Genomic DNA, 51,642 nt, shown 5'->3' with positions numbered 1-51,642 from the left:
GGTTGTCACGCCCATATTCGTGCCATACGCTGGCTCTTCGATCGCTATAATGTCCCCGGGTTGCAGTAACCTGTAAATCTGATTCTCCAGCGATACGAGCTGATAAGCGGTCAGACCACCCGGTTCCTTTCGCCCCTTCCCGATCAGCTCCACCTCGACCTCGACGCTGCCCTGCTCATTGAGCGCCACGAATCCCGTTTTGGTTGCCGGGTCGATACCTACGAACCGCATATCAGTTCGACGTCCTGTAAGGCAGGATCAGGTACAGGCTCTCTTTGCCGTCCCCCGGCCGGATGATGATCGGGCTCATGGTTCCGGTAAATCCGATGTGCAACTGCTCGCTGTCGATCACCTTCAATGCATCCAGCATGTATTTGGAGTTGAACGAAATCCGGAGCGGATCGCCAGTGAACTTCTCGGCCTCGAGTTGTTCTAGAACCTTTCCGACGCCGGACGACGCAGATGTTATTTCAACCGCACCATCTTCCCCCGCTTGCAGCCGGACGATGTTCGTTTTTTCTTCCCGGGCCAGCAGATACGCCCGGTCGAGCGCATCTCCGAACGCCTTGGTCCCCACGTCCAACTCCGATTTGAAGTTGGTCGGTATGATCTTCGTTGTATCGGGGTAATTACCGTCCAACAGGCGGCTGTAAAAGTGGACCGCTCCGACATTGAATAGAACCTGGTTTCTGCCGATCGAGATTTCCACGCTTTCCTGGTCGGATATGATCTTGACCAGCTCGTTCAGCGTCTTGGCGGCGATGACGATGTTATGAAAGCTCATGTCCTCCGGAGCATCTATAACAGCCACTGTGCTCGCCAGACGATGACGATCGGTTGCGAGTAGCTTCAGTCGAGCGCCGTCGAGGTTCCATAGCACGCCCGTCAGAATCGGACTCTGCTCGTTGGTTGAGACCGCGAACACCGTTGACCGGATTAACTCCTTGAGCTTGCTTCCCGCTATTCTGAAAGTCAGCTCGTCGTCTACCGCGGGCGCCGCTGGGTACTCTTGTGGGTCCATGCCGGCCAGTTCGATGTCCGTCCGACCAGACTTGATTCGGGTGTTAAATCCCTCTCCGACCTCGATCTCAACGGTTTCTTTCGGCAGCTTCTTGATGATTTCGACTAGAAATTTTGCCGGGAGCACTACGCAACCCGGTTCCTCTACCGTGACCATCTCCTTTCCATTGGCCGCCGTTATCGGAATGAATGCCTGAATCGTAGTGTCGATGTCACTCGCCGTGAGCGTCACCTGGTCTGACGTGACATCCAGCTTAATGCCGGTCAGGATCTGAAGCGTAGTCTTGCCACTGATCGCCTTGGAGACGTGCTGGACGGCTTCGTTCAGTTCGCGCTTTGAAATGGTGAGCTTCATGCCCGCTTCATCCTCCTTTGCTGGCTTTTTGCTTTTCGATATGCCAATTTTTGATTCTTCTTGCAACGATTCTTGTAAGATGTAGCTGCCAACAACCATTCTGTTCTTAGCTTTTCAACTTCATCGTAAGGCGTCGCATAGTTATAACTTGCTTCGAAATTCCCGGCGATCAAATCGGTGTAACCGTAGGAATAATGATCTTTAAAGTGTGTGTCCTCAGAGCTACGGCCGCAAAGTGTTATTGTTTCAACTACGCCCCAATAATCCTCGCTCCATGATCTATGGGAGAGCTCTTCCCCGCAGATGGGACATCCACCTGTTCTAAATTTCCTCCGAAACTTCGCATCGTTGAGCTCTGCTTGTAGATAGTCCCTATCGGATTCAGACAGGGTGGACAATTTCAGTAGTTTGCGGATTGACACTTCTCGCATCTCAACACCGTCCTCTCTTAATCATCCAGCCAGGCCGACAGGCTTGGCTTGGGTTTCTCCGGTTCCCGTTTTGGTTCCGGTCTACTGGCCGCCGACGGTTGCTTTGCCGCCGCGGGTGCGGTTTCAGGCGGTGAGGCCCCTTCCGCCGAATTATCAAACTCCTGAAACGTCCATCCGAGAATCTTGTACTGCTCGCGGAGCCCCGGGTATTCTTGTACCATCCGGCCGCGGCGGTAGTACTCGGCGAGTTCCACCGTCCGATCGTAGATGGCAAGTTTCCGTTCCCTCTCCGCAGCCGTCATCCCGCTCAGCGGATCGTCCAATTCAGCGGCCAGTTTGAATTTCGCATCCTCGGCCCGTTGCCATTCTTCATCGTCTTTTATGACTCTGCTCATATTCCCTCACCTTCTCCGCCAGCTTTTCCTTGTCTTCCTTGGTAAGGTTGATAAATCGGCCCGTATCCTTCTGGAACACCATTTCAAAGGTTCCCGTCCCGATATCCCGGCCCTTCGCGACGATCAACTCAACGATTCCCTTTTTGATCGTGTCGGCGTTGTAATACTCGTCTCGATAGAGGAACACCACCACATCCGCATCGCTCTCGATATCCCCCGATTCACGGAGGTCGGACATCAGCGGGCGTTTATCGGGTCGTTTTTCACAATCCCGGCCGACCGCTGAAATAGCGACCATGCAAACATCCAACTCGCGGGCGATTCCCTTGAGGACCTTTGTGATATAGCCGATTTTCTCGTTGTTCTTGGTGAATTTCCGTTCGGTATTCAAAAACTGCAGGTAATCCACGTAAACAACCAGCTTCGGGTACTTTTTCTTGAGTTGCTTCACCTGCTGCCGAACATACTCCACGGTGGCGCCCGGTGTATCGTCAATGAACAGATCCCGACTGGCGATAATCTCAACCGCTTTGCTGTATGAATCCCAATCGTTATCCGACATCAATCCGGATTTAATCTTCTTGTTTTTGATACCACCAATGGTGGATACCAGACGTTCGACCATTTTTAGGGCCCCCATCTCTAGGGAGAAGATGACCGCAGCCCACCCGGCCTTTGTAACGGCGTCCATATCGTTCAGGATGTACTGCGTTTTCCCCATGCTGGGGCGCGCTGCGTAAATCTCCAGGTCCCCCGGCTGATGCCCGCCGCTCATCTGGCTGATATCCTCATTGGCCGTTTTAGCTCCGGTGACGCCTTGAGACTGGGCCCGTTTCATGATGGTTTGACCGTGCCCTTCAAGGATCGACGCCATATGCACGGGACCTGATCCTGCTTTCCCTCGTTGCAATTCCGCCAATTCGTTCATTTTGAGCCGGAGTTCCGATAGGTCTCCGCCGCCCTCGGATGCGATTCGCTGCCCGACCTCCTGTAATTCACGCTGTATTCTTGCCTCACGTACACTTTGTTGGTAGTGGGCGAAGCTTGTCGTACTCGGTACAGACTGACGTAAGGACAAAAGATGAGATAGCCCACCAACCTGCCGGAGCCGCTCTCCCCATTTGGAGGCCAGCAACACCGGATCAAACGGCTCCTTTTCGCCTTCGAAATGCTCTTTGGCGTATTGGAGTACCTTGAAAAGAGTGCGGTTCCCCTCGTATTCACTGAAATCATCCGGCGAAAGAAAGCATTCATCCATCAGTTCATGGTCCTTGAGGAGTGAACCGAGAACAGCGCGTTCAGCTTCAAGATTCATCCCGGTTCACCCGCATGTTTACGAAGAGGGATTCTAGACGCTTGGCGATGTGTTCCGGCATCGGCTTAACCTCTTCCCTTTCGTGGTACTCTTGGAGTTCCAGCAACTGCTGCTCGTTCTCCAGACGCTGAATCTCGTAAATCGATAATAAGGATTGCTTCTGCACGCACGCCTGATATATCTCCGCTGGCGTCGGGGCAAAATGTTTATTTATTTGGCAGAGTTGCCGGGTCTTTTCCATAGCCAACTCGTTCGGAATTTCTCTTAAAAGATCATGCCAAACTGCGACTTCTTCCTCGGCTTGGGTTTCATCGACCGTCCGGAAGCTCCGGTACGCTCCCGCGATGTACTTCATCAGTAATATCACGCCGGTGCGGTCCATTCGCATCTAACTCCTTTCGAAGTAATTTATCCAACGCGTTGCCTCCCCCGCTTCCAATTCGCTTTACATCTTCAAGCCGCTGTTCGAGATACTTCGGAAACTTGCTTGGTCTAAAGAGTGTTTCATAATCCAGGTACTTTTCTTGATCGGTGCCGATCCACTCCGCGCACTTTACATCAATCACATGGAAACAGTCTTCTTTGCTGTAACCCTCGTTTAAACGGGCGATGATGAGTTTCAAAGTTCCAGGAGTTGCCCTATACTTTTTGCCTACCTTTTTGTTCAAATAAGCGAGCAACTCTTTAGCTATTGGTTCATGCTCTTTACTCGGCATATTATTTAAACATTCTCCTTTGTAACCTTCTTCTTTAATACCTTCTTCTTTCTGTGGTCGCTGTGCTGGTCGCTCTGCTGGTCGCTTCGTAAAATCCTGCTGGTCGCTTGTGACTGAAAACCCTTGTCCCGCTTGGGTTTCTGCTGGTCGCTTTTCGGAATCCTGCTGGTCGCTCTGCTGGTCGTTCTGCTGGTCGCTTTTTAGGTGCATTTCAGGCACATAATCGAATGAATAGATTGAAAATTTGCTGTATTTGGATACCTGATGAATGAATCCTTCATCGACCAGCTTTTTGACCAGGGTCCGCAGCCTCCGCTCCGAAATGTCCATCCTCGTACTCCAGGACGATCTCCCGAAAATGAATTCTCGATAGTTAATCGTCACCTCTACCCCGTCAATCACCCTGACCTCAGGTTTGGTAGAGTACCGGGCCAGAAAGTACATTTCGCAGAACACATTCCAGTAATCCTTATCCCGGCGAATCCAGTGATTTTGTAACTCCCTGCCGATCGGGATAAACCCGCTCATACCTCCTCACCAACGTTCAGGTTTGTAATTGCTGCTGCGCATGCTCGACGATCTGGCTGGTAAGTTGATCGATCAGCTTTTCATCCAAATTCGAACCCAACCAGTCTTTAAGGAGGGTTTGGACATCCGCCTGGAACCGTTCCGCCGGGGTCTGCTCAATGGTGTAGCCGTTGACCAGGGCTGAAATGAAATTCCAACCATTTTCAGAGGCGTATGATCTAATAACAGTTAATCTATCTGAACCGAAGGTGTGCACATCAAGCATTCTATGGATAATTTCATCAATATCACGGCCATCTTCTTTAAAGTCCTTGAGGGCTTCCGCCACTTCCCTCGGCAACTCGACCAACTCCTGCTCCCCGGCTGCCTTTTCGATTGTTTCGAGTAGTATCTGGCGCCCCTGTATTAAATCAGCCATCTCCTTCGCATGCTTGGCCAGGTCATCGATTGCCTTGTCGCGCTGCCGCAGAATCTCGTTGTATTCGGCTTCGGTGTAGAGGAGCTCGCCGTCTTCCTTGCGGACCCCTCTATGAAAGGGGCTGGGGAGATCATTTTCTTTGAGCATGTAGTTTGTATTTGAAACGAATGAAACATCATAGATCATTCCTGCTTTGCCTTCGTACCAGGTTCCAACAACTGATCCGTTTGTGATCAAGACTTTCGGCAATGTAATTCCCCCTCCAAAATCTGAATGATTTTCTTGACTTGGCGCCCGTCATATGGACCTAAGAATTCGCCTTCGATCACTATGATCAAGCCGCCTTCGTGTTGGATTACTCCGAATTTCATTTTTGTAAAATCCATTGCGGAAGCCTCCTACACGACTTCGAGATAGTAGTCTCGTTTATTGATTAGTCCTTTTTCAAAGAGCGCCAATCGCGCCGCCTGCGATGCAAGCTCCGGCGTGTTGTTGTTGCTGCTTAAATGGGTCAGATAGATTCGCTCGCCGCGGCCCTTGATCAGCTTTTGCAGCGCGGCTGCCGTCTGGTCGTTGCTTAGGTGGCCACGGTGCGGATCGCTAATCCGTTCCTTGAGATAGTCGTCATACGGGCCGTACAGCAGCATATCCGAGTCGTGGTTAGCTTCTATGATGTAGATGCCGCTCCCCTCCATCATGTCGAGCATCTCGTCGTCAATATGGCCGGTGTCAAACACCACGCAGGCCCGAGCGCCGCTATCGTCCTCGATCGCGTATCCAACCGGTTCGTAGGTATTGTGGTGAGTTCGGAAGGGATGGATCGTCAGCTCGCCAATCTGAACGGGATCATATTTGCTCCAACGGGTTTCCAGCACCCGGCGCAGCTCCTCGTCTACACCGGATATGCCTTTCCATTCGCCTTCGGTGGCCCAAACCTGGACTCGGTACTTATTTGCCAGCGTCAGGCCGCGGATATGGTCCCCGTGAGAGTGGGTAATGAAAACGGCCTGGATATCCGTCGCGGCATTGATCCCCCGAGCCAGCAGCCGCTTTTCCAAATCCCGCTTCCACTTGCCGGCATCGATCAGGATCCCAGTGGAGCCGCTTTGCAAGTGGATACAGTTACCGTTCGATCCGGTTGCTAAAATCTCGACCTTCATATTGCTCGCTCCCTTTTGATTCGTTCCTGCCATTCCCGGTCAAAGGTGCATCCCTTTGCCGGCCATTCCTTATACCGGCGTCCCCTGGAGAAGGAAACGAACAAGTCCGTCGCCTTCTCGTAGTACACGCCGTTTAGCGGCTTCTCGCCGCTTAGATCAGCGCCGCCAAATAGGTCCAGTTGTTCGACTTCACATCGGGAGCGAGTCATCGGCTGCCTGCTTCTCAGCGATATGGAGGTCCATGACCTTCAGGAGCGCCTTATATTCGGCAAGCGTCGGTTTCTCGCCTTTGATCTTGCCGTGATTGGCGATGTATTCTTCTATCCCCTCCGGCGTGGTGATACCCAATTTCGAAAAATTCTCCTTCATTTTTTCGCGGCATTTTTTGAGTTCGTCAGCGTCGTCAGCCGGTGTCTCATGTTTAGGCTCTTCCTTTTGGGCTGCTGCATTAACTTCAGCGGTGATGTCGCGGCGCTGTGGTTCGGATTCCGGTAGGATAGATCCTGCACCCGGGATATCATCCTCACTGATGTCGATTCCAAATTGCCCTTTCAAAGCTCGTTTCGCTACGTGCTTTTTGAACATATCGGCCGTGTACTTTGTCCACATCGTTTTTTGGTTCGGGATTTGGCTGTTTAAAAAATGCTCGACTTCGCTCCAATCCATCAGGACAGTGAACGGTGGGAATCCGTCCCGATAGGCAATGGCGTACGCACCAACGATTTTTCCACGCGGGAACCCGATTTCATGATCTACAATGATCCATTCATCTTCGCGTTCCCCGGTTTTTTCGTTATAAACGGTGGATTTCTTGGCTTTAAATGTGTCGTTTTCGCAGACGATTTGGGCATCATAGCCTCGGTATCCCTCATGTTGCTTTGCAAGGTATGCAATCCCCTCAATACCGATCTGCAGCGACATTTTTCCTTGGTAGACAATGGCGTAAATATGATTTAAGAAAGGATTGAGTCCCGATGCGTGCGCCGTCCGTAAGAACAACTGAAACTGTGAATCCGTTGTTCCTGCGGCAAGTGTCTGCTTCATTGTTTCGATATCTTCGATACTCCAGTTTCCGATTGTTGCTAGTTGATTTGTACCTGCCATATGAATAATTGCCTCCTAAATGAAGATGGTTTTTTCTGTTCCAGCGAAACGGTGGGTTAGAACCAGGCGATCCGGAAGCGCCTTGGACACAAGCCAGTTTTCCGGGTTCAGACCTGCTTCCTTGATTGTGATCATCTGGCGGCGAGTGGGGTTCTTGCCCTGTTTCATCCAAGGTCCTCCGTTTCGATAGTGAGTGCGCGGCCTTTAACCGCTTGGGCTGTGATCAGTTGGCCGTAAATCTTGAACTCGCCTGTATACTCGCCGATGCCATCGACAAAGGTCGGAACGATCAATTCGGATTGCTTGAAGAGCACTTCGGTGAGCTCCAGCCCCGCGGTGATCTTTTCGCCGACCGAGAGTGTGGCGTAATCCTTACCGTCCATCTGGATGCTGAAATCCGGCTCCCATTCGTCCGAGGTTTTGACATATTTGAATAGGCGAATCTTGAGCCTGGTGAATAGAGACTGGACCTTCTCGGCCTGTAATTCGGCCTCCTTGGCCCGGTACGCCTTGATGGCATCCAGGATAAAGATAGACTCTTTCAGGGCCGCCAGCGTTTCGTCCTCGGCCTGTTTGGCTGCTTCAACATCATTCTTGAGGCCCTGCCGGGCTTTGTCTGCGTGGATTGTATCCTCGAGTTCATCCCGTTTTCGCTCCAGCTCCCGCATGTCGCCCCACAATTTGGAGACGTCGATCATTTCCGTGCCGGCGAGTTGTTCCTCCAGTTCCTTGCGTTTTGCGACCAGCGCAGCATGCTCGGACCGTAGTTCTTCTTTCCGCTTCTCCTTGCTGTCGGTGACCGCCTTAACAGCTTCCTCATCCAGCGGCCGCTTGCAGCTTGGGCAGGTATCCTCAATCGGCTCGTTGTAGACCTTCATATACCGGTCCTTGGCGGCCTCAACTTGTTCTCGCGTTGCAGCGAGTTGCGACTGAACCGCGGAACGCTGATCGTTGGCGATCTTGGTCGCGTCAATTTGCTTTTCAATAGTCTTGATTTGCTCAAGCAACGCGGCAGATTCGGTTTTTGCTGCTTCGATATCATCCGGCGCGGCTGGCAGGCGGTCGAACTGCTCCTGCAGTGTCTTCGTCCGGCTTTGATCTGCGATATGCTGCTTTTCAAGCTTCGACTTTTGGCCGCCGGTCCCGCCGTGAATCTTCTGAAGGTCGTCGAGAGAATGCTTCTTTGTCAGCTCATCGAGCTTGGCCGCAGCTGGGTTAAGCTCGATGTCCTTCGGCTTTTGGCCGGGGTCAGTCCGGCTCATTTCCGCCAAAACCTCGGACTTTGCCGGCAGAACAGAATTTTTTAGGATCTGGGCCCGCTGTTTTGTCCAATGCTGGGTAAAAAAGAAGCCTGGGTTATAAAGGGATAAGAAGTCCTCTTTATCGAATAGGTCGGCCACTGCGGCCTCATACTCCTTTGCTTTGACCGGGACATCGTTGATGTAAAATACATTGGCACCCTTCTCGTTGATCTCCCGAGCGAAGGTCGATTCCTCGCCGTCGATCGAAATGGTAAGGACCGAAAAAACCCGATCAAAATCGTAGGTCGTAGGGCTGGGATTGTGCTTATTTCCGAACAGGTCGCATCCCCACAATGTCCATACCGGGCCTGTGCCGATTGTCGATTTGCCTTCTCCGTTGTGGCCGGACAATTTCGTGATATCGCCATATTCCACGACGATATCTCGCAAGCTGGCGAAGTTCTTTCCCGCCCATCGGATAAATCTGACTTGCTTTGCCATTCACGTACCTCGCTTTCCGTGGTAATATTGATTTGAACTATTTCTTATTGACCGCTCCTATCAGGGCGGCTTTTTTTTCTTTCTACCGTTATTCCGTATTTCCGCTCAATCCGCTCGAGCTCGCTAATCAAGTGGGCCCGGGTATCTCCGTTCGTTTCCGACTGAAGCCAATCCCAAGCAAAGAGGTAATTTTGAATATCGATCCGGACAACGGCCGGAAGCCGTTCATAAATCGCTTGAATAACTGCAGCTGGTAATTGTGGTTTTTCGGCCATGCGCTCCCTCCTACAACTCGGCAAGCTCTTGCTCGAGCAGGTTTATTTCTTCCTGGACTTGGTTCAAGATGGCTGCTTTGGCTTTAAGGGCGAGTCGTTTGAAATCGTAGCTTGGTATCTGGACGCATCCGTGGCCACCCGCGGTTATTTCAATATTGCTTTTACCTTCACTGTGCTTAATAAAATCTCTAAGCCTAGCGATTTTCTTCTTAATTTCCCGGGCCTTGTCAACCCGTTCGCCCATGTATTGCAGCGTTTGGTCATCCATGGTTTTCCCTCGCTTTCTGTTGATTTTGGGCTCAAAACCCCGTTTTTGGCAAAAAAATAATAGGACCCTATGAATCCAAGTCAATTTCCCCGTCCAATAACGTCCAGTAGGTGTTACCCATGTTGTCAGAGACATAGATATCAACCGTTCCGTCCGGCGCTTCCTGCGCGTCCAATACTTCGATCTGACGGGTAACTGTTCCCTTACAACCGATAAGGTCGTTCCGCGTTTTAGTTGCCATCGTCTTCCTCACCTCCCTCCAAGTCATCCTCAAGCCGCTCGTCGCGTTCCCGCTTGTATTCGGCCAGTTCATCCTCCCGCCGCGTCCGGCGCTCCTGCTCGCCCCACAGCGGCTGAGAGAAGCGGTCCAGATCTATGCCAGCCATGCAACCCAAACCCCGCGCTGGACCCGCCCTACAAAATCCTCAAACGTGATGCCATAACGTGCTCTGACGTTGAAATGCTCAAAATATTTGCCGAGACTATGAAGCCGATCGTCCGACATCCGAACCACCCCAATTTGCAAAGTACATTTCCCGGTTTTTCCGATATTGTTGTCTGGCCCACTCCGCTACCTTCATCCGGTTATTCGCCTTGGCATACGCCTCGGTTCTCAGGAACAGGACCATCTTTTCTATGATGTTCAAGTGATTTGCGCCTCCATTTCGTCGAGTTTTTGGCTGAAGTGCTGGACCAGGTCCATCTGATCGTTGCACTGTGCTGCATAGGCCGCTTCCTTAAAGCCGTCGATTTCCTGCACCAGTTTTGCATTGACCTGCATGCAGTGCATCAAGTCAGCCGCTTCCAGCACCGTCAGCTGGCGCTTTTTAATGATCAAGTGCAGTTCCGCCAGTCGGCGATGCACCGGAAGGATCATGATCGCCATGTGCTCACTCTCCTTTCGTTTGGTTTCAATTCAGTTGTCAAAGAGCAATTGGGGATTAACTGAAGGCCATTTGAGTATTGGCCTGTTCTATATCCCGCAGTAACTTTCCGTGTGGCCGCCAGCTGGCGACATATTCCTTCGCCTTGTCAAAGTCCTTCACCAAGGTGTTTTTGTAAGAGTTGGTGTTGAAGTATCCTTTGAAGTCCCGCCAGAGCGCCGAGTAAGTCTCGCTCCGGATCGTCTTGTCTAAGTAGGCCGGACTCTCTTTTCCTCCGAGCAGGGAGACGATTGTTTTATTGGCTATCAACTGCAGGTCGTTTTGCTGGCCGTAATCAATAGTCGTGTTGTTCTCCAGCCGGGCCACCCGGACCTCAAACTCCTGGGTACGCTGATCGAGCATGAATATCGCTTGAAGCTCTTGGCTAAGCTGTCCGTAGGGGTTAGACTTAACCCGGTAATAATCGTCCACCAGCATCTCGTAAGCTTCCCAAGCTTGGTCTGTGTTGAGCGACTTGGCGTGCATCCAAGCGCCTTTTTCGGTCCAGAGGTAAATGACAGGGGCGAATTTAAGGTTGGCATCAAATTGATGTGAACCTTTGAAATCATCCAGTTCCTGACCTCGAAGCTCGAAATAGTGCTTCCCTGCAGTGTACCGATCCTTATTACGGGAAAAGTTGTTTGTGATGATTTTGCTTTCAGTACCAAATGCCTCCGCAAGTTGGGACGTTGTTAAAACCCGTTGATCATCGTGATTAACGATCTGAAGCTTGTTCATTTGCACCATTCCTTTCCATGTGAATAAAAGTTAGATTATTGGGCTAAACTTTAACATCTTGTATTTCCGACATCGGCAGCGTGTTTAAATCAATTTCCAGACAAGAAGCCAACTTATAGAGTGCATCTACGCTCGGAAGATAACGCCCATTTTCAATGTCAGAAATGTAATTTCGAGATAAACCGACTTCTTCAGACAGTTGATTTTGTTTTAATTTTTTTTCTTTGCGCTTCTGCTTAATAACAGCTCCGACGATTTTCTTGTCAAGTGACATCGTATACGCCCCTCCTTTCGATAATTGAATTGTATTGTATTTCCGACATTTTTGTCTAAGAGCATTTTCCAGCAAATTGAAGCAAATAAGAGCGATAACTATATATTTACTTGTATTTCCGTCTATTTCCTCATTATTACTTGTATTTCCGTCATTTTATTACTTGTATTACCGACATACCAACGTTAGAATAAAGTGAATCCATTTAGAAGGAGCTACAATAATGTCCATCGGAAAGAACATTAAGACTTTTAGAAAAGAAAAAAAGCTGACTCAAGTTGAGCTTGCCAAAAAAGCTAATATGTCTAGATCTTACCTGGCGGACGTCGAAGGGGATCGATATAATCCTAGCCTAGATACTCTTTCTGATATTGCTGAAGCTCTTGGAGTATCAACTGCGGATCTCCTTCACGGAAGGGAGTCGTTTGGAAAGTTCATTAGATTAGAAAGAGAAATGGCGGGGTTATCTTTAGAAGAGGTTTGTAGGAGAACTGGGATTAATGAAACACAACTATCGCGCATTGAGAACGAAGATACGACATCCCACTACTTCGATGTTAAAACAATGAAAAAACTAGCTGAAGTCCTTAATGTATCATATGTTCAACTATACGAAGCTACGGGAGCACTAATTGATTTAACTGAACAAGAGAAAAAAGAATTTTTTGAAAGTTTGTACAAAGAAGATTACATAAATGAACAGGTTTTATTTACTTTAAATTTATTTGATTTTACTGATGGGAAGAATAAAGAATTGCTTGCTGAATTTATTAATACTCTGTCCGAATTAATCGTTAAATCCAAAAAGAAGTTTACTTTTAGTATTAATCTCGAAAAACCAGAGAATTATCAACAACTAAAAAATAATTTGATTGATCATAATGATATTGACTTCAAATCTAGCGTGATAGAAGCACTAAGCAATCTCGCTTTACAACACAAAATTACAGAAAAAATAAACCCTCTTCCATTTAAAACCGAAAGAGAGTTTATACATGATGCCAAAATCGATTTGGCTGATAAGGATTTAGTTAAAAAATATCCAACTATTTCAGTTGATGGGCGCCCTCTGTCAGAGAAGGAACTTCGGAAGATAATTGGGCTGATTCGTATGGATCGGGAACTCGAAGAAGAGTGAGTACTTTTTTTCTAAAAAGAAGTGGGTCTTCTCCACAAACCATTGCCAGATCAAATAAATTGATTTCTGTTATTTTTTCATGTGAACTAATAGGTCATCACTCCCAAGTTGTTATATTTTTCCGTTTGAGATGTTAAGACGAGCATATCATAAAATACGAGCAAAAACCAGAACATCCGTTCGTATAATTCAATGAAAATGGAAAGGAGTTTCCAATGGCGTTCCTACTCGGGGAATGCCTGCTACTGGATCGTTTAAAGGAAAAAGGAGTCACTCAAGCGGAATTTTCCAGACGAATGAAATGCTCCCGCGCTTATGTGACGCAATTGATCTACGGGGATTCTAAGATGTCTCTTGAATTTGCGATCAATGCCGCCCATTTCCTTGAATGCCGTGTGACTGATCTATATGTATTAGAGTGGTCCAGTGACAGGAATGAGTAGATTATCTACTCACCCCTGGGAATGCTGTTAAGTAATTCTTAACATCTCATTAACCCATTGTATAACCTTCTCTTCGCGTTTTTCGTCGTAAAATGTCGAAAGTGCTTACTTGTAAAATAATCCAAAATACCTACGCATGACCGGAAGTAAACCGGACAAAATTCGGCGCCTTCACCTACCTTTCGTTTCGAGAAAACGCAAAAAAGCCACTGAAATCCAGAATAGTACGGGACAAAACGTCCGTCTCGTTGACTTTAGGCAACGAAACCCGTTTTTTTATATCCGTATTAATCTGGATCTCAGTGGCATTTTGTCATTGGAATATAATGACGCCTTCCCGAGATTCACTGAATTAGCTGAAAATCAGCTTTTAGCATGCCCCTTTTGCGCATGCTAGGGGATTGAGGAATAAATAATAAAGGTATAGGACTTATGATAGCAGATGCATTTGAACTTTGTAAAGTACTGTAAACTGACTATCTTAAGTATACCCCAAATTCACGATCAAGTAGCATTACAGTCTCTGCATATCCGTCACTATTAAATGTGGACGAAATCATGTATGTTTTATTATCTGCTTTAAGGTCCTTCATCGAACCTGAATCCACTATAAACTTTTTATTAACTGAATCATATATATAATCCAAATTTCTTTCGTTAGTTTCTTTTAGATAGTTTTCCCCATACATTTCCTCAATTTCACCTTTCAGCATTCCGACTCTAGCTCCCTTAGATGTCTCATAAACATCACTAGATCCTTCGTTCAGTAAGATTACTACGACTTTATCATCACGATATGCAATAACAACCCCTGATTCGTAATTATACGAATTCCTTGCCCCAACGCCGTCCCCCTGTTTTTCTCCAACCCCCAGGACTTTTTCAGCGTCTGTACGAGTCATTCCGTAACGAACTACTTGCTTCTTGTCATTAATTTTTCTAATTGCCAAGTTATCCGCAGAAAAAGATGATCCTCCCCCGCAACCAGTGAGGAGTAGAGCAATGACAATAAACCCAGCTACAATTTTTTTAATCCCCATGTCTTCCCGCCTTTTTTACCTAAAATATAACAAAAATAAGCCTCCCTGACTATGCTAGGAGGCTTATTTGTCATATATCTCTATCGACAATATGTCTTCAATCGCAACCCACTGCCATTCGCCCGCCCCAGTAGCAAGCTTGATCTCCCGCCGATACGTCTGCACGGCCGTCACGATTCCCGCGAGCTCTCTGTCCTCATACTCCCCAAATACCCGGAGCGTAATGCGCCGGTGATCCCGGTAAGACTCGGCCAGCGCCCTCTCGATCAACTCCAGTTCTTGGGCGTCTAGGGTGGGGCGCTGCCGCCTTCCCTCCCCCAGCCTCTGCCGTTCCATCGCTTCCCTATGCTCGGGAAGAATAAACTTTGTGGACCATAACCCATCACCTAATCGGCTGCTCATGATCACCACTCCTCAATATTTAGTCCAATAATCTATGCCACTTGATGGCCGTGTTTTGGGAGTGATCGGCTGATCCCGCTCCCATCCCTCAAGGATAACGATCGTATCCAGGCGCGGTTTGTCTGGCCAAAATATGTACCTCTCTTGCACCAATGTATTAAGCGCCGCCTCAATGTCGTGGTACCGGCGCCCTGTCGTGCGTTCCAACTCCGGTTTGGTCGGCATACGGTGCCGCTGGCTATTAAAGTTATACAGGATCCGGAGTAATTTTCTTTCTAAGTCATCCAACATTTTTATCACCCCAAATATACGAACGTTTGTTTGTATTATATGCGAATGAATGTTTTCTACGCAAGATGAAAAAAAGACCACTCTGCTTCATGCCTCAGTGGTCTTCTCGTTTCACAATATTCTTATTTTATATCAACTAATTGATATAAAGTGTTGACTTGTATATCACAAAGTGGTATATTTATATCAGGAAGTTGATACAAGAGACTTCCCGAGGAGGTGAAGTCAGTGGAAAAACAACTCATGAACGCATTTGAAAAGCTTCAAAAAGCAGAACACCTCCTAAGAGTGACACGCGACCAGTTCGGGCTGGGGCGCATCACCAAGGAGGAGTTCAAAAAGCGTGAGGCGGAAATCCTTGAGCGGTATCGCCTAACGCTGGGTGAGGAACGGGCTTACGACCTGTACCTCAGAATGAAAGGCAAGCGCAGCAGCAAGTAAGTTGCGGAGAGGGGCTAATTAAGCCCCTCTTTTCTTTTGCTTACACCGCTGCACCTGTTTGATATTAATCATAAACGAATCATAATCATCGATCAACAAATCCATGTCGACGTATACGAGCGGTATTAGGAGATTGCCGTCCACTTTATACTCAATTACCCTGGGTAACATGTTCGTCCTCCTCATCTTCTTTATATTCAAAAATCTCGCCAACCGTGACGCCGAGAAACTTACACAGCTTATCGATTGTATCCAGATCGACCCGCTTAGATTCGTCTCGGTACAAGCCCGCAACTGTATTTATAGCAAGACCCGTTCCGCGCACTACATCACGCTGAGTCAGTCGTTTACGCCCCATAATTTCGCTTAAGTGGTTAATCATCATCTGTCGTTCAACCTCCTTTTGATACTCAGTATAAACATATATAAATAAAATATCAAGAAGTTAATATTATGTATTGACTAGTGTATTATCATCTGGTATATTTATATCAGGAAGTTAATACAACACATAAGGAGGCAATGAAAATGTTCAAAAAGTACAGAGCAACAAAAGCGAATGTAATCTTACTGGAAAGTGCCATGAAGGCGCTGGGTTATCCAGTCGAAAAAGTAAGCGCGTCGACAGATTACAAAAGCTTTAAGTACTTCAACTGGCACACCATGTTTAGCAATAACGTTAATGCAAAAATGCAAGAGTTAGAAAATGCCGCTCACAATCAATCGTCCTTGTGAAGTCATAACTGTAAGACGTGGAGAAGTCAGCTCCAAGCAAAAGAAAAGGAACCCCTAAACGGCGCGTGCGACGCAGACGTTAGAAAGGTTCCACCGGAGAGGGTTAGCGCCCCTCTCCTCCCAATCTTAACACAAAGCTAATCAAAAATGAATCGGGAGGATTCAATTATGAATAACAGACTGGCAGCTATTTTACGAGTGATCGAAAAACGGAGAAGTCGGGGAGCAACAGACCGCGACATCATGAATTATAAAGAGAGCTTGGCTCGTGGCGTTAAAAATGAGCAGGTCAAGCAGCAGATTCTGAACCTGAGATAGACCCGGGGGCTTCGTCCCCTCTATACAATAGCCGGAGGGCTTTAAACTTGGAGGACTACCATGTTGAATGAAATTACTGTATCCGATAGCGAAAAGATTATGCTTGAGGTCATGAGAGAAACAGGAATTACCCCTGACAACGTTGCGCAAATGGCACGATCCCATGCGATCAAAATCAAGAGTTATGACGTTGAAAAATACGACAAGTTAGCGAACACGTTGGCACGACGTAAATAATCCGCCTGATGGTGCCGCAAAGACCCATCTCGCCCAACACTTACCGCCTCTCTACCGTATAGCTAAGCGCTATAATCGGTAGAGAGGTGTTTTTATGTTTATCGATCCTATGTTACTCGCAACAGCACCGGGTCCGTTCAGCGATCCGCGCTTTATATTTGAACCCAAGATAGATGGCCATCGGTTGATCTATTCTCAGCAAGACGGCACTGTCCGCCTATATACCCGCCACAATAACGACTGCACTCGGCAATATCCCGAAATTGCAGACGCTCTGTTTCCGCACGACATAGTCCTGGACGGCGAGATCGCATGCGTGGACCCGGCGACCGGAGTGTCCGATTTTGAGGCAGTGATGACACGCTTCCAAGCTAAAAGAGCCGACAAGATTGTGCGGTTAGCCGCTACCCTCCCGGCCTACTATGCCATTTTTGACATCCTGATGTACAAGGGGGAGGACATGCGCCGACGCCCGCTAAGGGAACGCAAAGAGTTGCTGGCGAGCCTCAAGATGCCGTCAAGTAGTTTTGGGATAGTACCGCATGTTGAAGGCGCAGGGGAAGCTTTATTTGCGCAGATTGAAGCCCGCGGCATGGAGGGTGTCGTCGGTAAGCGGGCTGATAGTGCTTATGAAACCGGCCGCCGATCGAATAGCTGGCGTAAGGTCATTAACTGGACATATGCTGACGTCTATATCACGGGTTACAAAAAGGCGGAGTTTGGCTGGTTGGCGGGAGTGGCCGACGAAACCGGGAAAGTGCGGCCTGCTGGGATTATCGAGCTAGGTGCAGGGCCGACGGAACGAAAAGCATTTTATGGCGTAAGTAAGGCGCTGGTTACCGGAGAGAATCGCAACTTTGTTTATGTTGAGCCGAAAATCCGCGCACGTGTAAAAATACGAAATTGGACAAAGTCGGGGTTGTTGCGGAGTCCCGTTTTTGAGGAGTTTATAGTATAGCCTTATCCATCGATTTCATATCGGTGGTTTTTTTACATTACGTTCCCTTTCTGTTCGGTTGTGTTACACAACTATTCGTGATATTATTTAATCAACAGCAAGAGACACGGGACCAACAAGCCGGAGATACCGGATGAGGAAAAAGGAGCAAATATCCATGAGAACATTTAGCGATTTGAACGAATTTAACTCGACGGTGATTGAATGGGAAGGAAAGACTCTCAAAACTACTCAAGACCCGAACGTAACCGATGAAGGGGACATGTACACGGCCCCCGCGATCGATGCAGCAGGAAACGAATATGTACTTGTTTGGAAGGTTATTGACCCGGAGATCACAGACGAATCTTCAATTTGTGATTGGGATAATCCAGTTGGTGTGACGCTGGTAAAGTAGCACCGCCCCTTGAATACGTTGGAGCTGCGTGGGTCGCCCGCCATATGGGCACCACGCAGCAGAACGTCTCAAAGTCTGGCCTTAATGCCTTGAAACCTGGTTATCGGGGCTCAATGCTTCGGCCTGATGCTTTATTTGAGGGGCGGCCTTTATGGTTAAAAAGCCGGTTTGAGAGTGAACAATGATACAAGGTCGGAAATGTAAACAGTGCGGAGCATCATTTCAGGGCGGTCCGCGTGCGTACTACTGCCCGTCGTGTCGAGCGGAAAGAGCAAAGCAGGATAGAGCGGAGTATCGGAGGCGGAAACGACAAGGAGAGGTAAGAGAACTCGGCAGCACGGACACATGTGAACTTTGCGGATCGGATTATACCGTTAATAGCGGATTACAGCGGTTTTGTCCCGAATGTCAACCTGTACATAATGCCGAATACGACCGCGAAACCGCTCTGCCATATTATCATGCAAATAAGGAGAAGATTAACCCGGCTCGAAAAATAAAGCGACGTAAGCGGGGAAACATTTGCTTATGGTGCGGAAATGAGTTTGTGCCAGTGAATGGAAGCGTAACATGCTCGGACCAGTGTCGGCGCCAATACACCAATCAGTACGCCCGGGAATGGAGGAAGCAGAAACGCGCCAAAGATGCAAAAAGCAAAAAAAGCCCACCGACCGATTAATGGCCAGTGGGCATTTCTTCGTCCTACTTCTTGTCTCTGAACCCCTTCCCTGCTTCCGGATTGCTAACGATCCCAAGCACAACCAGAACCCCCAGAAGGGCATTCACGGCCGTCATGATCTGATCGTACTTTTCGGGGGCAAGCTGAAACCCCAAAATATCTCCGCATGCCTGCACCGCCAGCAAAACAGCCGATACCAATGATACCCACATCCCATAGTTTTTCCATTTGTTCATGATTATTTAGCCTCCTTATTGAAAAATCCCATATTGAAAAGCATTTGAATCATCTTGATTTCCGAAAGACTCTTATCTGCGCTGGTCTTGATGGCTCCGGCTGCTTTGGCGGCCCCTATAGCCTCTACTGCCCACGCTGGAGGTTCTTGGTTACCGGAAATATTAATGTGCTTCTCAATGGCTTCTATGCGCTTTTCTAGCGCCTCAAATTCTTCTCTCTTCACTTCGTCGTCCTCCTGTTTTGGTTTTGAAATAATCCAGTATTGCTTTGCTTCCCGGGCAAATACGATCTCTTTGACCTTTATCTTGCCGTCATCCCTTACACCCTGCTCGATCAACCCGTCGTTACCATACTTGCGGTTATCGTGGTTAGGATCATAGACGTCGATCCAGCCCTCTTTACTAATGCCGACGAGGTGGATGTAATGGCCGCCGCCCGTGGTATGGCCCGGTCCCATCGATGCAATGGCAAGTTCCCCCGCTTTTAGAGCCGCCTTTACATCAGCTAGGCTGCCGGTTTGCTTACACTCAAGCCCATACTGCTCAAAAAATTTCTTAAAAAACCCCCAATCCGTGCCGCTGTTGGCCGTGCGAAATCCTTTTTTGACGGCGAAGCTCGCCGCCTCTGTCGGCAAAATTGTTTTGCCGGTATAGGAACTCGCCACCATAGACGCGCAGGTGGGGCCGCATGCAGATGTACCAATAGTTTGTTTTTTGTCCCCCGTAATCGAGTACATGACGTTACGCCATCGCGGGTCCTCTTGGCTGTAATAGACCAGTTTCATTCTTTTGCACCATCCTTTCTGGATTCAGCTCGCTGAATTTTCTTGTCCAGTTCACTTTTCACCCATTCCATCAGCCCGTTAAGAACCGGCAACGGCAGCCAGTCCCCCCATCCCGCCCGGATGCTATTGGCCGTCATACTCTGCAGGACGTGGTATAAGGACCCCAGAGCTAGCGCCCCAAAAATGACGCCCGGCAAGTAAAGAACCACGTCCAGAAGGTGGCCCCCTGCAGGGAGCAGGAGGATAAAAAACGTCCTGATGATGCCGTCCAGGCCGTAGCGACTGGCATAGGTATTGTCCTTTTTGGCGGCGCGAACGCCGGAAATCCAGTCCATAATTACGAAAAACAGCAACGCCACCATGATCGCAGCCACGGCCTCCCCTTCCCCATACAAGTAGTCAAAGATCGGCACCAGCCCAGCCCCGAACCCCATAATCCCCGTTTTAACTCTGTCCATATGCTTCCTTCCCCCTCAAAAAAATTAGCCCCCAGGGCGTCCCGAGGGCATAAAAAATACGCCTTCCGGCGCGTTCTTTGTCTTATTTCTCTGCTCCAGTTACTTCCTTATACTTTTCAGCCAAATACTCATAGTTACAAATTCCACAGGTTCCAGTATCATTTTTGTAGATGAATTGCCCCGGAATGGCCACAAGTTCGGTTTTATCTTTTTTCAACGTCACTGACTTCAATGTTCCATCCGGAGCAAAAGCTACATTTACGCTCATTCCCGTGAAACTGATGATTGGCTGGATCGTGGATAAATCTTTAAACTCTATTGCTTCCACACGTTCGTTCGATTGAAATGTTCTAATCATCCTCATCACCCTTCGTTTTAGTAGTGCTATGCCCGCGCTCTTATGGTTACATCTGTATAGTCACTTACCCCTTGTACACATCAAATGATGTAGGCGTGTCATCTCCCTTTGATTAATCCCCAAAAGCATACCATGTCGCTGAAAAATCACGATTCGTATAATAAGGGTTAACGGGAACCAAGAATCCTGTGCTTGTCAAATAAGCATTTCCCGATAAAACAACGCCCATCGATCCGCTTGCGGCACTTGAAATAAATAATTGAGCTGCACTATCATACCGGAATTTCATGCCATCTCTATAAATAGTTTCGAACCCATAGCCAGTGCCGCTGCTCAAATCATTACCTACAACTAATAGTGTTTTTGGGAGGAAATTCAACCCAGATACCTGAAGATATTTCATTGGGACAACGACTCCGTCGTGCCTAGTAAATTCTAAGGTATTTGTGTTAGATACAGTGGCAGTTCCAGTGGCGTAAAGTGACCCCAGCTTTATTTGCCCAATCTTTTGCGCCAAAACCGTGTTCAAATCATTTACACTAGCGGGTACGCCTTTGCCTGTAATGGCATCTGCTATTCCTTGTTTTTCTGCTGTGGTCATCCGCTCCAAAGCACCAACCAAACCAAATATATTGGTGTCTTTCGGCAGGTTCCCAGCAACAAAATCCGGGTCGTGTGAAGAAATGTATACATTATCTTCGTAATAATACCCAGGCGGTACTTTTGAAAATAAGTTACCCACACCATCGGCATACCCAGCATCTGGTGATGCGGGCCTCGCACCAGATGCCTGCTTAGGCATTGCTCCGGCCTGATTATTGCCGCTGGCATTGGAAAACGTGTACCCGCTCAATACTTGTGCCGGTCCTGCGTTGCCGGTGGCTCGGATAATCGCTGCCATTTTGGCGATTAACGAATCCCAACTTTCTGCTGTGGTCGCCGGTATACCTTTGGCAACAAGCGCGGCAACCACTTCCGCTTTCCGCTCATTGCCAGACTGAAAAGCCTGGTCAGCTCTGGACTGCGCAGTTGCCGCCGCTAAATTTGCTGCGTTCGCGGTGTTTTGCGCCGCCGTGGCCGCATCATAGGCCGACTTGACCGCCTTCGGTGTCGCTGCCAGTGTTTCGCTGCTGCTGTTCGTTGCGTTGGAGAGTTGAACCTTGCCCTTTACCGTCAATGAGGCATCAGGGATCGTTATGCCGGCGATCGCTTCGTTGAGCTCATCCTTAGTCACGTATACAAGCGACTCGTCAATGTTCGCCGTGATGCTCGAGGCTGCGCCGACGAACACGTTCATATTGATTGCCTTTTCAATCACGCCGTCACCCTTTGGTGTGATATAGTCAGCGGTTGATCCGGCATTAGCGTACATGTACAAGATTTCACCCAAGTCCGGGTCCGTAGCAAATATGCCAACCTCCCGGAGGTAAAAGCCTGTTGTCACGTCCTGGTTAGTCAATGTGGCCCCGATTAAAGCCCGGGTAGATCCCGGCGGCCGCTTTAACCGTGAAATGGTCAGGTCCTTTACCGGAGTGATCAAAGCGCTCATATCCTCAAGGGATTGTCCGCTTAAAGTGCCACTACCGACAGCCATCCTCGTATAAACAAGTTGGACGCCAGCCTGCGCTTTAGCCTGCAACTGACGCCCTTTATTTGTGAGTGCATAACTCCAAGAGCTCATTTTGTAAATCACCTACCCTATCGTTATAAAATCGCCGATGTGCAGCGTCTGGCCAAAATAGAGGTCATTGGCTGGGATGGTCTCCTCCAGGATCACCGTCTCCAGCCAGGCCGACAGCCGCTTAACCGAGTCAATCGCCCGAACAAACTCCTCGGCCTTTTCGTTGGTGGCGGCCGGATCACTGGTTCGCACTCGAAAGTATCCCGGCTCTCCGCCATATTCGAACCATTCTTCGACAGCCCCAGTGCCGAACAGGATCGAGATAAGTTCCTCAACAGCCGCCGGGGTCCCCTTTCGTCGATGGAACCGTATGGCGTTTTTGACCAGTTCCCGTTTTTGCTCGATTGGTAAATCCGGGTCGTAAAAATCGACGTGAAACTGCCAAGCCATCTCATCAGCCTCGTCATTGGTCAACTCATCCAATCGGGAGATTCGTGGAAGCTTGTTGATTTGCTCCGTAAGCCCCTGCAATTGGCTGTCAAGCGCCTCCGCCGCAGCCCTGATGTTTGGGTCCTGCTTGAGACTGTCCGGCAGCATATCGAGCATTTTGAGGCTCTTTAGGTCAATCATCGGCAAGGCCTCCATTTACGACATTGACGGTGGCGTCCTGGGCCACTTGCAGTTCGGATACTTCCGTAAATACCGGTGCCGTAACCTCTACCCGCAGCGCCCCCGCCGACATTACCCTCCAGATCAGCTCCGAAGGGTTAATGTCGCGGCCAAGCTTGGATTTTTGCCATAGTCGGTATGTGTCCACCGCCGCTTTTACCGCCGCCTCTACACTTGTCGCCTCCGTAGCCCGCGCACGGTCCACATAAAACTTGATGTCGATGTTGTAATTGACCTTTTCAGGGGCCTGGACGGTTACCTGATCAGTAAGCGGCCGGACTGACCTGTCATTGAGTACAGCCGAAACGTCGTTAAGGATGTCTTCCGTGGGGAGCTCGCCTCCCCGCAGGAGCGGTACCACGACGACCTCACAAGGCGCCGGCGACTTGACTGCCACATCAATGATCGACGAGCTCGCCGTCATCGCCCAATACCGATACGCCCCCTCTGGCCCCGCCACGGAGAAGCTCTCCGGAGCGGATCGGATACGCGAGCGGAAAGCGTCGTCCGTCTCCTCCTCGGCCCCGCCCGTGCTCTCGGTGATATTTGCGACGCTCTGGATGAATGGAATGGGGTCAACAAGCGTGTTCAGCTGCCCGGCAAGGAATCCGTTGCCCACAATCCCCGGGACCGTACAAGAGGCCATGACGGTGCCTGATACTCCTCCCGCAGGTATCTCCAGCACCTTATCCGTCATAAAGAGGATGGTTCCGGCGCCGCTCGCCGGGCCGACCCGGGTCCCCGCCGGGATAATCGTCGCCGATGTGAGTGGGATCGACAGGTTAAACTGGAGCGTGGTGATTGCTGGCTCAGCTGGTAACCGGGTCACATCGTACAAGACCGCGATATGATCCAGCATCGGCCCGCTTGCGTATTTGAGCAGATCGTTTTTTTTGTTGTGGTTAAGGAGCGCTTGCTGCTGGATGATGATTTGAGCCAGAGCCAATAAAAAGAGGCGTCTCGGGTCCGCCGGATATAACCGGGTGCCGTCGATAGCCTCAAACGTGGTAATAATGCTGTTTTGGATTTCAGTCGGGTCAACATCCACAAAATCGATATCCTTTAACGTGTCAAAACTGCTGCTCAAGTCGTCGCCTCCTCCGCCAAGGTGTATTTAATCACGGGGAGCAGCCGGCCATAGAGAGCGGATTCCTCCTCGGTCTCCTGAAAATCTATGCTGACGATCCTGGCCCGGGGCTCTTGCTCCATGATTGCGGCCGTTATGATGCCGCTAAGCCGTGCCCGCAGGATAGGGATGGGCTCATCCACCAACCCGGTATAATCCGTGCCTATCTCCCGGGAGCCTGGTGCGGATCCGAGACTCGTGCCGATGATCGTTCGGATATTTTGTCCAACCTCTTCGGCCGTCGAAGCCGGAGAAAAGTTCACCCACGCCCCTTCCCCGCTCATATCCACTGTGTAAATCATAGGTATTCCTCCAATGTGATGGTTGCGGTAGCCTTCAGCAGGTTGCCCTTGCCGTCAATCTCCTCCCAAGACTGCTCAAGTGATGTTATTTTCCACTTGTTTACCCCAAGCCCCTGGCCGCCGACTATCAACGGCATTGCCTTCCCGGCCCGCTCAAGTTCAACAAGTTTGCTGAGCTCTTTTCGGGGATTGATACGGTACCGCACATCAAAACGCATTGTAAACGAGACCGTATCAAGACCCGGTCCGATAAACTGAGATATGGGCTTTTTGCCAAGTACCTCATGGTTTGCCCACCGCCCGGCAGAGGACCGAGAGAGCTCAGCAAATGTCCGGATCGCCTCCGGCCCCACCACGAATACAACCGGGCCAAGGCTCCCTATTTTATTCAAAGCACTTCACCCGCCCTTTTGATCGACCCAGTAACCTCCAGATCGCCATCGATTTTGACGCCCCCCGCAGCCTTTACAACGAGCTTTCTGATGCTCCGGTCATAATAGACCTGGCTGCCATCTTCAAACCAAACGCCGCGCTGCTCGTCCGTCCCGGGTGGCTTTTCATCGTCTGTATAGTAGGAGCCGAGGCAAATGCCCACCTGAAGACCATTCCCGAGAAATGCGCAAAGGACGCTCTCGCCCGGCAAGGGGACGGAGTTTCCTCTCCCCCAGCCGCCCGGGGTCAGAACGGGGAGATCATCAGAAACCAGGTCATCCCGATCTGGGAAGGTAACCCGAACAGTTCCGGCTGACGGGTTGGCGCTCGATACGATGCCAGCACGTATCATGTTTTGTTCAATGCTCATTCCTACCACCCCAGGACCTTTCGGATTTCAATTGTAGTTACATACCCGCCCCCGCCGATCTGATGACGGCAGCTATCGATGATGTACTTGCCGTCAAACCGCCCCCAGCCTTTGATGTCGATCGTCACACCTGCGGCCATCCGGATATCACCAACCAGGGTGAGCGACGCTCTTCCTGCCTCCTTGTTTTTCTCACGGAGGCTCTTTCGGGCCAAGCGCTGCGCAGCCGCCGCGGAGTCAACCTGCTGATTTATTTTTAGGATCGGCCCCGTCTTCGGAGCCTTGGGCGGCGTGTAGGTGTATTTGATCGTCTTTTTGGACTTTGGAGGCTTGTAGCTGACCTCGCAGGCCCGGTAAGCCGTGTAAGCCGTCCCCCAGCTAAACTGATAAGAGAGGACGTTATCCTTTCCGCGCTCGATCGTTACGGCCGCCTTCTTTTTCTCATACTCAGCCTCATCAAAAAGGACCAACTTGCCTGATGCGATCTTTACGGCGATCCCTTCCTGCTTGGCCTGATCATTTAAAAAGGCGAGGTCAGACTGTTCCGTCTGGTCCAACCGATCATATGAGGGATTGTCTTTTGCTTCGTAAAGCAGCTTCAGCTTGGCTTTTTTGGCGACATCCGCGGCAATCGTTTTGAGAGTCACTTTCTCCCATGCCCGCGTCCGCCGTTCCGCCCGAGCATTGGAGCCGACAGGCAGTGATATCGCCTTGATCGAGACGGTGTCCGGCGGTCCTGCAAATTCAAAGCTATCCACCTCAAAGGATCCTAATGGCAAGCTTTTGATTTCGCCGGGCTTGCTCCAGTTGATCGTCCGGATCTCAGCCTTGATTTTGTCGGCCTCCGTCGGCTGCCATGGTCCCTGCCATTTCCGTTCCCGGTCCGATAGGGATATTTGAAGATCATCCATGGTCCCCGGGGCCGCGTCATTATACGAAAAATCCAGCAGGTAATCGGCGATATCCTTCGTAACCTCCTTGCCGTTGTAAGACAGCACCAGCACGGCCCGGCGAGCATCTTGTATCCCGTTCATGATCATTCCTCCCGCTTCCATGGCGGCAATGTATCGGCCTGTTCCGCAGGGATTTCTGGAACAGCCAGCATCACGCCAGCCGCAAAGATGGCCGTCCCCATATGTTCCGGGTTGGCCCTCATGAGATTAATCGAAAAACGCTCCTCGCCGAATAAACGAAAGGAGATACCGCTAAAGGTATCCCCTTGACTGGTTGTATATTTCATTTAAAGCTCACCCTCTGCTGTTGTTGCTGATATTGCTTGAGTTTTCGCTCCCAGTCACCTTGGTTATCCTTAAGGGCATCACTAACCGCCCCCTTATCCACCGGGGCGTAGAAATTCAGCACTGGACTGTAAACTGGCGCAAAGTTACCGCCTCCGGTGCTGTACCCCAAAGCCTCCCCAGCAGCCGCATATAGAGCGTGGGAGCGTTTGGAGTTGTTGACCGGGATGATAAACTCATCGTCGCCGCCCTCGCCGACCCATGCCAATTCTGGTGAGGTAATATGGGCTCCTTCGGCATAACCATTAAAGCCTGGGTCCCGTAACTGGATTTGCTTTAGCTTCTTGCCGGCCGGGGTAGACATATCCGGAATTGTTCCAGTTTGCTGCCAAACGAGCTCGATGTTCACCTTTTTAGCATCCGGGATCATGTCCATTGCCCGATTGAGTTCCGCGATGTCCTGCATGGCTGCATCAAATCGCTGCTTTTCGGCGGTGGACAACTCTTTATACTTGGAAGCTTGCTCACCTATTGTCCCGCCCAAGTCCATTTCGATAAGCGCCTTCTGGTTGTCATAGAGAGATTGGAAACTTTGTTCCGTGTCGATGATTTCCTGCTGAGTTTTCTTCCATGATTCATAATTCTCGTCGATAACACCCTTGAAATTATGAAAATCACTCATTAAATTAGCCCAGTTCCCGGCGTAATAATTGCCAGTAGCTTTTTCTATCTCAGCAGCAAGTTCATATAACTTAGTACTCTCCTGATCTTCTGACAAGGAAGGGTCATTAACAATTTCTTGCTGGCGATTGACGTAGTCAGAGTATTGCGCGTAACTAGCTTTAGCTTTTTGGTAAGCTTCGTCGGTATCGGCCAACTTTTGATTTAGTCGGCCATACTCTTCTACCAATTCCGGAAGGTCTGCTTGGCCTTCCATAACCGACATTTCCACTTCACGGCGAGCCATCTCAGCACGACTTTGATTTAGTTCATCAGCAAGACCCAACTGTTCACGGAAACTCTCACTCTTGGCATCTTCGGCCCGCAGAATATCCGGGTTAAGATCAATCAGTTCCTGTTCAACATCCGCCATCTTACGCCGGGCTTCTGTCAGCTCTGCGGCAGGTGTCTTGGCGTTGTTGATCTTATCTTTCAGACGGTCGTACTCTTTAATGAGTTCCTTCGTCCTGTTGGTCTGGCCCTCGACAGCAGCATAGTCGTCGAATGCCTTATCGATGGCGTCGCCCATGTTGATGAGTTCTTGCCTTGCCTTTTCCTGATGATGCTTATAGGCGATCACGCCGAGTGTAAGGGCACCGAGTGCACCGACGGCGAGACCGATCGGATTGGTTAAGAGGCCAATCGCTCCGCCAAATTTCCCCACCTTATCCACGGTACCCATCAAAGATTTGCCCACCTTGGCAAAGTCCTTGCCCATAGAGACGGTATTTTTAGCGAGCATGCCCGCCGGAACGGCGAGAGCAAGGGTCTTTATCAGGTCTTTGTTATCCGAGGCCCAAGCTGTTAAATCGCGCAGCACCGGCATCAGGTCCTCGCCGATCGGGATGACCACTTCTTCCATCAGTTCGCGGCCGAGAACCTTCAGGTCCTGCGCCAGGTTGTCGTATTTGACCGCCGCCATGTCTTCCATGGTTGACTCAGTCATGTGAAATTGATGCTGAACATTACCGAGTGCGGCCACGACGTCCTTCTCCAGGTCCTCCCACTGGGTGCCGAAAAGCTCCACGCCCAGCGCGTTGCGATATACCTTGTTGTCAATGCTGTTGAGCTGGGCGATGACCTTTTGCATGACATCTTTACCCTTGAGAGCGCCAGTGCTCAGGTCCGTGAGTATTTTGTTACCTTCGCCCATGATGCCGGACAGCGCCTTAAAGGTATCCTCGGACCCTTTGCCGCCCTTTTGTAGGTCCTTGACCATTTGCTTCGCGGTATCAGCGGAGACGTGCTTGAGCAGTTCCAGGTATTCAGCCGACTTGGTCCCGCCTTTGGTCAAAGCCATCGTAAATTTCTCGATATCATCGGGAGCAAACAAGGCCGCAAGGGCGCTCGCTGTCTTATCGCTGCCGTCCTGGATCCGGATATTGAACTCTTTCGCCAGATCCCCAACCTTATCCAGATTCCACGCACCGGCCTCAAGACCGGCCGCGAAGAAGTCGAACATCTCATTTGCGGAGTATCCAAGCGCGGCAAACTGCGGCGCGTACTCGTTCGCGGAGTCCAGCAGCTCGCCGGACTTATCCAGCCCCCGCTGCGCCCCCTGTGCCAGAAGGTTCATCGACTGTTCGGAGGTGATGCTGAATTGCCGCATCATGGTGTCCGAAGCCTTTAGGGATTCAGGAATATCAAATCGAAATACGTCTTGCAATACAATCGCATTTTTGGCCGTACGCTCGAGTTCATCGCCCTGCTGTTTGGTTACGTTACGAGCAACGACCAGCGCATCCGTCAGGTCGTTCACGCCCTCGCCGAGACCTTGACGATACAGGGACTGGGAAATTCCTTGGAGCTCCTGTAATTCCTCGGCCGTTGCCCCGGTGGCTGCGCCGAGCTGCCCCGATTGTGCATCAAGTTGCCCAATCGTGCTTACCATCTCGCCGATCGAGCCGGTCACCTTTTCGATGATCGCATAGGCTCCAGTATATTGCCCGACGCGCTGCAGGATGTCTCCGAATTCCCGGACGTTCTCCCTCAACTCACCGAAAGCGCCGGACGCATGATCCGCTTCCCGAGTAATCTTGTCCAAGCTCTTGGTTCGCCGTAGCTGACCAAGGTCCTTTTCAAGCCCGGTCACATCCCGAGAAAGGCTATCGAACGACCGCGTGAGTCGGGGGTCGATTTTCCCATTTAATTCAAATGACATTTCGTACTGCTTTTTTCCTGCCATGGTCAACCCCCTTCTCTCGCTTGACGTTCTTCTTCATGTAATTCACCACGGGCCAGAAACCATTCGTACAAAAGCCAAATAGGACGGCTCATCCAACTATTCGGATCGCCGCCCATACGAGATAGCTTTATTGACCATTTCATCAGCTTTCGAAGAGGGTTATCACTTAACCCAAATCGGTCAAAAAACGTTGCGCTGCACCTGTCACTTTCTTAAAGTCTTTGGCCGAGAGGAGTTTGGTCATGTTCGGGTGTACACCTGCTGCCTTTGCCGCCAAAACAGCCAAATAGGCCGGGTGCTGGTCCTTGAGGGCAACAAAAACGTTCTTCTTGCCTGCCACAAAATCCATAAATTCAGACTCTGCATCAATTACGTCTTCGCCTGTCAAGTCATCGAATCTAAGGGTCAATTCCTTATATTCCACGTCCTCCCAAACAACAGGCCGGGACAGCTTAATCACCGTCCCGGCCTGTTTTACTTCCTCCAACTTATCTACGTTTACCTTTTGTTCGCTCATTATTTATTGCTCCCTTCTTTTAATTGTACCCGAGGGCTTTTCTCACATCGTACAAGGCATCCTTGCCGTTGATCCGGAAAATATAATTGAATTTATCCAGTTCAAACACAGACGATCCTTCGATAAAAATCTTGATGTACGTGATTTCGACAGTGTTTGATGTGTCAGTGGCCGCGTTTTGCGCCAGTGTACCGAGGTCGATTCCCTTGCTATGGCCGCGAATGACAATCTTGATAGCCTTTGTTACGAGTCCTTTGTTTACCTCGTATTCTTGAAAAGCCCCCCTGAATTCCATGGAGGCTTCCTCTGCACCGGCAATGCTAAAAACGCCAGTGTTAATGGTCTTCCAGGCAACCCCCAATTCAAGGGAAGAATAATGGCCCGGTGACGGGAGGTCCAACTCACCTAAAATACCTGCCCCGGACAAAGTGTCAGTCATCTGAGTGAGTGACGGCAGTGTGATATCAGCGGTTGCAAACTCTGTATCGTTGAGAAACGACCGGAGGCCGACCAATTTTACTGGGATGTTTTGTGCCATGGTGTTTGTTCACTCCTTTCCTTAAGCTGCCAGAGCAGCCAAATAAATTGGGTCGTATTCGACCGTAAAGCCAATCTCTTGGGCCATGGATGGCGGCGTAATAAACACGCGATACTTCATTTTCCCATTCTCCAGCTGGTCCGGCGGATTGTCAGATGCCCAGAACTCAACGCGCCCGCCAAGAAGGTAACCTGCACCGACTAGGCCGTTGATCCAAATGTTTGCGCCGTCTGTGACTGACTCAATCAGCCGGCGATCAAGCGGATTGTCTACCTGCTGCCAGTGACGGAGCACGAGGTTATTTTTGATGTATGAGAACATCCGCCGAACGGGGATAAACGCTCGCTGAGCGTCGGTGAACTCTGGGTATGCTCCCGTGCGGTTGCCCCAGGCTTTAAAGCCGTCCTGCCAGCGGCTCCCCGTTACAATACCATTGGAGTTCAGGATGTTGGCCTGATCAAACGGAAGTCGAACGGCCGAACCGTCTTTGTAGACAAACCCATCGGCTGTGATCGGCTGATTGGACGGGGTCTGGACCGGAATCCCTCCGTTTTTCTGATCGGTTGCGACCATGGTCGCCGTGACCAGCGTAGACATGTGGTAAACGCGGCCCTTATACGTGGCCATCGGGTAGGTATTAGTCTGCAGGTGACTGGTATACCCGTTTTCTTCTTTCCATGCCGGAATATCCACATACTTCTGGCCAGCGTCAAGATCAGTGACCGCATGCGCCTCAAAAAGGCCGTTGATATCCTTCGCCTTGGCAACCATTATGGCCGCCACCGTAGGATTGTCCGACCAGCCTGGGGCGACGATGAGGTTCGGCACGAACGAGGTCTCAAGGAATACGTCCTCGATCAGTTCCAGGCCCGTCCGGACGCCAGTTTGTGAGTCAGTCCCACCGATAATGCGGGCAGCATTAACCGCGGATGGCTTCAGGGCTTTGTATCCTACCTTGAGGGTAGTCGTTCCGGCCGGAATGGTCCCGCCGCTCATGATTGCGATCACAAGCTTGCCCGCAGCGTCAAACGCAAGGGCGTAGTCTTTCCCCGCTTGATAGGTGGTTGTTCCATCCCCAACCGATACCGAAGCCTTCAAGACCCCGTCTTTCGGGATCGTAAACATGCCGTCGGTAAATTTAGCATCGGCCGGCGCCGTCGTCTCGGTGTCGGTTACGTCAAGGACGTTAACAAAGGCGACCGGGCCCTGCTCAGACTCCACAAAATGGGCATAGGCCGCCTCACAGAGGGTGTATGACTTCCAATCCTCCGAGTAGCCTAGTTTCGCCTTAAAGTCTTCGAAGCTTGTTGCCAGTATGACCTTGTTCACCGCTTCCGCCGGGTTCGCCACCTGGTTGATCGGCGCGGTGCCAAAATAAATAGGCAGCGTATTGGTTTGCACCACCGCTGCCCTTGGGGCAAAAATTTCGGTTGCTCTTACACCGTGAAATTCTGGCATGTATTACACTCCTTTCAACGACAAGAGGGCCATATTAAGCGCCGTTCCCGTCGTATTGATTTGTTTTTGCGCGTCTCGGAGTTCCGCCACAGGGACAAACAACTGCTGGATCATCGGGTATTTGTCATAAAGTGCCTTGTAAAACCCCGGATGCCCGCCGATAAAAATCTGGTTTGTCCGAAGGGCCAACCCATTATCCCGGAGAGAAGGGCCGATATAGATCAACTGCTCCCGCTCCGCAGGGGCGACCGGTTCTTCCGGCGTAAGATCCGGAGTAGCCGCCGCCTTAATCTCCTGCGCCCCTGTTTCAGGAGCATCACTTTTCGCTTCGTCTTTTCTAGTAGCCATGATTCCAGACCTCCATTTCAAATCCAGGCACTTCCCATGTGGTGGACATGTAGCCCATCCAATATGGGTCAGCCTGTTCCTCGTAAAATCCCATTGAGAGCGGCCGGGTTAGCCGGAACGACCATCCCTTCCACGTAGCTCGCAAAAAAGAGGCCCTGACATGCTCCATCAGATGCAACACATCCATGTAGCCGTCGGCGCCCCTGCCCTCGCACCCAAATTGGAAATCAACCGTAGCGGATCTGTAGCCCTCATCGTTATCCTCCGACTCGGTATAGACGATGATGATAAACGGCCATCGCTCGTCCCGCTCGTCCTTAATGGTTGTGTCCGCCGTTGATGCCGTGATATCCACGACCGGCAGAGACGGGTCATAATCCGGCGTTGCACGCGGGGGCAGATCGACCTTGTAAATGTTCGGCCGGAGCCGTAGCGGACCCAGAAACATCTCGCTGGTGATCTCCTGCAGGTATTCCTGCAGCTTATCCATCATCAAACTGGGCGTCATGTACTCAGCCTCCCTAACGTCCGATTGAGTTCATGCGGCAGCCGCTTCAACATCTCCTCACCAAAGACGCCCTGCACATGCTCGCGGACCTCATCATTTGCCGCCATCGACGGCACCGCAGGCCCGCGGAGCTCCCGGATCGGCAGCCGCTTCTTCCCGGACCGCTCAAATACCCCAAGATGGCTGCCGGTCGTCGCGATAAACGCTCCCGGGATGGGCTTCTTTGCTCCGCCCCGGTATACCGCCGCCTTAAGCGCCTTGGGTGCCTTTTTGAGCTTACGCCTCGGAGCGACGCCGAAGCGGATCAGCGGAATGGTGTGCCCCTTGGATGTCAATGTGGCCGTCAATCCCCCGGCCTTCGCCTTTTGGACCTTGATTGTCTCCAAGACCTCTTTTTGCTTGACGATGTACTTTTCCCGGACCTTCCGGCCGGTTTCCGTCTTCGCCCTCTGCGTGGCTCGGTTAAGGCTGGACAAGGTCGCCTGACGAACGGCCTTGTCCATTTGCTTCAGCGATCGATTGACCTGCTTTAGGTTGTCCTTGATTTCAATAAAGTCGCTCATGATTACCGCGCTCCATTCGCTTGCAACACGATTTTAAGCACGCCGGTATCGTTGGAAACACCCTTGACCGTATAAGTAGCCCCGTCCAAAACAAAAGCCTGGTCCACTCGTGGAGGGTAGGCCAGGACTTCGGGAGCGATATGGACAACTGCATTGTAGACCGACACACCTTCAGCGTATTGAAGTGGCTTGCCGTCAAGAGTGAATTTTTCAATAACCATCGGCAGTGGTCTCTTTACTACGCCCTGGTTTGGCGTAACTGTTGTGACCTCATGAAGCTCCGCGAACTCCTCGGGGTTAATGAAGACGTTTAGCACGTCCTTCGCCATTTGCTCCTTAAAATTCACTACGATCAACCCCTTATTCGGCTGCTTCCTTCGCTTTCTTTGCAGCAGCTTCTTTGATCGCCTTCGCTTCAGCCTCAGGATCTTTGATCGCCTTAATCGCGAGCAGGTAATCGATGTCCTCTTTTTTCATTTCCTTAGGAATCGGCTCCCCAATTGCAATTTTCGTACCGTTGTGACGGATGTTCCATTCTGCGATATATCCCATGATATTAACCCTCCTTATTTTTTGAGAACCTTAGCTACATACCAGCCATCGACGTTACCAGGAACACAAATAGGACGTGACAGCAATTGCAACTTACGACTTGGCGGCTCTTTCTCACTCAGTACTTGTGGGAAAATCTTTGCCTGGGCAAAAACAAAGGCGCCTTCATCGTTGGCAACCAGGTTCGCGCCATAAAGGAACTCAAATGGTTTTCCATCAGGCAGCAAAGCAAGTGTTCCAGCCGGGATGTAACTCACCTCTTTGCCTTCCTCATCAGTATAAGAGTTGGTATAGGACCAAATGTGAAGGTCAGCTTGTCGCAGATATCCGTGATATACTACGCCTTCGGGCAAGATTTCACGGTTGAGGTTACCCACATCCAGAGTTTCTTTCTTAGCCTCGATCAGCGCAAGCAAAGATGGATGGCTCGTAATTCTGGTACCGACTTCATAGGTTGTCAGCACTCTACGCATCGTCCTCCCGCTCTTTCGCATTACTTCCATCTTCTTTTCGGTGAGGTACTCTACAACGTTGAAAGAATCATCCGAAAAGTCGGTTCCTGACAGCACCTCAATATTCGTGAAACCCCAGTCAAGAATCTGGCTTACTCCTTCACCGATCTGCTCGGTTTTACCAGTAAACATGGTTTGAGAGAGTTGCTGCACTTTACGACGATCGATAGTATCCGTCAGATCAGCTAGGTCCTCTACAATCAGTTCCTGGTATCGTTCCTCGGGATTCTTCGGATTGAGCAGCGTTTCGCCGATCTGCTTCACTTTCAAATCGTGTCGGGTAATGACCCGCATCGGTTTCAGCAACGCCGGCCGATATGTTTTGGATGTGAAACCTGTACGCAAAACAACCTTGCCGGGAAGCAATTCATTTACATACGGCGCCAACGGGCGGTGACCCTTCTTAGTTTGAATTTCGATTTCATCTGTTTCGAAGACCCTGCCCTCACTTGCATATGTGTCGGTCAGGTAGTAAGAGTCCTCCGGAAATGCTTCAACGACCTGCACCAGTGTTGGAATCTCTAAAATTTCATGGTAAGATGGCATATTTGTTTATCCTCCTTATTTAACTACTCGTTTCGTGATCAGGCCGATATTACGCATTGCGACCTCATGTTGGGCTACTGTATCCGTGCCCCCAAATTTGAGTGCGTCACGATTAAATTCACCGTCGAGATAAGCTGCAGCTCGGGCATCGCCCGTGGTAGCATCAATAACAGAGTCAGCCAGGATACAATACGGATTCTGGGAACCGTCTGTTTTTGTGGAATCAACCGGGGCCACGATCGGCGTACCTGCATACAGGTCGCTTTCAGGCAGTTGGCTCACGCGACCTAAAACAGTACCGCGAGTAACAACTCCGGATCCTGACTTGATGATGATCGCCGTCATTCTCTCTGGCTGTACTCCCCCTGCAAACAACTCGTCAAACGATGGGCTTGTATACTCTGCCATTACATACGTCCTCCATTCTTAGATTTAATTTTCTGGGCCATAGCAATCATGCTGGCCACTGCATTGGCTTTCTTCTCTTCTTTGGCTGCGTCTGGTGTTTTTGCCTCGATTGCTTCAACGTCATCAACGCCGCTTTCCTCTGCATCAAGTTTTCGGTTTGTAGCCTCTTGGCCTGCTCGTTTCATCGAAGCCTCCATAACCTTCACCGCAACATCCTGAACAGTTTCACCGTTCGTAATAGCCTCGTTGATGAATTGTGCGGCGCCTGGGGCTGTCGCGAACGCTTGTAAAGCAGAAATGCGAGCACGCTCGGCCGCTTGTGCCTCGTTTGTGATCTGCGCGTACAGATCAGGGTATTTCTCCTTCAATTCGTTCATATCCATAGGTTTTGCGTCCTCCTCATTTTCTTTTTTTGCCTTAGGTTCTGGATTTTCTGGGCCGCTAGATGCGGCAGGTGCACCACCGGGTAACATGTTTTCACGGATCAGTTTCGACTTGATTTTGTTCATAATCTCGTTCGAAAACACTGGTGCTGACACGGAAGCGACAACCTTCTCTGTTTGGGCAAACATAATTTCATCAGCGAATCCATGAGTAATAGCTTCCTGGGCGTTGAAGAATGTTTCACCGTCCATTAAAGCCAACAGTTCGGCACGATCCTTGCCAGTCTTGTGTTCGTAAGCGTTGAGCATGCCTTCATCTACGCTATTAAGCATTTGTGAAGCCTGATCAAATACGTTTTTATTGCCAGACGCCACTGTCAAAGATCGATGAACCATTATCTGGGCTGTTGGTGACACCATGACCGTTTTAGCTCCGCACATCGCAACGGACGCGGCACTTGCAGCAACGCCGACGACCTTGGCTGTTACGTTCCCGGAATATTCACGCAAAGCCGTGTAAATCTCCGATCCTGCCCAAACTTCTCCCCCGCCGGAATTGATGTATAATTCCACATCATCACCGTTGGCTTCCTTAAGTTGTTCGTTTATCAACCGAGGGCTAACATAGTCCATTTCGAACCACTCATAAAACCAAGCATCGTCATTCGGCACGACTGTACCGTAAAAATTAATTCGTTTTGGCATTAGTTCTGTTCACCCCCTTCCTCGTCGTCGTTGTCTTCGTCGCCTTCATTTGAAGGTTCGGACAGTGTGACAGGCGCTGGAGCAGCTTGCACAAGCCCTAACTTTTTCAGGCGGCTTTGCTCATATGCACGCTGCTGGACGTTGTCTTCCCACGATCCACCATTGATCTCGGCTGTTTCGCGCGTTCCGGTGGATAAATTGTTGTCAATCCGCATGACGGCTGCTTGTACCTCTTTGGTTGGGTCAAGCAATCCCTGCGATGGTCCATGCCATTCCGCCTTTGTGTAGGCAGCAAAAATAGCCGGATCATCAAAGATGCCGGGTGCGTCAATTCTTCCTTTGGTTACTGCCTCCACAAACCACTCTTCATAGATGGGCTGACAGAACGTTTTTGCGAGCCAAGAGCGGCGCATACGATACATTTTCCAGGCTTCCAACAGGGCGCCGCGGGAAGCTGAATAAGAGCTAGTGAACTGCTTTGTCAGGATCTCGTATGGAAGCTCGAGGGCCGCGGCCATTTGCTTAAGCATGGCTCGGACAAATGCCTCATAGTTAGGATTCGGCCTTGTGGGGTCGGCGAATTTGACATCCTCCCCCGGATCGGTCCGCATGATAGCCCCTCGTCCAAGCTTAATCTCGTCTCCTGTAGCACCCGGTACACTATCAACACCGTCCAGATCCTCATCATCCATCCCGACGCCATCAAACGGGCTTCCTCCCTCGTCATCTGCCGGCGTCGTGATAAAGACTGTATACATGGATGTGATTACTGCGGCGGCAAGTTCGGCATCCGTGTACTGGCTTAGCTGCTTCAGCGATTCGATGATTGGAGCGATGACCGGGATGCCCCGGCGTTGCCCTGGCCTTTCCGCCTCGAACAAGTGGAGTACGTTCACTCGCCCGGTGCGCTTGCCGTATTTTTCAACGCGTACCCATTCGTTGACTCCGCTCAAGCTGTACCCACCTGCGCCGGGGTGGCGGTTGCTGAAGTGGTAAGCTACAACCATTCCGTCTGAATCAACCTCGACCCCCGATTGAATACGTTCCCTATCAATGTTGACCTTATCCGGAGGGGTTGCGCATCTATCGGCCTCGATCAGATTCACCTTAAGGTCATACACTGACCAACGACGCGGCTTGCTTGGCATCAGTGCGAACACATCGCCGCTCATAAGGGTTGAAATAAAGGCTAGCCCTTGCAGTTCATAAAAATCGTTCAGGCCGGCCGCGTCACACTTGGTCGTCTCGGCCCACAAAGCCCATTCCCGTTGAATGGAGCTACGCAGCTTCTCAGCTTGTTCTTTAGTTAAACCAAGATATGAGGCGTCAAAGGCTGGATTCAGCCGCAATCCGGTTCCGACAATATTGGTCCGTAGTCCTTTGTGAGCTGCGGCGACGATGTCAGAACCCATATGCAGGTCCCGCGCCCTCTCGCGCAGTTTTGGTACGTTCTGATGGATATCCGTGTCAGCATCGCCGACAGGGGTCTGCCAGAACATCATGGATGACTTGGTTGTGCTGGCCCCATGCTTACCATAACCTCGCCCGTTGCTCCCAGATCCTCCAATTAAGCTATTGGCGACCTTCCGGACCGCTTGTTGTCGCACAACCTCCGTTCTGGCCTGCTCGCGCTTGGCGGCAATTCCTGGAGCGAATACGTTTAGCGCCTTATCAATGATGTTCATCGGTCAACAGGGTAAAATCCCGACGTTCTGGAACGACGTTTGCCGCCATTCTCATACGCATCAATGATTCGGCCATACTTTCGTTTCATCATTTGGATTTCTTCCATGGGGATTCTCGTTAACGATCGGCCCGCAATGGAATAAGCCGCCCCAGTTGAACGCGCATCCTCTGCATCACTCCACATTTTGTATTTCGCTTTGGCTTCTTCGTATGTTATCCTCGGCATTTTCCCTTCTCACCTCCTTTCAAGGGGGCTATATACTGCTCGTGACGTTCTTTTTCTTCGATTTCCTCGCCCTTTGAATCTGAGTCATTCCACCCGGAGTAACCTTTGGCCCATTAGGCTGTCTTTCAACTGGCAAGGAGAGGTTCGGTCTAAGCATCTCGAGGACCGCTCTATTGTACACCGCCAAATCGAACGGCTCGTTGCGGTCCCTAATCTTGACCCAAGTCTTGTACTTAACACCTTCTTGAGTAACGATCCTCTGCGTTTCGGAAGTCAGACCAAGGAAATATTCCTCGGTGTAACCCTTATCCTCGCCAGGAAAGTGACAGTAGAGGGGACCGGGCTTATCGACTTTCAGCGAATCGAAGACTTTCACCTTGCCATCATCTACGCCGAGCTTGATCAATACAGCTTTCTCGATTTGAGTTTTGCTGTGGCCTGCGATAAATGGGATATCGTGAGCCGTTTTCGCTGTTTTACCCACGCCCTTGATAGCGTAGATGTTCCGGTAATTTCGTGCTTTCGTGAACGCATATACCTCTTTGGTGTAATGGCCGCCTGAGTCCATGAAAGCTCCGACAATTCGGAATTCCCTTCCGTTTGGCCCAGTCCAGGATCGGCAAAGGTATTCGTCGAGCCGTTCCCACACCTCTTCCCTATCCAAATCGCCGTAAATACGATGGTATTCGATCCTCCATGACTCTTTCCCGGCTCCCCACCCGATAACTTCAACCTCGAATCGGTCGTCCTGGGTATCGATCGCTGCGGTGAGAATCTTGACGCCTTCGGGAACCTCATATTCATAACGCTCTCGGCGAGCTGCCAGCGTCTTTTCATCGACGCCCTTGACCTTTGTCTCCCACGGCTCGCCTAATACGGTGTTCACGAAAACCTTAAGCTTGTCGACACCCTCTCTTTTTGCAACCAAAAAAGCCTTCGCAACCTCGCGCCAATCTGACCACGGGCTGGAAAGCTGGTTGATGTGGAATCCGCGACGGGTTGAGTGTTCTTTCTGAGCAATCCACTGGCCCTCGCCCCGCTTCCATTCCTTTTCTGAGCCAAGCATGCCGCAGTATGCGCAGCGGTGTTCCGCCTTGGTCACTACGATTTCGCCGGACTCAGAGACATAGTGCTCGAATACAATCCCCCAATCCTTCCCCCTCTTAAATTTGAGCGGTTGAAGTTCGCCACAATGTGGGCATGGTAAGCACCACTGCTCCATTGTGCTATCTTCGTAAAGCTGATAGATTCGGGATGTCTCTTTATCGACGGGAGTCGATACGAACAGATGCCGCCGCTTATGCCGATAGGTTTTTGTCCGAGCTGTTGCAAGTGCAATCGGATCACCTTCTTTCCCGGATGAAACTGGGAACCTATCAACTTCGTCGCATAAGACAATCTGAATCGGTCGCGACGAAAGGTCTTCCGGGACATTGGCCCCTGCAATTGCCACGTAACCACCGGGGAAGGATTTTTCATCAATGGTATTGCTGCTACCGCGCGACTTAGCAACTCCAATTTTAGACCTCAACACTTCGCTACTGTTGATCATAGGGGTGAGCCGCTTTTTCGAATAGGCTTGAATCAAAGTGTCATTGGGCAGCACGTGCAGGATAGGGCAAGGCTCCTGATCGATATACGATCCGGTAACATTAAGTAGAAATTCCGTTTTCCCGACCTGCGCCGAGGCCATGATTACGACCTCTTCCCATTTTTCAATGGAATCCATAATCTCACGCTGATATGGCGCACGATCAGTCCGCCACGGCCCCGGCTCCGCGCTGCTTTCCGTCGTGAGAATCCGGTTAACGTCGGCCCACTCAGAAACAGAAAGCCGCCTCTTCGGTTCCCACTGCTTGTTTGCCCGGACAAATAGATCAATCGTCTTCTGTGCTACCATGATCTATTTCGCCCCCAATCTTATCCGGGGTGTACTTCGCCAGAGCTGCCAGCACGGTTTCAATCTCCCGGCGAACAACCGCCTCTACCACATCGGCAGGTTCGTTTTCACACTCCGTTGCGATCCGACTCGGCACCCCAAGCAGCCGGGATTTTGTTGTCAGGATGAGATCCGAAAGCAGGCGTTCAACATCTCCCGCCACATGAAGATTCCCTTTCATCTGCTCCAGTTCAAGCACGGCCTTTTCGGCCTTCGCCTTTTCGTGTTCTGTCTTATAATCGATGAGCCGCGGCTTCTTATCGTCATCCTTACCACCAGAGGCGTGCTCGATGTAAGCTTGGATCGCGTCGCCAAGAATATATTTGCCGCGTTCCACCTGCGTGAGCACCTTTTCCCCAGTCAGCTGCCGGACCCATCGATCCGATTTCCCGATAATGGCCGCCAATTCCCCGGTTCCGACGACTCTATCATGCAGTTTTGTCTCTTCCGCTTTATTTTTGGCCATTATCTCACCTCAACTTCCGTTTTTTGATCGATTTAAACCCATCTCCGCCCAATCGCATAATTCGAAGCAAAAATTTAAAAGCCCCGAATCAAGACGATTCGAAGCGGAAGCGGAACTAAATTTTTGAAATAATTTCTAGCGGAATTTCGGGGTCGTCCGCACCCGCACTCATCCCGAGACCCCAGAAGGACCCATGACCGCCAGATTTGCCCTAGATTCGATTTTACGGACCACCGTCACGTATTCGTACTGGCTTTCCATCGAACGCTGATAGGGGCCATTCTGTGCGTCTGATGACGCGCGTTGAATTCAGCACACTCCCGTTAATGTACAGTTGTGATAATGCTGTTTATTCAGCGCCTTAAAGCCATGCCTGATCCCGTGTACCTTCGATGGGAAGTATGCAACATCCGTAAATGGTATTTTCCACCCGTATGAATACCAGATGTGATGCACCCGATGAACACCTGTTATGCGCTGTAATAATCGTGCGATTGGTTTCTTTGCCATGATCACTTTCCCTCCTCATCGATCGGTACGGCAATGCCTTCCTTCACCATGTACTCCATCTCCAGATCGAGGATAGTCAGGATGTCCTCGCGGTTTACGACGATCCCCTTCTCAATGAGCTTCCCGAAGATATACTCCACCAGTTCTTGTTCATCCACTTCCATGTCTATCATCCTTTCTATGTCGAAGGAATAGCGGCTATCTGTCTCTTGATCTCGTCACTGATCGCCTTGGCCGACCAGGTCCGTGCTACCGTATCAGTGCCGGCCTGCAGTTGAGCCGCGGTTCCTGTCGGTGCAGTTTCGCCGGGATCACCCTTGTCGCCCTTATCACCTTTCGCCCCGGTTGCTCCTGTCGCCCCCGTATCTCCTTTCGGACCTGTCGCACCTGCTGGGCCTGTGGCTCCTGTATCCCCTTTGTCGCCCTTGGGTCCGGTTGCTCCTGCAGGTCCTTTCAGGTTTGCTTTCTTAGCCCATGCCCCGGACGCTTTTTGGAACAGATCACCGGATGTGGTATTGAGGTATACATCCCCGTCTTTGCCCGTTGCTGCTGCCGGGTCAGCTGTCCCTGATAAAAAGGCAATGGCTGATCCTCCTCCTCCCTCTCCTCCAACGCCTGAGAATGGCAGTGGATTAGCCGGTGATACAACAACCGGATTCCCTTCATTATCAAGCGTGTAAAGAAATTGTCCTAAGTACGATTTTGGTTCCACGTTCTTCATCTCCTCTGTTTTGGTTTGTTTGCTCAAATACTGATAGTCCTCATATTCCAAGGTGCCTGGTGTCTGGATCCGCTTCTTCTTCTCCACCAGCTGATCGATGGGGATGATCAAGCGCTCCACCTGCTCGATATGCATGAGCCCTTTCACTCTACTGGGGATCGTCCCGAGCATCACTTCATTTTCAAATAGCCCGCTGCCTTCAATAGTTGGCCCGATATAAATCAATGTGTCAGCTTCTATGGTCATCACCCCCTCTCTGGCAATTAAAAAAGGCCACCCGTATCTGATGACCTTGGCTTGTCGTATTCAGTTACTTCTTTCTGTCGATTATCGAGACAATAACGCCTATGAGCACGATGACGAGCCATAAAGGCCAGTATGCGACGAGCCTTTCCCCTTCCGTCAAATGTATCATATCGTCGATAAACTGTTTGAACATGGCGTTCACCTCGTTAGAACTGATCATGTATCCCCACATCAAACCGCCTGTGCGACGCATGCAGGAACGCTATGATATTCCCGTTGTTCTTTGCCGGGAGCTTTTCGAAATGATCTCTCACCTGGTCCTCCCATTGCTTTATTGGAATGTCGGAGGATTTCAGGTGCTCTATCTGATTCATAATCCATCCATACTGATCTGTTGTTACCCTCATATGCTGTTTGTTCTTCTTCTGGCTGAAGTATTTCAGATAGGTTTTTATATAGGGATTATCCTCTATTTCAAGAGAGAGGTATTTATTTAATCTTTTATCATTCGTTATTATATTATCATTCGTTATTAGCGTTGGATTTTCCACAACTGGAAAACCCGATTCTGGACGTAATGACGGGCTTTCGTAAATATCCAGCTCCCACGACATGATCTTTCCCCGCTCATTTTTGACCGGGTATCGATGAATGTATCCCAGTTGCTCGAGCTCCTTCATGCCGGCGCGGATGCTGTCCTTTCCCTCGGTCGTGTGCCTGACCAGCTCGTCGATATAAAAGCGGAAATTGTCCGGCTTGGAGAGCATATAGGCGAGCAGCCCGCGGGCCTTGAATGAGAGCCGTTCATCCTGGAGCGGATCGTTCAGGATCCGGGTGAATGGCGGCGCCGCCTTGCCTGATTTGTTGACTCGATGTGTGGCCACCTCACTCCCCTCCAAAATAAAAAAGCACCGGTTAGGGTGCTTAATAAACTATTTTCTTTGAACCTCCTCGCACCAAAATGAAATTTTCAAATCGATGCCCGCGGCTCCGCTGAGATATATGAAGTCCCGTTCTTTCACTTCATACAGCATCCCCTCAATATAGACTCGATCTCCCGCATTAGGATAAGCAATGCTCTCGTCAATTTTGTAAACCATTTCGTTGTTGTGGAGCACTACTTTATCCATATCTAAAAATTCCAACTCAATTCTCATAGTTCTCACCTCCCAGCAATATCACAATTCGACATTTGGAAGGTTTATCCTTTTATTTCAAAAGAATAAGCCGCCTATCTAAGCGACTTGTGATATAATCATTTTGTCTTCCTGACAGATTGCCTGTTCGAGTGGCTTGCCCAAGAATGGGAAGGGGTTGCCCCATGGCGAATCCGCCCTTTCTGGAAGGAGGATCGGGATGAAAATTCGCCTAGAATTAGTAATCTCGGCAGAGTGCCTGGATAAACTGCTGAACTTAGCAGTTGTAGTCTCCGGCATTCTCAAGCTCCTGCAATAGCAGGGGCTTTTCTATTTCAAAGAAAAAGCACCTGTTAGGGTGCTAAACATAATCACATTTCATAATCAGGTATCTCAAATGTTCTGCATTCAGCTGGTGAACCGGATGAGTCCATCTTTTCAATTACCTTCAAAAATCGTCCCTCTGCTTTAAACATAGTGATAATTCTCTTTGCCTTAATTCGATCGATGCCTCGTTCTTCTAATTCAGCTTCTATATCGTAGTATCCATTAAAGTCATTCAGCTTTTGTTCGTCAGTAAAGTATTTGTTAAGTACCCTTGACACAAAAGCTACCTCTTCAGAGGAAATTAATTCTAAACTTTCAATTTCCCGCTCAAGTGTCTCTTCAAATCCATTCAGCAATCCAAAAATAGTGTCATTTCCCACGGGACAAATCACACTCTTAGAATGCTTCTGAATTCGGTATATTTCCCCCAATATTTTTCCTAATGTAAGCTTAGTTTCTTTTTCCACACTATCACCCTCCTGTCTCATAATGTTCGACACCAGGAGCCAACTTCCTGCATTTGCCAAGTCAAAGTGATTTTAAAAGATTCCGTAGCCAAATTACCCCTTATGTACCTTGTCATATTGTTTAGAAGTCTTGCTTGTTCTGTTTTACTATCTCATCCCTAATTTCAAGACACTTGCCACGCATTACCTCAGCTAAAGTAATCAGTTCACCCTCGTAAAGCATATAATTCTCATGGTTCCGAGGCTTCGCTGAAAACTTTTTACTAATGTCAGACAGCCCTTGAATAGTCTCTGAGACCACCGCAACCAGTCTTTTGTCCGTGCCGATTGCTTCGGATTGATATTTGATAATAGAATTGTTAAATTCTATGACTTTTCTAAAAAGCTCCCCGTATTCGAAATTCTCGGTTGCAAAATAGGACCAGGCAGAGTTTAGATGCTCGCTTATTAGTATAGAAAGTTCGTAAATTTTTTTGTGCTTTGAAGGCTCCTCCGCCTCTCGTTGCTTACGAACTTGCCAAACAGCTATACCGTATGCCCCGAGTACCCCAACAATACTACCAGCAAAACCGCCCCAGTCAAATCCCATAGAAATCCCCACCCTGTAAAATAATCTCAATGCCATAATTCGACTATTTCATGAGAATACCTTCAAGGCAAAGGGATGCTGCTGCCAAATAAATCAGCCCCTCATTGCATCAAGCCACGTAAAACGTGACCCAAAACACTGAAGGGCACTCCCAGAGAATCGGATCGGAGCTTTCACCTTTGTGAGGTTGCCAGCGACTCGGCCGGCGACGTTACAGGGCGTTCACGCCCCTGTGGTGTCCTCTCTCGATTCTCCATGCTATAACTATAAGCTATTAAAAGTCCAATAACTCATAGGTTTTTCCTATTTTTTTCTTAATTTTTTCTTTGAAATCGAAAAATCACGTAGAACAAAAAAAAGGCCGGATTGATCCCAGCCTAGATTTCTTCAATATCAATATTCACGATCGGCTTTCCCGTACCCCTCATTACATGCCGCTTCTGTTGCTCAAGCTCGTCGGTAGTCAATTCTTCACGTTCCCAGCAGTCAACAATCTCTACGGTTTCTGGTTTGTCCAGATTGCCTACCGTATAAACATACTTGTATTTGAACCCTTTTTCCCTGTAAATCCTGGTAAAATCTATTTGAATTTCTTCGCGTTCTATAAGCGTTTTTCGTTCCTGGGCTTGAAGGACTTTTTCCTGAGCTATCATTTCTTGCGTCTCCTTAAGAATCCTTCCATTGGGCTTATAATCTTCGAACGCCTTCTTAAACTCCGTGACCTTTTCATGTAGGGGATTGTCCTCAATAACTTCAGCACCGCTTTTCTCGGCCATATTCTTAAATTTTTCTTTTTGCTCCTGCAACGTTTGTGGAACAGGCTCATCAGACCTTACATAATCGTGTTTATCCACAAAACAGCCTCCGTTTTCATTTTCTTGAGTATACCATTTCTTTATCACGGAGATAAGATACCACTCCAGTAATACAGGAACTACTAATTCATTCGTTCACTGATACTCCGATCGGAGCAAAACGTTTCAGAAAAATAGTGTTCATGCTGTTTATACTGATTACGCCGTCTTTTTTGGAATACTGTGCGTAGATGACCTCGTCATGAGCCGTTTTATCATGCATCTCCAAATAAAAACCATTGGCTAAATAAAGACAGTAATGACTTGGGGTGTCTTCCTCAAGGAAGAAGGTACACTCCCAACTCCCATATGGACCGAACATTTTCTTTAACCTACCCACAAATTCCTTACTGCTCTTCTTTTCAATCGCTTCATAGTCAATCTGTACCCTCAGATCACCGGCATTCATTTCCTCTTTCATTGTAACCATCCCCATTCTCAGTTTTCCTCCATTCGATAAATGTATATGTACAAAAAAAGAAGCATCACAATGTTGTGTGCTTCAAATTATATTACATTAGAAATATGATTTCGGACGGTTTTCTCGCTGATAAACAGTTGGCCCGCAATGTCGCGCGTCGTTTTATCCTGCACGAGGAGTTCGAAAACTTCCCGTTCACGATGTGTTAACAGATTGCTGTTGCGATCGCTGCTCTTCAAAATGCGTCACCCCTCCTTGCTCGGGTTTTATGGTTTTAACAAGGTTAAGGGATACAGTCAAAACATCTTATGAAGAAGCAGCGGCAACGGTGCCGTCACCGGATAAAATGGGCGGATCTATTTAAAAGCCATCGCGGCATGGACGGCTTTCTTCCAGCCGCCGTACAGCGACTCCCGCACTTCCGCCGCCATGGCGGGTTCAAAGCGCCGGTCCAACTTCCAGATACCGCAGATTTCATCGCGGTCGTCCCAATAGCCTACCGCCAGTCCGGCCAGGAAAGCGGCTCCCAGGGCGGTCGTTTCCCGGACGACGGGCCGCTCCACCGGCACGTTCAGAATATCGCTCTGGAAGGTCATCAGAAAGCCGTTGGAAACGGCGCCGCCGTCGACCCTCATCTTGGTGACCGCAAAGCCCGAGTCCCGCTCCATGGCGCTGAGGATATCCTTGGTTTGGTAAGCCAGCGATTCCAGGGTCGCCCGGATAAAATGCTCCTTGGTCGTGCCCCGGGTAAGGCCGAACACGGCTCCTCGGACATCACTGTCCCAGTACGGGCTGCCGAGGCCGACGAAGGCGGGCACCACGTATACCCCCTCGGTGGACTCCACGCGGGCGGCATATGCTTCGCTGTCCTTCGCATCGCGGAACATGCGCAGCCCGTCCCGCAGCCATTGGATCGCCGAGCCGGACACGAAAATGCTGCCCTCCAAAGCGTACTCCACCTCTCCACCGATGCCCCAGGCGATGGAGGTGATTAAGCCGTGTTCCGAAGAGACGGGGTGCCCGCCCGTGTTCATCAACATGAAGCAGCCGGTGCCGTAGGTCGTCTTCAGCATGCCCTGCTCAAGCAGGTCTGGCCGAACAGCGCGGCCTGCTGGTCTCCCGCGGCCCCGGCGATCGGCACCTGTTCGCCGAAGAAATGATAAGGCGCGGTCGTTCCGTAAATTTCCGACGACGAGCGGACCTCCGGCAGCATCGCCTTCGGAACGTCGAGCAGCTTCAGAAGTTCTTCGTCCCATTCCAGCTTATGAATATTAAACATAAGGGTGCGCGAGGCATTCGAATAATCGGTGACATGAAGCTGGCCGCCCGACAATTTCCAGATCAGCCACGTGTCGATCGTGCCGAAGAGCAGCTCCCCCCGCTCCGCGCGTTCCCGGGATCCCGGCACATGGTCGAGAATCCATTTCACCTTCGTTCCCGAAAAATACGGATCGATCAGCAGCCCGGTTTTGGAGCGGAACACCTCGTTCCACCCCTCGTTCTTCAACGCTTCGCAAATATCCGCCGTTTGACGGGACTGCCATACGATCGCCGGATAAACGGGATTTCCGCTCTCTTTCTCCCACACCACCGTCGTCTCGCGCTGGTTGGTGATGCCGATGCCGGCGATTTGCCGCGGCTTGATGCCGGATTCGGACAAGCAGGAGGCGATGACGGCCAGAATGGAACCCCAAATTTCATTCGGCTGCTGCTCCACCCAACCCGGTTTCGGAAAATACTGCGGAAATTCGCGCTGCGCGGAATGGACGATCTCCCCCCTCCGATTGAACAAAATCGCCCGAGAGCTGGTGGTCCCTTGATCCAGGGCCATAATATACGTTTCCATGTCGCATCTCCTCCACCTGACGAAATCAATTCGCGCTTTCCCTTTTCTCCGTTGGCTCCTGAGAGTATGTCTTCCGCAGAAAATCAACCGATTGGCGAATTAAAGCCTCCAGAATTTCTATACGTATATCCTCTATTTTATTAATATAAACGCATCCCTTTCCCGCGGTATGCTTGCCGAATTGCTGCAAGAGCTCTTCACGTTCCGGATCCCCGGTGGCAAAATACAGACTGATCTTGGACTTCCTGGGCGAGAAGCCGACGAGCGGCGCGGCGCCTTCGTGTCCCGATGCGTATTTGTAATGGTAGCTGCCGAATCCGATGATGGACGGTCCCCACATTTTGGCTGAATATCCGGTCGTCTCCTTAAAAATAGTCAACAGCTGCAGGGCGTCCCGGCGTTTCCCCGGATGCTCCACGCTTTCAATAAACTCGAGCACATCCCTATCGGTTTCCTTCGTCTTTGGTTTATACATCGCCATGGCCCCCTCTGGAAAATAACATGTCCGAGCGACGGCATGAAAAAAGCTTGCCGGTAGCCAGCAAGCCGCTCCATTCCGTTTGTGGTTTAGGCCTCTTCGCCGTCATCCGTGGGCTCGTCTTTTCCGAGCTTCTCGATCACGCCGATCAGCACTTCAAGCTCATGGGGCTCCAGGCCCGAAAGATACGATTTGAGCACGTTCCGCGACCGTTTTCGCGCTTCCTCGTACACCTGGTCACCGAGTTCGGTCACCGACAGCAGCACCGCGCGCCGGTCTTGGTCATCATGCCTGCGCTCCACGTACCCGCTTTGAACGAGACGGTCCGCCATCACTGTAATCGCGCTGGGCTTGACCTCCAGTTTGTCCGACAAATAACTGACATTGCAGTTTTTGTTCTTGGCGATTAGCGCCAGCATATGAAATTGGGGCCCGGTCAGACCCAGTTCACGGTGATGCATGATCTCGCTCTGCATTTTGCGTACCGTTTTGGACCAGGCGGACAAGAGCCGCTCGATATATTCATCAAGATTAGAATCCACTATCCCTTTCACCTCTTCGGTCATTCATGCTTACAATCAGTGTAGTATGCACCCGATGAAATGACAAGAAAATCTATGAGTTCCCAGGAAAATCTTGCATTCCGACAGAGAAACGATTATGATGAAATCAAAATTATTTTCACTATATCATAGTAATCCCCAAAAATTATTTTCAAACTTAAAAAGAGGTGACGCCTTTGCAGACACCCATCCTGCATGCGCTCTCCAGCCATTTGGAAACGCTGCCTCCCCAGGAAAGACGGCTGGGGGAATATATTTTAAAGTCACCGGCCTCCGTCATCCACCTCGGCATCACCGAGCTGGCTTACACCTGCGGAATCAGTCCCTCGACGGTGACCCGTTTTTGCAAAACATTCCATTTTAAAGGGTTTCCCGATTTTAAAATGAAGCTGGCCGGCGAGTTGGCCCATCAGCCTTCGCAAACCCAGTATCAAGATGTGATCGCGGGGAACGATCTGCACAAAATCGTGCAGGCGATGGAAGCCAATCACCTGGCCTCCATTACGGATACGACGCGCCTTCTTGACATGAACGAACTGCGCCGCGCCGTCGATGCCCTTTGCAAGGCGGGACGGATCGACCTTTACGGCGTGGCCACTTCGTCGATTATCGCCCAGGATTTCTATCAGAAACTGGTTCGGATCGGCAAGCACGCTACGGCGTTCGCCGATTCCCACATGCAGATCACCTCGGCTTCCTCACTTGGGAGCGGTGATGTCGCCTTTGCCGTCTCGTACGGTGGAGAGACGCCGGAAACGATCGATGCGCTCCGCTGCGCCAAAGACAGCGGGGCCCTGACCATTTCGTTGACCCAATACGGCAGCAACACGCTCGCTTCTCTGGCCGATATATCGTTATTCTCTTCTTCTCTGGAGGAAGGTATGCGCCGGGGAGATATGGCATCAAGAATCGCGCAGCTGCATGTGATTGATATTTTATTTACGGGAATGGTAAGTATGGAGTTTGAGCATTTTATTCCGAAGCTGGAAACCTCTTACCAGAACGTGCAAATATACAGAAAACAAAGGGAGGGCAATTCGCATGCTTAACATTATCAAGGTAAAAGACGAGCAGCAGTTCAACGAAACCGGAGCCGGCATCATCGCCAGTCTGCTTCAATCCAATCCCCGGGCAATCCTAGGGCTCGCCACAGGGAGCACTCCGGTCGGAGTATACGGCAAATTGATCGAACTTTATCGCGAGGGCGTGGTCAGTTTCAAGCAGGCCAGCAGCTTTAACCTGGATGAATATATCGGACTCGATGAGCAGCACCCCGAAAGCTATCGCCGGTTTATGAATGAGAAGCTGTTCAACCACATCGATATCCTGCCGGAAAATACGCATGTCCCTTCCGGAAGCTCGTCCGATCCCGAACAGGCGGCCGCGGAGTATAACCGGCTGCTGGAACAGGCCGGGCAAATCGATCTTCAACTGCTCGGATTGGGCCATAATGGCCATATCGGCTTTAACGAGCCCGCCGAGGAGCTGACCGGACCGACGCATATCGTCAAGCTGGAGGAGAGAACCCGCCAGGCGAATGCCCGCTATTTCCCTTCGATCGATGAAGTGCCGACTCATGCGATCACGATGGGGATCGGTACTATTTTGCAGGCCAAGCAAATTTTGCTGATGGCGAAGGGAGCCGATAAGGCGGAAGTGGTGGCCCGGGCGCTGCGCGGACCGATCACCACCCAATGTCCCGCCTCGCTGCTTCAGACCCATCCCAACGTCGTCGTGGTGCTTGACCAGGCTGCGGGGGGGCTGCTCTGATGCGACAAGGGTCCGTGCAAATTGTACATGCCGACGTCATTACGCCCCGGGGACGGATTTCCGATGGAGCCGTGACCGTCAAGGACGGCGTCATCACGTATGTCGGCTCTACCGCCGGAGCGCCCGCGGAAACCACCGATTCCGTGGAAGTGGTCGATGCCCAAGGCGGCTTGGTCCTGCCCGGTTTCATAGACGTTCATGTCCATGGCGGAATGCTTCATGATTTCTCCGAGCCGGGACAAGAAGCCTTCGACGCGATCACCAAGCTTCATTGCAGTCAAGGAACGACCTCGATGCTGGCCACGACGATGACGCTGCCGAAGCCGGTCATCGAACAGGTGCTGGAGGAGGTTCAGCGCTACATCAATAACGGAATGCCTTACGCCAAACTAGCCGGCGTTCATTTGGAAGGCCCCTTTATCAGTCCGAAATGGCCGGGAGCGCAAAATCCCGCCCATATCGTACCGCCGAACGCCGGGTGGATCGAGGCCTGGGAGGAGCGGTACCCCGGATTGATCAAGCAGGTTACTTTTGCCCCGGAACGTGAGGGAGCCCATGATTTGATCCGGTTTTTGCGCAAAAAAGGAATCGTTGCGGCGGCCGGTCATACGAATGCGACCTACGAAGAAATGATGGCCGCCGTCGAAGTCGGTCTGCATCATGCGGTGCACACCTTCAACGCGATGACGCCTTTGCATCACCGCAAACCCGGGGTGGCCGGAGCGATTCTGAGCTCTCCCGCCATCAGCGGGGAGATCATCGCCGACGGCATTCATGTGCACAAAGCCGGTATCCAACTGCTGGCCAGCGTCAAAAAGAACCATAATCTCATCCTGATTACGGACGCGATGTCGGCGACAGGACTTGGCGACGGCGAGTACAAGCTGGGCGATCTGCCCGTTGTCGTCAAAGACCGCGTCTGCACGCTGCGCGACAGCGAAGGAACGCTGGCCGGAAGCACCTTGACGATGATCCGCGGATTCCGGCACCTCGTGCGGGAAATCGGGCTCTCCGTTGAAGAAGCTTCGGAAGCCGCCAGCTTGAACCCGGCCAAACTGATTCGAATCGACCATCTGACCGGATCCGTTGAAACCGGAAAGCTCGGCGATCTGCTACTC

76 protein-coding genes and 2 pseudogenes (2 of these 78 running past the window's edge) are annotated in these 51,642 nt (G+C 50.3%); 11 read left to right on the top strand and 67 right to left on the bottom strand.

What is annotated here, in order from left to right; all coding sequences use genetic code 11:
* The 22 genes from FRY98_RS24690 to FRY98_RS24610 form a co-directional block, all read right to left on the bottom strand.
* Window positions 1-231: the beginning of a hypothetical protein gene (locus FRY98_RS24690; RefSeq protein WP_148457141.1), read on the bottom strand. The gene continues 414 nt to the left of window position 1, outside the view; only the first 231 of its 645 coding nucleotides appear in the window; its start codon is at window positions 229-231; the stop codon falls past the left edge of the window.
* Window position 232: 1 nt separating this feature from the next.
* Complete coding sequence (gene dnaN, locus FRY98_RS24685; protein WP_148457138.1) at window positions 233-1,375, bottom strand: DNA polymerase III subunit beta; 1,143 nt, start codon at window positions 1,373-1,375, stop codon at window positions 233-235.
* Window positions 1,372-1,806 carry a hypothetical protein gene (locus FRY98_RS24680; RefSeq protein WP_148457136.1) on the bottom strand — a complete coding sequence of 145 codons (435 nt, stop codon included), beginning with the start codon at window positions 1,804-1,806 and terminating at the stop codon, window positions 1,372-1,374. The genes dnaN and FRY98_RS24680 overlap by 4 nt, the downstream gene beginning before the upstream one ends.
* Before the next feature lie 17 nt (window positions 1,807-1,823).
* Window positions 1,824-2,201, bottom strand: coding sequence for a hypothetical protein (locus FRY98_RS24675; protein ID WP_148457133.1), 378 nt, complete (start codon window positions 2,199-2,201; stop codon window positions 1,824-1,826).
* Window positions 2,176-3,516 (bottom strand): replicative DNA helicase, encoded by a 1,341-nt coding sequence (locus tag FRY98_RS24670; protein ID WP_148457132.1) that lies wholly within the window; start codon window positions 3,514-3,516, stop codon window positions 2,176-2,178. The genes FRY98_RS24675 and FRY98_RS24670 overlap by 26 nt, the downstream gene beginning before the upstream one ends.
* On the bottom strand, window positions 3,506-3,898 hold the full coding sequence (locus FRY98_RS24665) for a replicative helicase loader/inhibitor (protein ID WP_170287177.1): 393 nt from the start codon (window positions 3,896-3,898) through the stop codon (window positions 3,506-3,508). The genes FRY98_RS24670 and FRY98_RS24665 overlap by 11 nt, the downstream gene beginning before the upstream one ends.
* Window positions 3,825-4,760, bottom strand: coding sequence for a conserved phage C-terminal domain-containing protein (locus tag FRY98_RS24660; RefSeq protein WP_148457128.1), 936 nt, complete (start codon window positions 4,758-4,760; stop codon window positions 3,825-3,827). Before FRY98_RS24660 ends, FRY98_RS24665 begins: the two co-directional genes overlap by 74 nt.
* A 16-nt stretch (window positions 4,761-4,776) precedes the next feature.
* On the bottom strand, window positions 4,777-5,427 hold the full coding sequence (locus FRY98_RS24655) for a hypothetical protein (protein WP_148457127.1): 651 nt from the start codon (window positions 5,425-5,427) through the stop codon (window positions 4,777-4,779).
* Window positions 5,412-5,564: a hypothetical protein gene (locus tag FRY98_RS28595; protein WP_170287176.1), complete on the bottom strand. Its 153-nt coding sequence runs from the start codon at window positions 5,562-5,564 to the stop codon at window positions 5,412-5,414. Before FRY98_RS28595 ends, FRY98_RS24655 begins: the two co-directional genes overlap by 16 nt.
* A gap of 12 nt (window positions 5,565-5,576) precedes the next feature.
* Entirely contained in the window at window positions 5,577-6,371 is a 795-nt protein-coding gene (locus FRY98_RS24650) for an MBL fold metallo-hydrolase (RefSeq protein ID WP_249043521.1), read from the bottom strand.
* Window positions 6,335-6,547: a hypothetical protein gene (locus tag FRY98_RS24645; protein WP_249043520.1), complete on the bottom strand. Its 213-nt coding sequence runs from the start codon at window positions 6,545-6,547 to the stop codon at window positions 6,335-6,337. Before FRY98_RS24645 ends, FRY98_RS24650 begins: the two co-directional genes overlap by 37 nt.
* Entirely contained in the window at window positions 6,528-7,442 is a 915-nt protein-coding gene (locus FRY98_RS24640) for a RecT family recombinase (RefSeq protein WP_148457125.1), read from the bottom strand. The genes FRY98_RS24645 and FRY98_RS24640 overlap by 20 nt, the downstream gene beginning before the upstream one ends.
* Before the next feature lie 15 nt (window positions 7,443-7,457).
* Window positions 7,458-7,610 (bottom strand): DUF6906 family protein, encoded by a 153-nt coding sequence (locus tag FRY98_RS28590; protein WP_170287175.1) that lies wholly within the window; start codon window positions 7,608-7,610, stop codon window positions 7,458-7,460.
* Window positions 7,607-9,184 carry an ATPase gene (locus FRY98_RS24635; protein ID WP_148457123.1) on the bottom strand — a complete coding sequence of 526 codons (1,578 nt, stop codon included), beginning with the start codon at window positions 9,182-9,184 and terminating at the stop codon, window positions 7,607-7,609. Before FRY98_RS24635 ends, FRY98_RS28590 begins: the two co-directional genes overlap by 4 nt.
* Window positions 9,185-9,228: 44 nt before the next feature.
* Entirely contained in the window at window positions 9,229-9,459 is a 231-nt protein-coding gene (locus tag FRY98_RS24630) for a hypothetical protein (protein WP_148457121.1), read from the bottom strand.
* Window positions 9,460-9,469: 10 nt separating this feature from the next.
* On the bottom strand, window positions 9,470-9,727 hold the full coding sequence (locus FRY98_RS24625) for a hypothetical protein (protein ID WP_148457119.1): 258 nt from the start codon (window positions 9,725-9,727) through the stop codon (window positions 9,470-9,472).
* A 67-nt stretch (window positions 9,728-9,794) separates the two neighbouring features.
* Window positions 9,795-9,968: a hypothetical protein gene (locus FRY98_RS28585; RefSeq protein ID WP_170287174.1), complete on the bottom strand. Its 174-nt coding sequence runs from the start codon at window positions 9,966-9,968 to the stop codon at window positions 9,795-9,797.
* Entirely contained in the window at window positions 9,958-10,113 is a 156-nt protein-coding gene (locus FRY98_RS28580; RefSeq protein WP_170287173.1) for a hypothetical protein, read from the bottom strand. The genes FRY98_RS28585 and FRY98_RS28580 overlap by 11 nt, the downstream gene beginning before the upstream one ends.
* Before the next feature lie 96 nt (window positions 10,114-10,209).
* Complete coding sequence (locus FRY98_RS28575; protein WP_170287172.1) at window positions 10,210-10,374, bottom strand: hypothetical protein; 165 nt, start codon at window positions 10,372-10,374, stop codon at window positions 10,210-10,212.
* Window positions 10,371-10,613 carry a DUF7667 family protein gene (locus FRY98_RS24620; RefSeq protein ID WP_148457117.1) on the bottom strand — a complete coding sequence of 81 codons (243 nt, stop codon included), beginning with the start codon at window positions 10,611-10,613 and terminating at the stop codon, window positions 10,371-10,373. The genes FRY98_RS28575 and FRY98_RS24620 overlap by 4 nt, the downstream gene beginning before the upstream one ends.
* Window positions 10,614-10,668: 55 nt before the next feature.
* Window positions 10,669-11,388 (bottom strand): ORF6C domain-containing protein, encoded by a 720-nt coding sequence (locus tag FRY98_RS28570; RefSeq protein ID WP_170287171.1) that lies wholly within the window; start codon window positions 11,386-11,388, stop codon window positions 10,669-10,671.
* Between the two features lie 43 nt (window positions 11,389-11,431).
* On the bottom strand, window positions 11,432-11,662 hold the full coding sequence (locus FRY98_RS24610) for a helix-turn-helix transcriptional regulator (protein ID WP_148457115.1): 231 nt from the start codon (window positions 11,660-11,662) through the stop codon (window positions 11,432-11,434).
* Window positions 11,663-11,885: 223 nt separating this feature from the next.
* Here FRY98_RS24610 and FRY98_RS24605 point away from each other — a divergent pair, with 223 nt between their 5' ends.
* The gene (locus FRY98_RS24605) at window positions 11,886-12,800 is read left to right on the top strand and encodes a helix-turn-helix domain-containing protein (RefSeq protein WP_148457113.1); all 915 of its coding nucleotides are present in this window, start codon (window positions 11,886-11,888) and stop codon (window positions 12,798-12,800) included.
* Between the two features lie 215 nt (window positions 12,801-13,015).
* Entirely contained in the window at window positions 13,016-13,243 is a 228-nt protein-coding gene (locus tag FRY98_RS29555) for a helix-turn-helix domain-containing protein (protein ID WP_148457111.1), read from the top strand.
* Window positions 13,244-13,719: 476 nt separating this feature from the next.
* Here the strand turns inward: FRY98_RS29555 and FRY98_RS24595 are convergent, their stop codons facing one another.
* Window positions 13,720-14,283 carry a hypothetical protein gene (locus FRY98_RS24595; protein WP_148457109.1) on the bottom strand — a complete coding sequence of 188 codons (564 nt, stop codon included), beginning with the start codon at window positions 14,281-14,283 and terminating at the stop codon, window positions 13,720-13,722.
* A 63-nt stretch (window positions 14,284-14,346) separates the two neighbouring features.
* Entirely contained in the window at window positions 14,347-14,685 is a 339-nt protein-coding gene (locus FRY98_RS24590; protein WP_148457107.1) for a YolD-like family protein, read from the bottom strand.
* A 519-nt stretch (window positions 14,686-15,204) separates the two neighbouring features.
* Between FRY98_RS24590 and FRY98_RS24580 the strand changes: the two genes are divergently transcribed.
* Window positions 15,205-15,417, top strand: coding sequence for a hypothetical protein (locus FRY98_RS24580; protein WP_249043519.1), 213 nt, complete (start codon window positions 15,205-15,207; stop codon window positions 15,415-15,417).
* A gap of 18 nt (window positions 15,418-15,435) precedes the next feature.
* On the opposite strand, the gene FRY98_RS28565 is transcribed toward FRY98_RS24580, so the two are convergent.
* Together FRY98_RS28565 and FRY98_RS24575 are read right to left on the bottom strand one after the other, a co-directional pair.
* On the bottom strand, window positions 15,436-15,588 hold the full coding sequence (locus tag FRY98_RS28565) for a hypothetical protein (RefSeq protein WP_170287170.1): 153 nt from the start codon (window positions 15,586-15,588) through the stop codon (window positions 15,436-15,438).
* Complete coding sequence (locus FRY98_RS24575) at window positions 15,569-15,802, bottom strand: helix-turn-helix domain-containing protein (RefSeq protein WP_148457103.1); 234 nt, start codon at window positions 15,800-15,802, stop codon at window positions 15,569-15,571. The genes FRY98_RS28565 and FRY98_RS24575 overlap by 20 nt, the downstream gene beginning before the upstream one ends.
* 143 nt (window positions 15,803-15,945) lie before the next feature.
* Between FRY98_RS24575 and FRY98_RS24570 the strand changes: the two genes are divergently transcribed.
* The 5 genes from FRY98_RS24570 (at window position 15,946) to FRY98_RS24560 (ending at window position 18,062) form a co-directional block, all read left to right on the top strand.
* A complete protein-coding gene (locus FRY98_RS24570) occupies window positions 15,946-16,152 on the top strand; it encodes a hypothetical protein (RefSeq protein ID WP_148457101.1) in 207 nt (68 codons plus the stop codon).
* A 168-nt stretch (window positions 16,153-16,320) separates the two neighbouring features.
* Entirely contained in the window at window positions 16,321-16,470 is a 150-nt protein-coding gene (locus FRY98_RS28560; RefSeq protein WP_170287169.1) for a hypothetical protein, read from the top strand.
* Between the two features lie 60 nt (window positions 16,471-16,530).
* Complete coding sequence (locus tag FRY98_RS28555; RefSeq protein ID WP_170287168.1) at window positions 16,531-16,707, top strand: hypothetical protein; 177 nt, start codon at window positions 16,531-16,533, stop codon at window positions 16,705-16,707.
* Window positions 16,708-16,801: 94 nt separating this feature from the next.
* Complete coding sequence (locus tag FRY98_RS24565; protein ID WP_148457099.1) at window positions 16,802-17,665, top strand: ATP-dependent DNA ligase; 864 nt, start codon at window positions 16,802-16,804, stop codon at window positions 17,663-17,665.
* Between the two features lie 157 nt (window positions 17,666-17,822).
* The gene (locus FRY98_RS24560) at window positions 17,823-18,062 is read left to right on the top strand and encodes a hypothetical protein (RefSeq protein WP_148457097.1); all 240 of its coding nucleotides are present in this window, start codon (window positions 17,823-17,825) and stop codon (window positions 18,060-18,062) included.
* 702 nt (window positions 18,063-18,764) lie between these two features.
* On the opposite strand, the gene FRY98_RS24555 is transcribed toward FRY98_RS24560, so the two are convergent.
* From FRY98_RS24555 to FRY98_RS24365, 41 genes and pseudogenes are all read right to left on the bottom strand, one after another.
* A complete protein-coding gene (locus tag FRY98_RS24555; protein WP_249043518.1) occupies window positions 18,765-18,977 on the bottom strand; it encodes a phage holin in 213 nt (70 codons plus the stop codon).
* Between the two features lie 2 nt (window positions 18,978-18,979).
* On the bottom strand, window positions 18,980-19,762 hold the full coding sequence (locus tag FRY98_RS24550; protein ID WP_148457093.1) for a C39 family peptidase: 783 nt from the start codon (window positions 19,760-19,762) through the stop codon (window positions 18,980-18,982).
* Entirely contained in the window at window positions 19,759-20,220 is a 462-nt protein-coding gene (locus FRY98_RS24545; RefSeq protein WP_148457091.1) for a phage holin family protein, read from the bottom strand. The genes FRY98_RS24550 and FRY98_RS24545 overlap by 4 nt, the downstream gene beginning before the upstream one ends.
* An 82-nt stretch (window positions 20,221-20,302) precedes the next feature.
* Entirely contained in the window at window positions 20,303-20,578 is a 276-nt protein-coding gene (locus tag FRY98_RS24540) for a hypothetical protein (protein ID WP_148457089.1), read from the bottom strand.
* A gap of 112 nt (window positions 20,579-20,690) precedes the next feature.
* On the bottom strand, window positions 20,691-22,259 hold the full coding sequence (locus tag FRY98_RS29605; RefSeq protein ID WP_148457087.1) for a tail fiber protein: 1,569 nt from the start codon (window positions 22,257-22,259) through the stop codon (window positions 20,691-20,693).
* A 12-nt stretch (window positions 22,260-22,271) separates the two neighbouring features.
* A complete protein-coding gene (locus FRY98_RS24530) occupies window positions 22,272-22,829 on the bottom strand; it encodes a phage tail protein I (RefSeq protein WP_148457085.1) in 558 nt (185 codons plus the stop codon).
* The gene (locus FRY98_RS24525; RefSeq protein ID WP_148457083.1) at window positions 22,822-23,955 is read right to left on the bottom strand and encodes a baseplate assembly protein; all 1,134 of its coding nucleotides are present in this window, start codon (window positions 23,953-23,955) and stop codon (window positions 22,822-22,824) included. Before FRY98_RS24525 ends, FRY98_RS24530 begins: the two co-directional genes overlap by 8 nt.
* The gene (locus tag FRY98_RS24520) at window positions 23,952-24,296 is read right to left on the bottom strand and encodes a GPW/gp25 family protein (protein WP_148457080.1); all 345 of its coding nucleotides are present in this window, start codon (window positions 24,294-24,296) and stop codon (window positions 23,952-23,954) included. Before FRY98_RS24520 ends, FRY98_RS24525 begins: the two co-directional genes overlap by 4 nt.
* On the bottom strand, window positions 24,293-24,688 hold the full coding sequence (locus tag FRY98_RS24515; protein WP_148457078.1) for a phage tail protein: 396 nt from the start codon (window positions 24,686-24,688) through the stop codon (window positions 24,293-24,295). The genes FRY98_RS24520 and FRY98_RS24515 overlap by 4 nt, the downstream gene beginning before the upstream one ends.
* Entirely contained in the window at window positions 24,685-25,098 is a 414-nt protein-coding gene (locus FRY98_RS24510) for a phage baseplate assembly protein V (RefSeq protein WP_148457076.1), read from the bottom strand. Before FRY98_RS24510 ends, FRY98_RS24515 begins: the two co-directional genes overlap by 4 nt.
* A 2-nt stretch (window positions 25,099-25,100) precedes the next feature.
* Window positions 25,101-26,132: a phage late control D family protein gene (locus FRY98_RS24505; RefSeq protein WP_148457074.1), complete on the bottom strand. Its 1,032-nt coding sequence runs from the start codon at window positions 26,130-26,132 to the stop codon at window positions 25,101-25,103.
* A 2-nt stretch (window positions 26,133-26,134) separates the two neighbouring features.
* Window positions 26,135-26,338 carry a tail protein X gene (locus tag FRY98_RS24500; protein ID WP_148457072.1) on the bottom strand — a complete coding sequence of 68 codons (204 nt, stop codon included), beginning with the start codon at window positions 26,336-26,338 and terminating at the stop codon, window positions 26,135-26,137.
* Window positions 26,335-29,241 carry a phage tail tape measure protein gene (locus FRY98_RS24495; protein ID WP_148457070.1) on the bottom strand — a complete coding sequence of 969 codons (2,907 nt, stop codon included), beginning with the start codon at window positions 29,239-29,241 and terminating at the stop codon, window positions 26,335-26,337. The genes FRY98_RS24500 and FRY98_RS24495 overlap by 4 nt, the downstream gene beginning before the upstream one ends.
* A 166-nt stretch (window positions 29,242-29,407) precedes the next feature.
* The gene (locus FRY98_RS24490; protein WP_148457068.1) at window positions 29,408-29,758 is read right to left on the bottom strand and encodes a phage tail assembly protein; all 351 of its coding nucleotides are present in this window, start codon (window positions 29,756-29,758) and stop codon (window positions 29,408-29,410) included.
* 19 nt (window positions 29,759-29,777) lie between these two features.
* Window positions 29,778-30,296, bottom strand: coding sequence for a phage major tail tube protein (locus FRY98_RS24485; RefSeq protein ID WP_148457066.1), 519 nt, complete (start codon window positions 30,294-30,296; stop codon window positions 29,778-29,780).
* A 21-nt stretch (window positions 30,297-30,317) separates the two neighbouring features.
* Entirely contained in the window at window positions 30,318-31,754 is a 1,437-nt protein-coding gene (locus FRY98_RS24480) for a phage tail sheath family protein (protein WP_148457064.1), read from the bottom strand.
* A 3-nt stretch (window positions 31,755-31,757) separates the two neighbouring features.
* Window positions 31,758-32,102, bottom strand: a complete 345-nt coding sequence (locus FRY98_RS24475; protein ID WP_148457062.1) for a hypothetical protein — start codon at window positions 32,100-32,102, stop codon at window positions 31,758-31,760.
* Window positions 32,092-32,610 (bottom strand): hypothetical protein, encoded by a 519-nt coding sequence (locus tag FRY98_RS24470; RefSeq protein WP_148457060.1) that lies wholly within the window; start codon window positions 32,608-32,610, stop codon window positions 32,092-32,094. Before FRY98_RS24470 ends, FRY98_RS24475 begins: the two co-directional genes overlap by 11 nt.
* Entirely contained in the window at window positions 32,607-33,173 is a 567-nt protein-coding gene (locus tag FRY98_RS24465; protein ID WP_148457058.1) for a phage tail protein, read from the bottom strand. The genes FRY98_RS24470 and FRY98_RS24465 overlap by 4 nt, the downstream gene beginning before the upstream one ends.
* Window positions 33,174-33,175: 2 nt before the next feature.
* Window positions 33,176-33,520: a hypothetical protein gene (locus FRY98_RS24460; RefSeq protein WP_148457056.1), complete on the bottom strand. Its 345-nt coding sequence runs from the start codon at window positions 33,518-33,520 to the stop codon at window positions 33,176-33,178.
* 13 nt (window positions 33,521-33,533) lie between these two features.
* Entirely contained in the window at window positions 33,534-33,725 is a 192-nt protein-coding gene (locus tag FRY98_RS24455) for a hypothetical protein (protein WP_148457054.1), read from the bottom strand.
* A gap of 14 nt (window positions 33,726-33,739) precedes the next feature.
* Window positions 33,740-34,783: a major capsid protein gene (locus FRY98_RS24450; protein ID WP_148457052.1), complete on the bottom strand. Its 1,044-nt coding sequence runs from the start codon at window positions 34,781-34,783 to the stop codon at window positions 33,740-33,742.
* A gap of 15 nt (window positions 34,784-34,798) precedes the next feature.
* Complete coding sequence (locus FRY98_RS24445) at window positions 34,799-35,191, bottom strand: head decoration protein (RefSeq protein ID WP_148457050.1); 393 nt, start codon at window positions 35,189-35,191, stop codon at window positions 34,799-34,801.
* Window positions 35,191-36,279, bottom strand: coding sequence for a head maturation protease, ClpP-related (locus FRY98_RS24440; RefSeq protein WP_148457048.1), 1,089 nt, complete (start codon window positions 36,277-36,279; stop codon window positions 35,191-35,193). Before FRY98_RS24440 ends, FRY98_RS24445 begins: the two co-directional genes overlap by 1 nt.
* Window positions 36,279-37,964: a phage portal protein gene (locus FRY98_RS24435; RefSeq protein WP_148457046.1), complete on the bottom strand. Its 1,686-nt coding sequence runs from the start codon at window positions 37,962-37,964 to the stop codon at window positions 36,279-36,281. Before FRY98_RS24435 ends, FRY98_RS24440 begins: the two co-directional genes overlap by 1 nt.
* Window positions 37,961-38,191 carry a hypothetical protein gene (locus FRY98_RS24430; protein WP_148457044.1) on the bottom strand — a complete coding sequence of 77 codons (231 nt, stop codon included), beginning with the start codon at window positions 38,189-38,191 and terminating at the stop codon, window positions 37,961-37,963. Before FRY98_RS24430 ends, FRY98_RS24435 begins: the two co-directional genes overlap by 4 nt.
* A 28-nt stretch (window positions 38,192-38,219) precedes the next feature.
* The gene (locus FRY98_RS24425) at window positions 38,220-40,091 is read right to left on the bottom strand and encodes a phage terminase large subunit family protein (protein ID WP_148457042.1); all 1,872 of its coding nucleotides are present in this window, start codon (window positions 40,089-40,091) and stop codon (window positions 38,220-38,222) included.
* Window positions 40,069-40,596 (bottom strand): hypothetical protein, encoded by a 528-nt coding sequence (locus FRY98_RS24420; RefSeq protein ID WP_211373356.1) that lies wholly within the window; start codon window positions 40,594-40,596, stop codon window positions 40,069-40,071. The genes FRY98_RS24425 and FRY98_RS24420 overlap by 23 nt, the downstream gene beginning before the upstream one ends.
* Window positions 40,597-41,108: 512 nt before the next feature.
* Window positions 41,109-41,270 (bottom strand): hypothetical protein, encoded by a 162-nt coding sequence (locus FRY98_RS28550; protein ID WP_170287167.1) that lies wholly within the window; start codon window positions 41,268-41,270, stop codon window positions 41,109-41,111.
* Window positions 41,271-41,284: 14 nt separating this feature from the next.
* Window positions 41,285-42,073 (bottom strand): collagen-like triple helix repeat-containing protein, encoded by a 789-nt coding sequence (locus tag FRY98_RS24415; protein ID WP_148457040.1) that lies wholly within the window; start codon window positions 42,071-42,073, stop codon window positions 41,285-41,287.
* Window positions 42,074-42,137: 64 nt separating this feature from the next.
* Entirely contained in the window at window positions 42,138-42,293 is a 156-nt protein-coding gene (locus FRY98_RS28545) for a hypothetical protein (protein WP_170287166.1), read from the bottom strand.
* A complete protein-coding gene (locus FRY98_RS24410; RefSeq protein ID WP_148457038.1) occupies window positions 42,280-42,972 on the bottom strand; it encodes a helix-turn-helix domain-containing protein in 693 nt (230 codons plus the stop codon). Before FRY98_RS24410 ends, FRY98_RS28545 begins: the two co-directional genes overlap by 14 nt.
* 33 nt (window positions 42,973-43,005) lie before the next feature.
* The gene (locus FRY98_RS24405) at window positions 43,006-43,230 is read right to left on the bottom strand and encodes a hypothetical protein (protein WP_148457036.1); all 225 of its coding nucleotides are present in this window, start codon (window positions 43,228-43,230) and stop codon (window positions 43,006-43,008) included.
* 350 nt (window positions 43,231-43,580) lie between these two features.
* Window positions 43,581-44,003 (bottom strand): hypothetical protein, encoded by a 423-nt coding sequence (locus FRY98_RS24400; RefSeq protein ID WP_148457034.1) that lies wholly within the window; start codon window positions 44,001-44,003, stop codon window positions 43,581-43,583.
* Between the two features lie 121 nt (window positions 44,004-44,124).
* Complete coding sequence (locus tag FRY98_RS24395; RefSeq protein WP_148457032.1) at window positions 44,125-44,592, bottom strand: hypothetical protein; 468 nt, start codon at window positions 44,590-44,592, stop codon at window positions 44,125-44,127.
* 377 nt (window positions 44,593-44,969) lie between these two features.
* On the bottom strand, window positions 44,970-45,446 hold the full coding sequence (locus FRY98_RS24390) for a hypothetical protein (RefSeq protein WP_148457030.1): 477 nt from the start codon (window positions 45,444-45,446) through the stop codon (window positions 44,970-44,972).
* Window positions 45,447-45,534: 88 nt separating this feature from the next.
* The gene (locus tag FRY98_RS24385; RefSeq protein WP_148457028.1) at window positions 45,535-45,882 is read right to left on the bottom strand and encodes a hypothetical protein; all 348 of its coding nucleotides are present in this window, start codon (window positions 45,880-45,882) and stop codon (window positions 45,535-45,537) included.
* Window positions 45,883-45,956: 74 nt separating this feature from the next.
* Window positions 45,957-46,106, bottom strand: a pseudogene (locus tag FRY98_RS24380) (LuxR C-terminal-related transcriptional regulator); the annotation flags it as partial.
* Between the two features lie 117 nt (window positions 46,107-46,223).
* Window positions 46,224-47,713 (bottom strand): annotated as a pseudogene (gene glpK / locus FRY98_RS24375) (glycerol kinase GlpK).
* Window positions 47,714-47,738: 25 nt separating this feature from the next.
* Window positions 47,739-48,188: a DUF1801 domain-containing protein gene (locus tag FRY98_RS24370; RefSeq protein WP_148457026.1), complete on the bottom strand. Its 450-nt coding sequence runs from the start codon at window positions 48,186-48,188 to the stop codon at window positions 47,739-47,741.
* 92 nt (window positions 48,189-48,280) lie between these two features.
* Window positions 48,281-48,733, bottom strand: a complete 453-nt coding sequence (locus FRY98_RS24365) for a MarR family winged helix-turn-helix transcriptional regulator (RefSeq protein WP_148457024.1) — start codon at window positions 48,731-48,733, stop codon at window positions 48,281-48,283.
* 197 nt (window positions 48,734-48,930) lie between these two features.
* Here FRY98_RS24365 and FRY98_RS24360 point away from each other — a divergent pair, with 197 nt between their 5' ends.
* The 3 genes in view from FRY98_RS24360 to nagA are tightly spaced (each overlapping or abutting the next) and all read left to right on the top strand, a layout consistent with a single transcriptional unit that may run on beyond the window.
* Window positions 48,931-49,803: a MurR/RpiR family transcriptional regulator gene (locus FRY98_RS24360; RefSeq protein WP_148457022.1), complete on the top strand. Its 873-nt coding sequence runs from the start codon at window positions 48,931-48,933 to the stop codon at window positions 49,801-49,803.
* Window positions 49,796-50,524, top strand: a complete 729-nt coding sequence (nagB, locus tag FRY98_RS24355; protein ID WP_148457020.1) for a glucosamine-6-phosphate deaminase — start codon at window positions 49,796-49,798, stop codon at window positions 50,522-50,524. Before FRY98_RS24360 ends, nagB begins: the two co-directional genes overlap by 8 nt.
* Window positions 50,524-51,642, top strand: partial view of an N-acetylglucosamine-6-phosphate deacetylase gene (gene nagA / locus FRY98_RS24350; protein WP_148457018.1) — the 5' portion only. It continues 60 nt past the right edge of the window; the window shows 1,119 of its 1,179 coding nt (coding positions 1-1,119); it begins with the start codon at window positions 50,524-50,526; its stop codon lies beyond the right edge, outside the window. Before nagB ends, nagA begins: the two co-directional genes overlap by 1 nt.

The organism is Paenibacillus faecis, assembly GCF_008084145.1.
GTDB classification, from domain to species: Bacteria; Bacillota; Bacilli; order Paenibacillales; family Paenibacillaceae; genus Fontibacillus; species Fontibacillus faecis.
This window is presented reverse-complemented; position numbering and strand designations above follow the sequence as displayed.

Excerpts from the sequence above, each read along its gene's own strand:
- FRY98_RS24630 (WP_148457121.1), bottom strand. The coding sequence starts at position 9,459 with ATGGCCGAAAAACCACAATTACCAGCTGCAGTTATTCAAGCGATTTAT.
- FRY98_RS24495 (WP_148457070.1), bottom strand. The coding sequence starts at position 29,241 with ATGGCAGGAAAAAAGCAGTACGAAATGTCATTTGAATTAAATGGGAAA.
- FRY98_RS24605 (WP_148457113.1), top strand. The coding sequence starts at position 11,886 with ATGTCCATCGGAAAGAACATTAAGACTTTTAGAAAAGAAAAAAAGCTG.
- FRY98_RS24530 (WP_148457085.1), bottom strand. The coding sequence starts at position 22,829 with ATGATTGACCTAAAGAGCCTCAAAATGCTCGATATGCTGCCGGACAGT.
- FRY98_RS24475 (WP_148457062.1), bottom strand. The coding sequence starts at position 32,102 with ATGGCTACTAGAAAAGACGAAGCGAAAAGTGATGCTCCTGAAACAGGG.
- FRY98_RS24675 (WP_148457133.1), bottom strand. The coding sequence starts at position 2,201 with ATGAGCAGAGTCATAAAAGACGATGAAGAATGGCAACGGGCCGAGGAT.
- FRY98_RS24635 (WP_148457123.1), bottom strand. The coding sequence starts at position 9,184 with ATGGCAAAGCAAGTCAGATTTATCCGATGGGCGGGAAAGAACTTCGCC.
- FRY98_RS28555 (WP_170287168.1), top strand. The coding sequence starts at position 16,531 with ATGTTGAATGAAATTACTGTATCCGATAGCGAAAAGATTATGCTTGAG.
- FRY98_RS24595 (WP_148457109.1), bottom strand. The coding sequence starts at position 14,283 with ATGGGGATTAAAAAAATTGTAGCTGGGTTTATTGTCATTGCTCTACTC.
- FRY98_RS28595 (WP_170287176.1), bottom strand. The coding sequence starts at position 5,564 with ATGGATTTTACAAAAATGAAATTCGGAGTAATCCAACACGAAGGCGGC.
- FRY98_RS24505 (WP_148457074.1), bottom strand. The coding sequence starts at position 26,132 with ATGAACGGGATACAAGATGCTCGCCGGGCCGTGCTGGTGCTGTCTTAC.
- FRY98_RS28580 (WP_170287173.1), bottom strand. The coding sequence starts at position 10,113 with ATGGCTGGCATAGATCTGGACCGCTTCTCTCAGCCGCTGTGGGGCGAG.
- FRY98_RS24575 (WP_148457103.1), bottom strand. The coding sequence starts at position 15,802 with ATGATGATTAACCACTTAAGCGAAATTATGGGGCGTAAACGACTGACT.
- FRY98_RS24430 (WP_148457044.1), bottom strand. The coding sequence starts at position 38,191 with ATGCCGAGGATAACATACGAAGAAGCCAAAGCGAAATACAAAATGTGG.
- FRY98_RS24555 (WP_249043518.1), bottom strand. The coding sequence starts at position 18,977 with ATGAACAAATGGAAAAACTATGGGATGTGGGTATCATTGGTATCGGCT.
- FRY98_RS24610 (WP_148457115.1), bottom strand. The coding sequence starts at position 11,662 with ATGTCACTTGACAAGAAAATCGTCGGAGCTGTTATTAAGCAGAAGCGC.
- FRY98_RS29605 (WP_148457087.1), bottom strand. The coding sequence starts at position 22,259 with ATGAGCTCTTGGAGTTATGCACTCACAAATAAAGGGCGTCAGTTGCAG.
- FRY98_RS24545 (WP_148457091.1), bottom strand. The coding sequence starts at position 20,220 with ATGGACAGAGTTAAAACGGGGATTATGGGGTTCGGGGCTGGGCTGGTG.
- FRY98_RS28565 (WP_170287170.1), bottom strand. The coding sequence starts at position 15,588 with ATGTTACCCAGGGTAATTGAGTATAAAGTGGACGGCAATCTCCTAATA.
- dnaN (WP_148457138.1), bottom strand. The coding sequence starts at position 1,375 with ATGAAGCTCACCATTTCAAAGCGCGAACTGAACGAAGCCGTCCAGCAC.
- FRY98_RS24520 (WP_148457080.1), bottom strand. The coding sequence starts at position 24,296 with ATGATTTACACAGTGGATATGAGCGGGGAAGGGGCGTGGGTGAACTTT.
- FRY98_RS24420 (WP_211373356.1), bottom strand. The coding sequence starts at position 40,596 with ATGGCCAAAAATAAAGCGGAAGAGACAAAACTGCATGATAGAGTCGTC.
- FRY98_RS24660 (WP_148457128.1), bottom strand. The coding sequence starts at position 4,760 with ATGAGCGGGTTTATCCCGATCGGCAGGGAGTTACAAAATCACTGGATT.
- FRY98_RS28590 (WP_170287175.1), bottom strand. The coding sequence starts at position 7,610 with ATGAAACAGGGCAAGAACCCCACTCGCCGCCAGATGATCACAATCAAG.
- FRY98_RS29555 (WP_148457111.1), top strand. The coding sequence starts at position 13,016 with ATGGCGTTCCTACTCGGGGAATGCCTGCTACTGGATCGTTTAAAGGAA.
- FRY98_RS24415 (WP_148457040.1), bottom strand. The coding sequence starts at position 42,073 with ATGACCATAGAAGCTGACACATTGATTTATATCGGGCCAACTATTGAA.
- FRY98_RS24590 (WP_148457107.1), bottom strand. The coding sequence starts at position 14,685 with ATGAGCAGCCGATTAGGTGATGGGTTATGGTCCACAAAGTTTATTCTT.
- FRY98_RS24620 (WP_148457117.1), bottom strand. The coding sequence starts at position 10,613 with ATGGCGATCATGATCCTTCCGGTGCATCGCCGACTGGCGGAACTGCAC.
- nagB (WP_148457020.1), top strand. The coding sequence starts at position 49,796 with ATGCTTAACATTATCAAGGTAAAAGACGAGCAGCAGTTCAACGAAACC.
- FRY98_RS24570 (WP_148457101.1), top strand. The coding sequence starts at position 15,946 with ATGTTCAAAAAGTACAGAGCAACAAAAGCGAATGTAATCTTACTGGAA.
- FRY98_RS24385 (WP_148457028.1), bottom strand. The coding sequence starts at position 45,882 with ATGGGGATGGTTACAATGAAAGAGGAAATGAATGCCGGTGATCTGAGG.
- FRY98_RS24435 (WP_148457046.1), bottom strand. The coding sequence starts at position 37,964 with ATGAACATCATTGATAAGGCGCTAAACGTATTCGCTCCAGGAATTGCC.
- FRY98_RS24670 (WP_148457132.1), bottom strand. The coding sequence starts at position 3,516 with ATGAATCTTGAAGCTGAACGCGCTGTTCTCGGTTCACTCCTCAAGGAC.
- FRY98_RS28560 (WP_170287169.1), top strand. The coding sequence starts at position 16,321 with ATGAATAACAGACTGGCAGCTATTTTACGAGTGATCGAAAAACGGAGA.
- FRY98_RS24625 (WP_148457119.1), bottom strand. The coding sequence starts at position 9,727 with ATGGATGACCAAACGCTGCAATACATGGGCGAACGGGTTGACAAGGCC.
- FRY98_RS24665 (WP_170287177.1), bottom strand. The coding sequence starts at position 3,898 with ATGGACCGCACCGGCGTGATATTACTGATGAAGTACATCGCGGGAGCG.
- FRY98_RS24490 (WP_148457068.1), bottom strand. The coding sequence starts at position 29,758 with ATGAGCGAACAAAAGGTAAACGTAGATAAGTTGGAGGAAGTAAAACAG.
- FRY98_RS24560 (WP_148457097.1), top strand. The coding sequence starts at position 17,823 with ATGAGAACATTTAGCGATTTGAACGAATTTAACTCGACGGTGATTGAA.
- FRY98_RS24680 (WP_148457136.1), bottom strand. The coding sequence starts at position 1,806 with ATGCGAGAAGTGTCAATCCGCAAACTACTGAAATTGTCCACCCTGTCT.
- FRY98_RS24485 (WP_148457066.1), bottom strand. The coding sequence starts at position 30,296 with ATGGCACAAAACATCCCAGTAAAATTGGTCGGCCTCCGGTCGTTTCTC.
- FRY98_RS24640 (WP_148457125.1), bottom strand. The coding sequence starts at position 7,442 with ATGGCAGGTACAAATCAACTAGCAACAATCGGAAACTGGAGTATCGAA.
- FRY98_RS24510 (WP_148457076.1), bottom strand. The coding sequence starts at position 25,098 with ATGAGCATTGAACAAAACATGATACGTGCTGGCATCGTATCGAGCGCC.
- FRY98_RS24470 (WP_148457060.1), bottom strand. The coding sequence starts at position 32,610 with ATGACGCCCAGTTTGATGATGGATAAGCTGCAGGAATACCTGCAGGAG.
- FRY98_RS28585 (WP_170287174.1), bottom strand. The coding sequence starts at position 9,968 with ATGGCAACTAAAACGCGGAACGACCTTATCGGTTGTAAGGGAACAGTT.
- FRY98_RS24540 (WP_148457089.1), bottom strand. The coding sequence starts at position 20,578 with ATGATTAGAACATTTCAATCGAACGAACGTGTGGAAGCAATAGAGTTT.
- FRY98_RS24440 (WP_148457048.1), bottom strand. The coding sequence starts at position 36,279 with ATGCCAAAACGAATTAATTTTTACGGTACAGTCGTGCCGAATGACGAT.
- FRY98_RS24565 (WP_148457099.1), top strand. The coding sequence starts at position 16,802 with ATGTTTATCGATCCTATGTTACTCGCAACAGCACCGGGTCCGTTCAGC.
- FRY98_RS24370 (WP_148457026.1), bottom strand. The coding sequence starts at position 48,188 with ATGTATAAACCAAAGACGAAGGAAACCGATAGGGATGTGCTCGAGTTT.
- FRY98_RS24550 (WP_148457093.1), bottom strand. The coding sequence starts at position 19,762 with ATGAAACTGGTCTATTACAGCCAAGAGGACCCGCGATGGCGTAACGTC.
- FRY98_RS28545 (WP_170287166.1), bottom strand. The coding sequence starts at position 42,293 with ATGATCAGTTCTAACGAGGTGAACGCCATGTTCAAACAGTTTATCGAC.
- FRY98_RS24650 (WP_249043521.1), bottom strand. The coding sequence starts at position 6,371 with ATGGCAGGAACGAATCAAAAGGGAGCGAGCAATATGAAGGTCGAGATT.
- FRY98_RS24450 (WP_148457052.1), bottom strand. The coding sequence starts at position 34,783 with ATGCCATCTTACCATGAAATTTTAGAGATTCCAACACTGGTGCAGGTC.
- FRY98_RS24645 (WP_249043520.1), bottom strand. The coding sequence starts at position 6,547 with ATGACTCGCTCCCGATGTGAAGTCGAACAACTGGACCTATTTGGCGGC.
- FRY98_RS24395 (WP_148457032.1), bottom strand. The coding sequence starts at position 44,592 with ATGGGATTTGACTGGGGCGGTTTTGCTGGTAGTATTGTTGGGGTACTC.
- FRY98_RS24405 (WP_148457036.1), bottom strand. The coding sequence starts at position 43,230 with ATGAGAATTGAGTTGGAATTTTTAGATATGGATAAAGTAGTGCTCCAC.
- FRY98_RS28570 (WP_170287171.1), bottom strand. The coding sequence starts at position 11,388 with ATGAACAAGCTTCAGATCGTTAATCACGATGATCAACGGGTTTTAACA.
- FRY98_RS24425 (WP_148457042.1), bottom strand. The coding sequence starts at position 40,091 with ATGGTAGCACAGAAGACGATTGATCTATTTGTCCGGGCAAACAAGCAG.
- FRY98_RS24445 (WP_148457050.1), bottom strand. The coding sequence starts at position 35,191 with ATGGCAGAGTATACAAGCCCATCGTTTGACGAGTTGTTTGCAGGGGGA.
- FRY98_RS24465 (WP_148457058.1), bottom strand. The coding sequence starts at position 33,173 with ATGAGCGACTTTATTGAAATCAAGGACAACCTAAAGCAGGTCAATCGA.
- FRY98_RS24500 (WP_148457072.1), bottom strand. The coding sequence starts at position 26,338 with ATGAAATATACAACCAGTCAAGGGGATACCTTTAGCGGTATCTCCTTT.
- FRY98_RS24480 (WP_148457064.1), bottom strand. The coding sequence starts at position 31,754 with ATGCCAGAATTTCACGGTGTAAGAGCAACCGAAATTTTTGCCCCAAGG.
- FRY98_RS24455 (WP_148457054.1), bottom strand. The coding sequence starts at position 33,725 with ATGGGATATATCGCAGAATGGAACATCCGTCACAACGGTACGAAAATT.
- FRY98_RS28550 (WP_170287167.1), bottom strand. The coding sequence starts at position 41,270 with ATGGAAGTGGATGAACAAGAACTGGTGGAGTATATCTTCGGGAAGCTC.